This window comes from Roseivirga seohaensis subsp. aquiponti, assembly GCF_001267955.1.
Lineage (GTDB): Bacteria > Bacteroidota > Bacteroidia > Cytophagales > Cyclobacteriaceae > Roseivirga > Roseivirga seohaensis.
Map to the genome: position 1 here is coordinate 1 of NZ_JSVA01000005.1, position 56,898 is coordinate 56,898.

Genomic DNA, 56,898 nt, shown 5'->3' on the forward strand with positions numbered 1-56,898 from the left:
TGTTTGAAAAATACGTCATCGGTAGCGATTTGCTTTTTATGCAAGAGCGAAAGAGTCCGTTTGATTAAACTATCTATAATTTAGTGCTTCCCCTCTTTAAAAGTGAGAAATCTGAATGCATCTGGGTAATAAAATCTACAACCTACTAAACTAAAAACTGCTCTGAAATGCTTTAAACACATTGGAGCACTAATTGCCAATTAGTTTTCATTACCAAATCAAAGAAAAATGAAAACCATAGGAATCATATTACTCGTAGGCGGAATTTTAATGACAATTTTCACTGGAGTCAACTTAGTTACCAAAGAGGAGGTAGTTGATTTAGGCGTTGTTGAAATCAATAAGAAAGAAAACAACCCTATTTATTGGTCGCCAATTACTGGTGGCGTATTGGCCGTAATTGGTGCGATTGTGCTAGTGGCTGGTAAAAAGAAAGGGTAAACAATATTTAACTCTTGGAGGGTTTGTTAGTGGGCTTTATTGTAATACGAATATACAATTTGCATTCATCGGCTTTAACCCTCCAAGAGGTTTCAAAAAAAAGAGCCTCACCATACGGTGAGACTCCCATCAGAAAATCAATTGCTTGAATTCCCTTGTCAAAGACCAAGTTCATTTAGAATTTAACAGCAACAGATAATCTGGCTTGAAAGGGTGTGCCTGGTGTAAAGTGTATTTCACTAACAGACTGGGCTTCATTTCGCAATCTCGACTCTGTATCGAATTGCGCTTCTCTCCATTCGGTGTTTAAAACGTTTTCTACAGCAATTCCAAAGTCGAATGCGCCAACTTCATAGTTCAAAACAGCATCCATAAGGAAATACCCTTTGGCAACTACGCTATTGTCTTCATTGGCTGCCCTGTCATCTAAATAGCGGTAGCGTAAACTTCCTCTAAACCCTTTTTTTCCTTCATAATTCAACCCACCAATGCTGGTGAAAGTAGGGGCTAATGGAATATAATCTTGCCCTTCCGCTTCATCTACCGATTTCGGGTCTGTATAATTCAAATCCATATTGGCATATAAAGAAGGCGTAAGCTGATAACGAACAGTTAAGTCTACTCCCTGTCGCTGAGTTTTACCTCCAGCTTCAACTACACCTTCATCTCCTACATACACAAACTCTTGAGCCAAATCTAGTCGCCATAAGGCTACGTTCACCAAAAGGTTTTCGGTAGGTTTCCAAAGTGTACCCAAGTCAACGCCATAGGCTTTTGGAAGAATATCACTTCCATTTTGAGCAACCACTACGCGTGTATCATTGGAGTGGTAGCCAATTCCAGATTTTACGTAAATGTTTAGATTGTTGCCAGCCTCATAGCTCAACTTAAATTTTGGAGTTAGTATTCCTTTGTTTTCTACTTGCCTGTTATAAGTAGGGGTAAGCGCATCTACGTAGTCAAAAGTGAAATAATCGTATCTTAAACCTGCGGTTAAAGAAAGTCTTTTTGTTAGATCCAATTGCTCTTCGGCATAGAAGTAAACGCTTGATTCCCTAATGTCTCCTCGGGCCAAATCCGATAATATTTCTCTTCTGTTCAATGTTCTTGAAAGGCGAATATCATTCACCTGATCGTACCTAAAACCTGTTCCGAATTCGGTGGAGGCTTTTAATCCAAACAAACTCCAGTTGTTCCAGTAGCTATTGTTACTGCCATAAATCTGGCGGTCTTCGCTTTGGGTTATTTGATCACCATTGATTGGGTCGTTTAAGAAGAATGTGAAATTAGAAACCAGTTTGAAGTCATACTTCGACATAAAAACCTGATTTTCAATAATTCCCCCATCCGATAAATCGGTTGTGAGTTTGGCATTCAAATTCACGCGACTGGTATTTCCTCCTTCAGTATCGTCAATAGCTCCAAACCTTGAAATCTGTCCGCTCTCAATTGCTCTTATAGGTATTTGTCCCGAAGCATCCCAACTGCTGGTAAAAGCAGAAGTTGATAGCTCTAAAGTTTTATTGTCTGAAAGTCGTTGGTGATATTTTAAAAGGGTATTGAATCGATTAAAATTCTGTGAGCTTTCAAAATAACCATTGGTACGAAAGTATTCCGTAGCCAAATAGAGGCTTGGGTCTTTGGTAGTTTTTGGTTCTAGTAAGTTGAAAAGACCAACCGTTCTGAAAGTACCGAACTGACCGCCTTCAACTTTGAATAAATTAGACTCCAATCGTTTTTTAGTGCTGAAGGCAGCAAAGCCCGCAGTATTAAAATCTCCTTTGTTGGCATAATATGGTCCTTTATCAAAGGCAACACGCTCTATGGTTTCTGGAATTACAAAGTGCAAATCAGAATAGCCTTGACCATGGGCATGCGAGACCATATTCACGGGCATTCCATCTACGGAAAGGGCAATGTCGGTTCCGTGGTCGATGTCGAAGCCGCGTAGAAAAATTTGCTCAGCTTTACCTCCTCCGGCATGCTGGGCAATAAAAAGGCCTGGTACAATTTTCAGTACATCTTGCGAAGTACTAATGGGCCTAAGTTCAATGTCCAATGCTGAAATAGTTGAGGCATTTTGGGCTAAGTTTTGAGTTACTTGAACATCGCCAAGAGAAAGGGCAGAAGGTTTAAGTGAGAGCTCAACTTGAGTTGAACTACCTTCTGTTACCATTACTTTTTTGCTGAGTTTTTCAAAGCCAACAAAACTGATTTCCAATTCATACTCACCAGTTTTAAGGTTTTGAATAGAAAATTTTCCGTAACTATTTGCGGCCGCTCCTATACTTGTTTGTGCTATGGCAACGCTGGCACCTACTAAAGGTTCGCCAGAATCTTGATCTATAATTGTGCCCTTGATTTCTCCTGTTTGGGCAGCCAGACTGCTGGTAATTAGACACAGCAATACTATGATGAATTTAAATTTCATGTTGTTAATGTTAAAGCCTCATGAGCGACAGATTGATGTTATTAGACATTCGTATCCTGTTCAGGACATGAAAGTTCTGTGCTCAATTAATGATTTGATTTAGTAGCCAACAGATGAGTTGGCTTTTCGAGGAATTAACAAATGGTTGGAGGCGGAGGAGTAACCGGTTCTGTGTCTAAACTTTTGTAAAGGCTTAAATAATGATGCTCTGTTTCTGAAAGCTTGAAGTTAATAGCAAGATGCTCAGTTGAATTACTGGACTGTGTATAAACGAAAATGAAAAGAGGATTTAAAGTTTCGGTTGGTGAAACATCTTGATCCTGACTATTCAGTTTGTTAAAACCCAAAGTGTGATCTTCAATGTTGTGCTTATTGTTATTGGCTTGGGTTTCAATATGATCGTGATTACTGTCTACTGCATGATGATTTTCATTTTCAGCAACAGTGTCGTGTTCATGATGATGACTTTCGTCTTTTTCCTCCTCATGTCCATGGTCTTGCTCGTGTTTATGAGCATGACCATGGCTATGAAATGGATTTTCAATTGCATGTAAAAAACTATGGCTTGCTGTCGCTGCCCCATACCCAAAGAGTATGATCACGTAGGTGATTAGAAGTCCGGTGGCGACAAGCTTGGTCATTTAGCTTTTTAGTGCTTTTTCGATTTTTGCAGTAGTTAAAGGGCCTAGCTCAAAAGTGCTTTCTAAGGCTTCTTTTAAGTAAGTGTTACCTTTTTTCGCAAAATTGTTCATTTTGAAGATTACTCCCAAGTGATAAAGTACTTCAGGGTGAGAAGTCTTATTTTCAATATGAGCAGTAGCCAGTTCTAAGGCTTTTTTATGGTCGCCTTTTTGAAAATAAGACCAGGCAAGCAAGTCATACATTTCAGGCGTTGGCCTCTTTTCTTGTTCGGCAGTTGCCCTTGTTAAGGCCGCATCTTGCATTCTTAAATCTTCAGCCTCTAAAAGAATAAGGTACTTGTTATACATACCTAAATATTCGGGAGATGAAGCTTGTGCGTAGTATGCTTTTTTCAATTCTGTAGAAAGTGCTTCATTGTTTTCGTATTCGGCAATTTCGGCCAGTATAAAATTGATCTGAGGATCATTTACATGCGCTTTCACCTTGTTTAAAATTCTTTTGGCTTCACTCGTATTTTTATCATGGGCAAAGTTAATCCAAGCAATGCCCTGTAATGAATGCCAGTGTTCCGGATTCTTGTTCAATACTTCTAGGTAGGCATTGTAAGAGTCTTGAATTCTTCCAGCATGGCCATACATGTCGCCAAGGTTTGATTTTGCCCAACTGAAAAGTGCATTATCTGCCTTTACTCTTTCAAACGCTTGTTCCATAAGTACGATGGCCTGATCTAAATCTCCGTTGTGATCGGCCAATTTTGAGGCACGTACTAGGTAATCGAAAGATGATTTGTTTTCCTGCATGTTCAAGATTCCCGTTGCTCTTTGGTACTCTCCCAATTCCATGAGGGCATCAAAGAGTAAATAATAGCTGCTTGTTTTTTTATCGCCTTCGGCCAAAGCCATTTCAGCGTATTTTTTTGCCTCGACAAACTCATGTTTGGTAATGGAGTTTCCGCTCAGCGCTTGATATAAGCCCGCGTTGCTAAAGGGATTTAATTCAATAGCTTTTTTGTAAAGACTGTCTGAAATGTGGATATTTTCCACTGAACCATCGAGCCTAAACTGTCGGCTTTTTAAGCCTGCTAGCTTATTGATGTAAGTAACATTTTTGGGAGAACTAGAAAGTTTATTTTCCCAGAAGTTAATTTCTTCATTCAAAGTTTCTAAAGATTGCTGTGATGGTTGCGCTTGTAGAAACTGATCGTAATCTGCCGAATCGGCAATTTTTTGTTCTGACACTTTGCTTTGACAAGAAAGAACAGTGAAGCTAAGGAATAGCCAAATTAGATTTTTCATGATTATAGCTTTTGAGGTGAGAAAAAGAGCAGTCTTGAAATTCGATACAGTCACCCTGTCTCGACAATTCGGGATGTCTCAGGGTCTGTTGGCTATACTGAAATTAAAGACTGCTACTATTTATTTATTGCTTACCAAGGTGTGGCCAAGTAAGGGAAAGTAGACAAGAATGCTTTGTCGTTTGAGCTTACATTGTCATCTGTTAATCCTGGGTTGTCAGTCGCATTCGGACCACCAAAGATCAGAATTAACTCTACTGTAATTACGTCATCGGCCAAAGCCCTACCAGTTAACACGTTTGTTCCATCGTAGAAAGTGGTTGTTCCATCTAATGATACACTCAAAACATCTGTTGCTAAAGCACCTGTAAAAGTAGCTGCATCAAAGGTTAATAAGTTGGTAGTGTAATTCGGGTTTAAAGCCAAAAGTTTAGCTTGAAATGCCGACTGGAATGCAGCGCCTTGCATAGAAGGAATGGTAGTATTGAATTCGTCCTTCTTATCAGCCGATACAAATACTGTATTGATGGCAGGTCTACCCATTTGATCTTCTTGTACATATGTAGTTGAAGTTTCTGGAGTCATTTCTCCGTCATCGTCACCACATGATAAAGTTCCTAGGGCAAGTGTGCAAACTGCGGCTACTGCCCAAAATTTGTTTAAATATGTCTTTTTCATCTTAGTATCTTTTTCTGGTTAAAAATTATTGCTTTCTGTTACTGGTTACCCAAGTATTGATGGTGCCTGATCCACCTACAGCAGACTTTGGAACTTCAACTACAACAGACATTACATTGGTACCTGCAAAAGTATCTGCTCCTGGATTGTTGAAACTTGTTGCGTTTCCTGCGATAATTTCACCATACTGAGCAAAGTCCATAAAGAATGGATCATCTCTTGGGCCAGCGAAAACTTTCATTCCACCAGCTGTTCCAACTGTAGCATTTGAGCCATAGGCCGTAATGTTTGCTGATGCTGTCGGTGTCATGGAAGAAACAATTGTAGAAGTTAAGCCTGTTCTTGTTGGCGCCATTGGGCCATACACATAAACTTTACCGTCTTTGAAAGTACACTGAATAACAAGGTCTTCAACAGCATCGCCAGTATTGTCTATATTGAATTCAACCATTACGTTCTCGTCAAAATTTGCCGATGCAGAAGCTGATGGAGATAATAGACCTTGAAGGTTGGCTACAAACACTACGTTCGAGCTGGTTTCAGGGCTTTGGAATGCGTAAAAGTCTGTGATATCCGAAGATGTACTTGCAACGCCAGGGGCATCAATATGATCCGCTGCGAAAAGGTAGACTGTGGCAATTAGTGCCAAACTACCGAGGGTGATTACTGCTTTTCTTTTCATAATGTTATTAATTTTTGACAATAAGAATCCCGGATTGATATTTTATCAATCTGATTTTTAAATAGTTATGTTAAATTTGATGGTTTACTTAGGAAGTACGACCGAGTCGATTACATGGATAACTCCATTGGACTGATACACATCGTACAGGGAAATGTTAGATGAGTTTCCTTTCTCATCAGTTAATGTAATGTTCTTTTCACCGTTCATTTTGGCCACTAATACGCCTCCGCTCACAGTTTTTAATTCTGCCATGCCATTGCCTTTTTTAATGGCTTTCATAATGGCCTTTGAGTCCATTTTACCTGCCACTACATGGTAAGTAAGTACTTGAGTCAGCATTTGCTTGTTTTCAGGTTTCAATAGCGTTGCTACCGTTCCTTCTGGTAATTTGTTAAATGCTGCATTGGTGGGTGCAAAAACCGTAAATGGTCCTGCGCTTTGCAAGGTCTCTACCAAACCCGCTGCTTTTACTGCGGCAACTAGGGTGGTGTGATCTTTAGAATTGACTGCGTTTTCAATAATGTTCTTCATAGGGTACATCTTTTCTCCCCCCACCATTACGGTGCTTTGGGCTTGAATTGAATTTGCTCCTATGGCGAAAAACGCGATCATCAGTAATTGTATGATTTTCTTTTTCATTAGATAATTGTTTTTGATTTCGGTCATACATACGGAGCCCTATGCACGACTGGATTTAGGAGGAGAAAAAAAATCAGAATTACTTTTTTATTGATGACCCTATGCGGAAGCCAATTTCTAAAGTATAAGCCTTAAATGGTGTTACCTTATTGATAAACAGGGGGTTTTTGAAATATTGATTTTTTAGTGAGACTCAAAAGAGAAAATCAATTTTTCTTTTAAAAGCTCATTACCTCCCTAAACTTGATGCTTTGCCTGCGAGAAACTTCAATTTCTTCCCCATCCTTTAAATAGACTTTTAGGGTACCGCTAAACCAAGGTTCAATACGCTGAATGTATTTTAGATTGATAATTTGTTGGCGATTGGCCCGAAAGAATACTTCAGGGTCTAAGCGTGATTCCATATAATTGAGCGACCGCGGAATCATGGGTTTTTGGTCTTTGAAGAAAATGCGGGTGTAACTTCCCATAATTTCTAAGATTCGAATTTCTGCTAAATCTACAAACCAGCAGGTTTCGCCATCTTTCACAAAAACCTGGCTATTCAATCCCAATACATTTTTGTCTTTTGCATCTGAGGCACGCTTTCTAATTTTTGCGGCTGCTTTTTCTAGCGCTAAAGCCAAACGATCGTCTTTAATAGGTTTCTGAAGGTAATCGAGCGCATTATGATCAAAAGCCTTCATGGCATAATGGTCGAAGGCTGTGGTGAAAATAACTTCTGGGGCATCTTCCAATTCCTGAAGTAATTCAAAGCCATCTTTGCCCGGCATCTGAATATCAAGGAAAAGCAGTTCGGGCTTTAGGTCGAGAATTTTTTCTATTGCTTCGTCAGCGTTTTCGGCTTCGCCAATTACTTGAACATCATCTCTGTTTTTTAGCAAGTGCTTAAGTTCTTGCCTTGCCAAATTTGAATCGTCTATAATTAGGGCTTTCATGACAATGGAATTTTGAGCGATGCGGTTACGGTATTTTCAGATGAGTTTTCAACTTTGAGTTCAGCAAAATGGCCAAACAGAATTTTTAAACGTTCGATCAGGTTTTTTAGCCCAATTCCCTCGCGTTTACTTTTTTCCTTGAGTTGGCCGTTATTGCAAACTTCAATGCGCAAGTGGTCATTTTCAAGTACCGACCTGATCAAAATATTCCCCCCGGTTGTTATTTGAGAAACCCCATGTTTAATGGCATTTTCAACCAAAAGTTGAATGGCCATTGGAGGAATTTTGATGTCTAAACTGCTGTCATCGATTTCAAAGGCATAGGTCAATCGGTCGTTAAACTGAATGGACTCCAATTGCAAATAATCTTTTACAATAGCCACTTCCTGCCCCAGTGTTACTTTTTCGGCTGCGTTAAATTGGATGGAATAACGCAAGAGTTCCGAAATGTGGGTAACCATAGAGCGCGCCTTTTCAGGGTCGGAAAGAATAAGTGATCTGATGTTGTTTAGCGCATTAAACAGAAAATGAGGGTTGATCTGATTTTTTAAAATGGCCAATTCTGCTTCTTGCAAGGCTGTAGTAAGTTCAAGTTTTTCAATCTCACTTCTTCGGTTGCGTTGAATAAAGTGGTAAGCAAAATAGAGGGTGGCCCAACTGGCCATTACGATGGTAACACTTCCTACATACCCAACAAAATTCACCCAACTGAAAGCAGCAATATTATTTAGAGGGAGTAAGTAATAAATAAGTAAATGGATGAATGATTGGGCTAAAAAAGCCACTACAATAACACCTAAAATCAGTTTTGGGATTAAGGATTTCAGTGCTAGTCGTGTCCAATCATTCTTTTTTATAAACGTTCGGAATAAGTGAGAGAAAGAGATCAAACAAACTCCAATAATGAGCTGTAGCTTTAATGTGTCGGGGGTTATGCTCTCTGTTCCGCCAAAAACATACATCATGCCTACAGAAAACAAAGAGTAAATGGCCCAGCCAAAAATTTGGCAGATCCAGTAGAGTGTTGATTGCTTCATCGTTATCGAAATTGAAGGAAATAGCGTTCAATTCATCAATTAGAACGCTATTTCATTTGGCTAATTTATAAGAACTTTTTCAACCAATTCTGAAAGAATTCAGGATCATCCCACATGATAAAGTGGTTGCCAATGTCGGTCATGTCTACTTGAACTCCTTTTAAGTTGGCATATTGATCTGTATAAAGTTTTAAAGTGCTTTCTCGGGTCGAACCCATCGGTTGATACGCTACCCATGCCCCTAATACTAAGGTTGGTACTTTTATTTTGCCAAGCTCGCCTCTAATGTCTGTCGTATACATTTCGTACATCGACTCGCCTACAGTTTCCTGATCGCTGTCAATTGCCCATTGTGTAGCAATTTCAATTTGCGCAGGATCATTAATCATACTTGTGAGCATTTGGCGCTGGTAGGCTTTTCTTCCTTCAAGTGGTTGACTGGCAGAAGCCACTACTTGCGTTTTCATTGATTTGGCCATAGGCTTGGCCTCTTCTGCTGTCATGCCGGGCATCATTACACCTGTCATAAATGGTAGCGCATCTACAATTACTAGTTTTGAAGGAAGATCTGGGTTCTGAATACCAATGTTCAATGCTAAAAATCCGCCCAAGCTATGACCAATAATGATGGGCTTTTTTAACTTTTCTTTCTGGATGTATTTTACTACTTCATCTTTCATTTTGGCCAAGTACTTTCCTTCATGATCGGCAAGGGGTGCATTTCCAGCAAAGCCCGGCAGGGTGATGATGTGGTACTCGAAGTTTGCATCTAGGGCTTCGATGGTAGAATCCCATACTTCGCCAGAGCAAGTAAGCCCTGGGATAAGCACGACAGGCTGACCTTTACCTACTACGCGAATGTTTAAACCGGGATCTTGTGATTTCAGATGAAAACTGATGATACTTAATAAAGTGACCAGAATTGTTGTTTTGAATTTTCTCATGTCTTGTAAATTTTGTTGTACCCAAAAGTACGTGGGCTACATACCCTTTTTGAAGACATTTAAGGGAGCGGAAGAAAACCCTCGGGAGTGGAATGGCTAAATACTACCGTGATTCTGAGTTTGAAGCTTGAAAAAAGAAACCGAGAGAGTTTGTTAATTTGAAGGAGAAGGAGTTAGATAACAGACGGATTCTTTCTTCCTCGTACCTCGTCATCAGAATGACGCCAAACAGACCGTCACTCTGAGCGTCTTACCCTGAAAGGGAAGACCGAAAGAGTCTGTTGGTTTTATGAGTCATATCTAGTGGTTTCTAGATCCTTCCTTCGTCAGGATGAAAAGGTAATGTGCATTCCATTTGATTCTGTGAATGATGAATAAGCGGATCTTTATTCCGATGGATGACATAACTGCTAGAAGCAGCGCGAAGTACTTTCGTACGAATTGAACTTGAAACAATAAGCTCTAAACGTCAACCTGGCAACTCTTCCAACCTCTTAGGCCCTCTCACAAAAACACCTTCGCCATGAGCAACGAGTTTTCCTTCTTGATTATAGATTTCAGAACTACTGATAATTTCCTTTTGGTTAACTGAAATCACTTTTCCAATGGCCTTTAAACGATCTTCAAAAACAGGACGTCTGAAGTGGATAGTGTAAGATTTTGTAAGTAAGAAGAAGGTTTTCTCTACAGAAGCCGAAGCAAAATAAGCGGAGTCGTCTAGCAGTTTGAAGTAGATGGCGCCATGCATGGCATTGGCCGCATGAAAATATTGGCTCCCAATGGCGAGCTCCAAAGTTGCTTCACGGTCACTCACCTTCAATTCAGAACCAGCGAAAATTCCTTGGTTCAAGGGGGCAGAATCAAATAGTCGCTCTAATCGTTTGTAGTGTTCGAGATCATTCATAATCTGGAATAAGCTCAAACTGAATAAGATGATGTTTGATGTGTTTTTTATGGCAGAACAACCATTCTTGAGCCGTTAAAGGGCCGCCATAAGGATGATTGGCGATAAACTCGGGCTGGGCTTCACAAAACTTCAAGAAGATTTCTGTTTCCTCATAGAACTTCTGTTTGGCCTCTTCAAGGTCAGCGAATCTTAATGGCTGAAGCTCGCTTTTACCGTTGGGCGCTGGCACATTTCTGCGCATGGGGCTGTCCTTCATTAAGTATTCTTTCAACTTTGGCCAATCTTCTTCTTTAGAAACCACAGGCACGCTAAACCTACCCATTGATAGTTTGTATACCACAATCAGATGTTCAACCATATGTTGCGGAGTCATTTTTCCCCAAAGAGGTTTTTGTTCTGGTGTAAGTTGAGCCAAAAGTTCAGCTACGGTGGTGCTTAAGTAATTTTCTACTTCTTTTCTATTGTGTTCCATAAGGTGGTTTTACTCTTTAGTTTTTGTTTGATTTTCAACCGCCTGACTAATTCTATTTTTCACATTCTCCCATTTCGTATTATTCAATATCACAGGATTTGGTTCTTCTTCAGCATCTTTAAAATAGGTTATGGACTTGAGTACATAGAAGTAATTTTCTTCGCTATACTTTTGGCCATAAAAAGCGAGTAATTGGGGGAGTGAGTAATGATTCAATAACTCAATCAAGTCAAAAAAATCTTTTTTACTTCCCCGCTGTGCTACTGCGGAAAGCTTCATGGCTGCAATATCTTGAGTACTCAGAACGAACATCTTCAATGAGTTCAGGTGGTTGTAATAAGGAATATTGATGAGAAAGAACATCGACCTTGACCCCTTGAACGGACAGACTTAAGGAGTTTCTGCTCATGTTTAAAACAGATAGATCTTTAAATTTATGGCGGATGGCTGAAATTACTTCTTCTGTATCGAAAGGCTGTGTGGTAAATAAATCAAGGTCGACAGAAATTCTGTGACCAAATTTTAATGCCAAGGCTGTGTCACCACCTAATAAAAAGCCTTGAAATGAATTAATCCCCTGCAGGTCAATTAGTAATTCCAGTGTTGCGGTGTCAACTGTTTTTCTTTGAAGCATCTGAATTGCTCTTGGTCTAGATTAAAATAAACACAGCAGAAGGAAAGGGTTTTGTTATCGAGGTATCGTGTATTGACAAGTTGTTCTTGGCAAACTTCTTTTCCATAATAAGTAACTACAGCCCAAAAATCATCCATTGTGCCCTTCATAAATACCCGAGGAATAATAAATGATTTGTGCTGGTCGTATGAAACCGTTTTCCGATCTACATCCCAAAACAAGTGACTGCTTAATTCCATTTTTAAAGCTGTTATCAAGTTAAGCTCTACCGTTTAATTCGTTCAACTCTCAATTTATTAACTAATTTCTTTTCAAATGGTATTTATTAAAAATCAGAGAGAATATTTCTGTCGTACCCATATTGCAAATCATAAACCTTAAAACTAAAAAGGCCTCACTAGAGGCCTTTTTAGATAGTTATTTAAGAATTACTCTCCCAAGAACGGGTATCTGTAATCGGTTGGCGTTACAAAAGTTTCTTTGATCAAACGCGGAGAAACCCAGCGCAATAAGTTGATCATTGAACCTGCTTTGTCGTTTGTGCCAGAACCTCTAGCTCCACCAAATGGCTGCTGTCCTACAACGGCACCGGTTGGCTTATCATTAATGTAGAAGTTACCTGCAGAGTTTTCCAGGGCTTTAATTCCTACCTCAAGCGCGTACCTATCAGCAGAGAAAAGCGCACCCGTTAATGCATAAGGCGAAGTGTTGTCTACCAATTCTAAAGTAGCTTCGTAATCTTTTGGCTCGTAAACATAAATTGTAATTACCGGGCCGAAGATCTCTTCGCACATGGTTGTGTACTTAGGGTCTGTTGTTAACAGTACAGTTGGCTCAATAAAGTAACCTTTCGATTTGTCGTAACCACCACCCGCAATTACTTCTACTTTATCGCTTGCCTTGGCATCGTCAATGTATTTGGCAATTTTATCAAATGATTTTTCGTCAATTACAGCGTTAATAAAGTTGCTGAAATCTTCGGTACCGCCCATTTTGAAAGACTTCAAATCTTCGATTACATAGTTCTTCACATCTTCCCAAAGGTTAGAAGGAATGTATGCACGTGATGCGGCAGAACATTTCTGACCTTGGAATTCGAATGCACCTCTAGAAATAGCGGTCGCCACTTCTTTTGCTTTAGACGATTCGTGCACCATGATAAAATCTTTACCACCAGTTTCGCCTACAATTCTTGGGTAAGAACGGTACTTGTAAATGTTGTTTCCAATGGTTTTCCAAATATGTTGGAAAACACCTGTGCTACCCGTAAAGTGAATTCCACCAAAATCTTTATGTTCGAAAATCACCTCACCTGCTGTTGGGCCATCTACAAAGAAAAGGTTGATTACGCCATCAGGAACACCTGCTTCGCGGAAAACTTCCATCAAAACATTCGCAGAATAAATTTGAGTGTTTGAAGGTTTCCAAACTACGGTATTACCCATCATGGCTGGTGCCGAAGGAAGGTTACCTGCAATAGCTGTAAAGTTGAATGGAGTTAAGGCAAACACGAAACCTTCTAATGGTCTTTGTTCTACTCTGTTCCAAATGCCTGGTGCAGAATCGGGCTGTTGCTTGTAAATCTCGGTCATGTACTGAACATTGAACCTTAAGAAATCTACAATTTCACAAGCCGAATCGATTTCTGCTTGGTAAGCATTTTTAGACTGACCCAGCATGGTTGCTGCGTTCAATTTGTCTCTATAAGGGCCTGCAATAAGCTCGGCAGCTTTCAAGAAAATACTTGCTCTGTTTTCCCAACTTGTGTTGGCCCAATCTTTTTTTGCAGCCATGGCAGCGTCAATCGCAGCCGAAACATGAGAGGCATCTCCGTTAGAAAAGTAACCTAAAATATGTTGGTGATCGTGTGGAGGGCTTAGTGGAGATTTATTGTCAGTTCTCACTTCTTTTCCCCCGATAAACATCGGAATATCCACTTGCTTCGAACGCGCTTCGGCAAGAGCTGCCTGCAAGCTTTCACGCTCAGGAGAGCCTGGCGCATAGTTTTTTATTGGTTCGTTTCTAGCGGGAGGTACGTTGAAGAATCCTGTTGCCATAATTTCTTTTTTTGAATTTGTTTTCTGTTTTTTCCCCAAAGCATTTCAGGGTCATAAATTGACTTGGGCAAATATAAGGTTTCGCCTATGGATTAAAAACCCGATTGGCTAGAGTAAGTTCCTTAATTGGCTAAGCATTTGAATCTCGTATGTAGGCGGAAAATCGCTTGTTAGTTTGGTCGGGTTAAACCAAATATGATCCATACCAAAATTTCGTGCGCCTTGAATGTCTGATTCCAAGTTATCGCCAATCATGATGCTCTCATTTAACTTGGCACCAGCCCTTTGTAAGGCTTGTTCAAAAATAGGAGCGGAGGGTTTTCTGGAATTTGAGTTTTCAGAAGTTACGATCACATCAAAGTAATGATCTAGCTTGGCGCTTTTCATTTTAATTGTCTGCACATCGTCAAAACCATTGGTGATAATGTGTAGCTGATAGCGCTCTTTCAGGTAATCTAAAACATCGTGAGCTCCTTCGAAAACAGCCTCTTTAGTTGGGCAGAGTTCTACATATTCACAATCCAATTGTTGCGGTATAATGTCGAGTTTGGCATTTAATCTCTCAAAAATAGTAGCAAACCTTCTTTCTCTAATTTGTTCGCGCTGAATTTGGTGTTTGTTAAAAAGGCTCCAAAGTTCGTTGTTCACCTGAAAAAAGTGCTGTACAAAAGTGTCTTTGTCAAAATGAGTAATGTGCTCGAACCTATAATGGTCGTAAAGTTCGTGTAGGGCCGTCATGGCGTTGGTGTCATAATCCCAAAGGGTATGGTCCAAATCGAAAAAGATATGTTGGTAGTTTTTCAAAATAAAGAATGGAAATTATGGAAACTCAAATTGACCAACCTTGTTTAGAAATTCTATTTTCGGCCAGTTCACGATTCGATTTAAGTATTTCGTAAGTCTCTTGGTCTTTTTGTAAACGAGCATCTTTATTCAAGAAATTGAAAATTTGTATCATCACTAGTTCCACTTCTTCTCTAATACTATAAAAAACCCACTGGTCGTGTTTGCGGGCATTCACAATATTTGAATTCTTTAAATAAGTAACATGTCTCGAAGTTTTGGTTTGGGTGTAATCTAAAATGTGTTCTAGGTCAGAGATCGTCATTTCTCCGTTTTTCAAAAGTAAGTGAAGAATTCTTACCCGAGCTTCGTCAGATAACGATTTAAAGATTTGCGCCCCAAAGGGAAGACTAAAATTTTTGAGTTTCATTGAATTGACTTTGCTTTCATGGCTTAAATCCGTTGTTATTCAATGATTTCTACCAAAGAAAGACTGGGGTTAATTATTGTTAAATTGAGAAGAATAATTGGTTTAAGCCAACACAATTCCCCTTTTTGATTGTTAATATTGCGAAGCGAAAAAAAATAAGTTCTATCTTCTTATCTTTAAGTCTAAGTTCACGTAGAACACAATCAAAAGCACAAGTATATTGAAACAAACTGTAATCACATATTCTCTACGCGCCATTGTGCTTTGTGCTTTTCTTTTTTGCAGTGCTCAAAAGGGTTTTGCGCAGAATAATAATTCTGGTGTAGTTCAACTTTCGGGGCTTGTTATGAATGCCGATAGTACCGAAACGGTTTTTGGAGTTCATATTTTTGCCCTCAAAACAGGCCGGGGAACAGTTTCAGATTACAGAGGTTGGTTTAGCAAGGCTTTTTACGCTGGCGATACACTGATATTCACTTCCATAGGCTTTAAAGACCGTAAAATAGTTGTTCCTGATTCAGTGGGCGATCAATACACCATTATTGTGGCTATGGAAGAAGAGGTTACTCAACTTCCTGATGTAGAAGTAAGTCGTTTTCCGAGTGAAGAACTTTTCAAAGAGGCATTTTTGGCCATGAATTTAAATGAAGAGCAAGAAAGTGTTCTGAATGCTTTTGCGCCTGAGGCTGTACAGCGAATGGTGCTCACCATGCCTATGGGGGGTAGCCCTGATGCCAATTATAGGTACATGATGAATCAGCAATATAATCAGATGCAGTACCGTTCGGGGCCAACAACAAATCCACTGCTGAATCCTTTTGCTTGGGCAAAGTTTATCAATTCGCTGAAAAAGAAGAAGTAGCTTTTTCTAATTCCTCGTTAGCTTTAGGCTAATAAACCTGTCTGTTCCCAGCCAACGATTTTCATTATTTGTATACCATGCCCTGTGCATCGGAATTCGCATTCCATTCTGAATTTCTAAACCTTCAATAACAATGTATTCGCCATCATTTTCGGCTTCGTTATGAAAGAAACGATAACCTACTAAAGCATAAGTTTCTGGGTGGAAATAGAAATACCAAGTGTCGGAACCTACGTTTTTATCATAGGTGACTTTGAGTGCTAAAACAGGCTTTCCGTCAAAAGTAGTGCTTTGAACCACTGGGTCAATATTCGTTCCCTTGTCCTTTAACTTCATTGGTAAGCCGTATAAATAACTATAATAGTTTCTCCATCTTCTGGCCCTATCGGGGCTCAATTGTAACGTATCGACCCTTACGGAATCCGTAATTACTCTGTAATCCATAAATGATTCGGTAGAGTCTCGTCCATCTACTTTCCAGTTAAATAAGTGGTTGTCTTTTACAAACGATAACTCAAACGCTCCTTTCTGATTGTCAATAATAACATGTGAGGGGCGAACCGACCCATTTGGCATTTCTTGATCAATCACCAATTCCATTTTTACTTTTTGCCATTGCCCGCTGGGGTCATGAAAGGAAATGCTTCGATTTAAAAGTTCTGTACCAGAGATTTGCTCTTCTTGAGCACTCAATACCGAGCAGGAGATAAACAATAAAAGAAAGATGGGTGTAAAGTAGCGGGTCATAATGTTAAATGATGTTGAATTTAGATGGTTCTACACGTAAATGTAAGAGATGTTCTTATTTTTGCAATCTGACTCAACGGTAGCAACAGCATGCAAATTCCAATTTGGGACCCTTCCTTTTTAGAACCAATTTTAGCAATTGGCCTTCTCACTATTGGATTTAGTGTCTATCACTTCGTTTCTATTTCGCCAAAAGTTAAAGAGCGTTTTGCTAAAAAATATGGTGAAGTAAGAGGTAATACAAAGGCCTTGTGGTATTTCAGGTACTTAGGAGCCATGACTATCGGAGTAATTCCGGCTATAATCATGATGGTGATTTTAGATAAAACCCCTGCTGATTACGGAGTAACATTTAAGAATCACGCCACGTCTCTTTATTGGATTTTAGGTTTGGCTGCCGTGATTGTACCGATGAATTTTTTCAATTCTAAAAAAGAAAAGAACTTAGCCTTTTACCCAAATGTAAGGGAGAAGGAGTGGACAAAAGTGATGGTGGCAAAAAACGCCTTCACCTGGGTGTCTTATTTATTCGGTTACGAATTAATGTTCAGAGGATTGTTGCTTTTTGCTACAGTTCCCTTGCTGGGCGAATGGCCGGCTATTGTATTGAATGCGGCTTTATATGCCTTAGTACATGTGCCTAAAAACTTAGAAGAAACCATTGGGGCAGTTCCATTGGGGCTGTTGCTCTGCCTCATTACTTTAACAACAGGAACGATTTGGGTGGCTTTTTTCGTTCACATTACCTTGGCACTGTCCAATTTTTTCTTTTCGCTAAGGCATCACCCTGATATGAAAGTTATTTAATGAGTAAAAAGATATTTATTACCGGAAGTACAGGCTTTATCGGTCAAAAATTGACTCACACTTTAGCCGAACAAGGGCACAGAGTAACTGCTTTGGTTCGATCTAAGGCCAAGGCTGAAACATTAATTCACCCCAATATTGAAACCGTAGAAGGTGACTTATTTCATACTGATGCCTTGCAAAAGGGTATGGAAAATTGTGATGAGGTTTATCATTTGGCGGCCTTTGCAAGCGTTTGGGCCAAGGACGATACCTTTAAAAGAGTGAATATTGATGGCACCACCAATATTTTAGATGCGGCCAAAAACCAAGGCGTTTCTAAAGTAGTGGTTACCTCAACTGCAGGCGTAATTGGCCCAGCCATTGACGGCCCGGTAAATGAAGATACACCACGACAGGTTGATTTCTTTACCGATTACGAAAGCACAAAACACCAATCGGAAGAACAAATACGTCAGCGCGCTGCTGATGGACAACATATTGTAATTGTAAACCCAACAAGGGTGTATGGTCCGGGGCCTCTCAATGTGAGTAATTCTGTAACCAAATTGGTGAAGCAATACATTGATGGTAAATGGAAGTTCATGCCAGGTGACGGGCTCAGCACTGGCAATTATGTGTATGTAGAAGATGTAATTCGTGGGCACATGCTGGCCATGGAGCATGGAAAATCAGGGGAACGTTACTTGCTTGGAGGCGAAGATGCTACCTATCATGAGCTCTTTGATATGATTGCTGAGATTGGTGGTAAAAAATATAAGCTCTATAAAATGCCCTTGGGAGTTATGCTTACCTTCGGCAAGGTTCAGTTATTTTTAGCTGAAAATTTTGGTAAACAACCTATGATAACGCCAGGATGGGTAAGAAAATACCTGTATAAATGGAGCGTTTCAAGCGATAAAGCTCAAAAAGAACTAGGTTACCAGATAACACCACTCATGAGTGGAATTCAGCAGACGGTAGATTGGTTAAGAACAGACAACAAATGACAAATTCAAAGAAATTCGCATTAGTAACAGGTTCTAGTAATGGCATTGGTCGTGCTATTGCAGAAAACTGTGCAGCCAGAGGTTTTAATGTTCTCTTGGTGGCACTACCAGAACCTAAGCTTGAAGAAGTAACTAATGCATTAGCTACTAAATACCCGAATCAAGAATTCCACTGTTTGGGAGTAAACCTAATGGACGCTGAAGCACCTCAAGAGGTTTTTCAATGGTGCCAGAAGAACAATTTTGTAGTTGATATTTTGGCAAACAATGCTGGTTTGGGTAATTCTGGAGACTTCCTTTCTAAAAAAGCAGAGTTTTATTTTGGCCAAATGCAATTGAATATGGTGGCTATGGTAATGCTTACCCACCATTTTTTACCCGAAATGCAAAAGCTTGATAAGGCATATATTTTAAATGTGGCCAGCATGGCCTCTTACTATGATATTCCATTCAAAGGCATTTATGCAGCCAGTAAGAAATTTGTGAGTTCATTCTCTCATTCGCTTCGTTACGAATTGAAGGATTCTAACGTTTTCGTTTCGATTCTTTGTCCTGCGGCTGTGCTTACCAACCCTGAAGTGATTAAGCGCGATGCAAACATGGGCTTTGTTTCTAAAATAACAAGGCAAACGGCTGAGCAAGTGGCCGAATATGCGTTAAGCCGAATGTTTAATAGAAAACCAGTGTCTATTCCGGGCGTTTTCCCTAAGTTTTACAGAACCTTGGGGCGGGTAATTCCACACCGAATGCAATTGCGAATGCTCGCAAACGCTTTTATTAAGCAGTCGAGGGAGTGAGAGACATTAGATATAAACAAGGCAGCTTAACGGCTGTCTTTTTTATTAAAACACCACTAGTTGAAGCTTCTCGCTTCGACCTATATAACCCAAAGGCATAAAAAAAGCCTCCTGAATTGCTTCAAAAGGCTTTACTTGTAGCGGGAACAGCCCACGAAACTTCGGGGCGAACCTGTACCTTGTTCAAGCCCAAAGGGCATAAAAAAACCCGATCATTTCTGATCAGGTTTTCTTTCTCTGTAGCGGGAACAGCCCCGAAGCTTCGGGGCGAACCAGTGACCTATTTATTGAGTAAAACAGGGTTTAGACCAAATAAAAAAGGATACCAATTGCTTAGTATCCTTTTTCTTGTAGCGGGAACAGCCCACGAAACTTCGGGGCGAACCAGTGCCTTGTTCAAGCCCAAAGGGCATAAAAAAACCCGATCATTTCTGATCAGGTTTTCTTTCTCTGTAGCGGGAACAGCCCACGAAACTTCGGGGCGAACCAGTGCCTTGTTCAAGCCCAAAGGGCATAAAAAAACCCGATCATTTCTGATTAGGTTTTCTTTCTCTGTAGCGGGAACAGGACTCGAACCTGTGACCTTTGGGTTATGAGCCCAACGAGCTACCAACTGCTCCATCCCGCGATATATCCTTCAGCTTTTCTGAAGTGGGATACAAAAGTAGGTGATAAATCCATTCTAAACAAGTACCTTTGCGAACTAATTTAAAAATTCATGGAGAGTCGTCCGCACAAGGCTGGTTATGTGAGCATTATAGGTAAACCTAATGTTGGTAAATCTACTTTAATGAATGCGATGGTAGGTGAAAGACTCTCGATTATCACTTCAAAAGCGCAGACTACCCGTCATAGAATTATGGGAATCTTGAGCGGAGATGATTTTCAAATCATTTATTCCGACACTCCTGGGATTATTAAACCCGAATATGAACTGCATGAAACCATGATGCGTTTTGTGACCAGTTCATTCGAAGATTCAGACCTTATTTTATTTGTTACCGACCTTTACGAGAAATATGAAGGTGAAAAAGTGATCGATTACTTGAAGGAAGTGAAGGTGCCGGTGATTTTGGTGATGAATAAAATTGACTTGGCTAAAGGATCTCAAGCTGAAGATAAAGTAGCTTACTGGAAAGAGCTCATGGACTTCCATGATATAGTAATGGTTTCGGCTTTAGAAAATATTGGAATTGAAGGCGTGTTTGAGAAAATTATTGAGCACTTGCCAGAGCACCCTGCTTACTTTCCGAAAGATACTCTAACCGATAAACCTGAACGTTTTTTCGTGGATGAAATGATTCGTGAAAAAATATTCAAACAATACAAAATGGAAATCCCTTATAGCTGTGAGGTGGTGACTACATCTTTTAAAGAAGACGAAAATATTATTCGCATCTCGGCCGATATTTATGTAGAGCGCGATAGTCAAAAAGGAATCGTGATTGGGCATAAAGGCGAATCGCTTAAAAAAGTGGGTACGGCAGCACGAGAGGATTTGGAAATTTTCTTTGGGAAGAAGATATTTCTTGAAACCCATGTGAAAGTAGAGAAGGACTGGCGAAAAAAGGAAGCGAAACTAAAACGCTTTGGTTACTTAAATTAACGAGTAACAAAGTAAGAATAACAGTTTGGGGTGGTTGGCGATAAATGCATAAACCCAAGATCAACCTTAGATCGAACATTAAAAATTTGAAATCAAAATGGCAAATATAGTTGCAATTGTAGGGAGGCCTAACGTAGGTAAATCGACTTTATTCAATCGTTTGGTAGAAAGACGGCAGGCGATCATGGATAACGAAAGTGGCGTTACCCGCGACAGACACTACGGTTACGCAGATTGGATCGGTAAATATTTTACAGTGATTGACACTGGAGGTTATGTTACTGGATCAGAAGATGTGTTTGAAGGAGCCATCAGAACGCAAGTAGCTGAGGCCATGGAAGAGGCATCTGTAATTCTATTTATGACCGATTGCCATTCGGGCTTAAACCCGTTAGATAAAGAATTTGCTAGAATTGTGAGGGGGTTGAAAAAGCCTGTTTTGGTGGTGGCTAATAAGGCCGACAACACCGATTACCACTATATGTCCAATGATTTTTATGCACTCGGATTGGGAGATATTTTCCCTATTTCTGCAGCTAGTGGTGCAGGAACAGGCGAACTTCTTGATGAAGTGGTAAAACACTTTGAAGAAGATGGTATCGAAGGGCCAGATGATGGAATTCCTAGAATTGCAGTTTTGGGGCGTCCAAATGCTGGAAAATCTTCTTTCATCAACGCCTTATTAGGTAAAGAAAGAACCATCGTTACGGATGTTGCTGGTACTACGCGCGATTCCATCAATACACGTTATACTCTGTTTGGTCAGGATTTTATTCTGACTGACACTGCCGGAATTCGAAAGAAATCTAAAGTTCACGAAGACATTGAATTCTATTCAGTAATGCGTGCTTTACAGGCCTTACAAGATTCAGATGTTTGTGTAATTATGATTGATGCCGAACGTGGTTTGGAAGCGCAAGACATGAACCTTGTCAGCTTGGCAATAAAGTACCGAAAGGGCATTATGCTTATGATTAACAAGTGGGATTTGATTGAAAAGGATTCAAATACCATGAAGAAATTCACGGCCGATTTAGATGATAAACTGGGTCAGTTAACTTGGATTCCAAAGATTTTCACTTCGGTTACAGAAAAACAAAGAATATTTCAGGCCATAGAATTAGCGGTGAAGGTAAATGAAAATCGTGAGCGTAAAATCCCTACTTCTAGGCTGAATGATATAATGCTTCGCGAGATTGATCATTATCCGCCACCAGCCTTGAAAGGCAAGCACATCAAAATTAAGTATGTTACTCAACTGCCTACAAGAACACCAACGATTGCGTTTTTCTGTAACCTTCCTCAATACATTAAGGAGCCTTACGAGCGCTTTTTAGAGAATAAACTCAGAGAGCATTTCGAGTTTGATGGGGTGCCTATGAAGCTTGTATTTAGGCAGAAATAGGTGAAAAATGTGAGGTCAAAGTTGGAGGGTAAAGTTCCTGAAGCCGCAATCGAGTATTGTATTAAGCTTTGGGAACTTTACCCTTTTCAATTTAAGGTAAATAGAAAAAGGCTTTCGAAATTGGGCGATTACCGCTACGACCCAAGAGCACAATCGCATACCGTTACCGTTAATACCGATCTTAATCCTTATCAGTTTTTGATTACCTACATCCATGAAGTGGCGCACAGGGTGGTGCATAAACCTCGGTCGCGACAGTTGCCGCATGGTGTGCAGTGGAAAAGCAAATTTCAGGAGTTGATGTTACCCATGCTCAATCCAAGCGTTTTTCCTGACGATGTGCTTCGTGTTTTGGCTAAACATATGAAGAACCCCAAAGCGAGCACAGCAGCCGACCCGAAATTGGTGAAGGTACTCGCACAATATGATGTTCATACTGCTTCGCAGCCAATTCTTGAATCTGTGATTATAGGTGAGGAGTTTTTCTTGAGAAAAAGGAAATTCAGAAAGCTAGAGGTAAGGAGAACACGGGCTTTGTGTTTGGACTTGGCCAATAATAAGCGATATCTTATTTCTCAAATTGCTGAAATCAGTCCGATCAACAAAGAAGCAACTGCAGAATCGCCAAAAGTAGTTCCTACTAAGAAATCAAAGAAGGTCAATTCTACGGCTAATAATCAAATCAACCTTTTCGAATAAAAGTTCTGGCTTTAGGGTTCGCCAATTTTCAATATCCAAGTCGCCACCAAAGTTTAAGTAGTTGTCTACATTATATACTCTCATTTCGTCCACTACAAAATCTCTGAAGTTGATGCCGCAAATCCATCCTTCTTCCACATCATCAAACCACTCTTCGTAATAACTATCATCAGAGCCATGGAAGTTGAGTACGTTTTCACCAATTAAAATGTATTTATTAATCCCTAAAGGGGTAAAATGATCGATGATATTTCGTTTGAGGTGCATAATGTCGTTGTTCAGCGCATCATTCCATTCCCCAATAAATTCAATCACCATAAAACCTCTATCGTAATCGGCATAAAGCACTTTGATGTAGAGCGTTTCCGATCCCATAAAGTCCCAGTGCGGATCGATATAGTAGCCGTAAATGGTGTCGGAATACAAATCGAAGTTGTAGCTTTTTCCATCGTATGGAGAATTCTCGTCTTCCGCTACATTGTAGTATTTGAGCCAGCCGTAGTGAGGTTCAATGGTGTGCATAGGAGCAAAACAACCTAAGGAGAATTTTGTTCCAAAAGTGGTGTTTAATCCTCTCTACTATTCATTTCCATAACTACTTTCCAAAGAGTGCCTAACAGCATCATTGTGAAACCAATTATTAAAAGCGTATTTTTTTCAGAAGTTTCAATATGGAAAATTAATCGAGAAAGCAGCGTACCTATGACCAGTAGGACACCTGAAATAGCGACAGCAGTAGCTAGCTTTACAATGGTTTGTCGTTTCATGAGAATTTGATCTTTGGAAAAAGTGCAGGGGTGCTTTTCTTATATTCAAGATATTCATCCCCAAATTGTTGAATGAGTTTTTTTTCTTCCAATCGAATACCAAAAGGAAGGTAAGCCAGCAGTGCCACTAAGCTGACGAGGTTGACCAAAAGTGGATTATAAATAAAATAGCCTAGAAAAAGCAGAATTGTACCGGTGTATAAAGGGTGGCGAATTTTCGATTGAAGCTTATCTTTTTTTAGTGTTTGGTCTGATTGACTTTCTTTTTTTAAGCCTAAAAATACACGAAGACTATAGTTTCTGAATGACCTTTTGATGACAAAAAGGCCAAAAGTTGCTAACATTAAGCCTATGTATGTAGTGATTGGGCTGGGAGGCAAAACAAAGGCGCTGTAAATGCTGGCGCCCAGTAGTAAAATAAAAGCAAAACTAAGGGTAGAAAATAGGCTGTAAATTAGCCGGTATGTTGTGGGGTTTAAAGCTACTTTGCTCTTAATACCATTTGAAGCCAACAGGCTATGGATTGTATAAAACAATGCCCAACAGCCAAAAAAGATCAAATGGTTAAGTAACATACTAGGCAATGATAGTCATTATTTTTTGCCCTGAATAACCGTTTAAAACCTTGTGCGAATTATGTTATTTTTTCTAGAAAGGGTCTTATGAGCTGCATTTATTATCTTCGTTTTACTAATTTTTTTAACAGCCAAACCTACCTATGAACCGTATCGACAGGCTTACTGCAATTCTTGTCCAACTTCAATCTAAGAAAGTGGTTACCGCCCAAGAGATTGCCAATCGTTTTGAAATTAGCTTACGAACCGTTTATCGTGATGTGCGTGCTTTGGAAGACGCTGGTGTGCCTATTGGTGCAGAGGCTGGAAAAGGCTATTTCATAATGGAGGGTTATCACTTGCCTCCGGTAATGTTTACGCAGCAAGAGGCCAATGCTTTGGTATTGGGGGCAAAGCTAATTGAAGGGCAGACTGACGTGTCTATTAAAAAGAATTTTACCGAGGCCATGTTGAAAATTAAATCGGTGTTGAAGAGCAGCGAGAAGGACGAAATAGAAAAGCTCGAATCCCAAATTGTTGTGCGGCATTTGCCTCAGGTAGAAAAGGAAGGCTTCCCGAATAATTTTTTAGCCACTATTCAGCAGGCCTTGATTGATAAATCGGTATTGCGCTTTCGGTATTATTCTAGCTTTTCAGGCGACTTTACCACCCGCGATATTGAGCCGATTGGCTTAGTGTTTTATGCAGGAAGGTGGCACTTGCTTGCATATTGTAGGTTAAGACAAGCGCCTCGAGATTTTCGGGTCGATCGGTTAGTGAAATTGGAAAAGCTAGATGAAACTTATGATACGGGTCATCAGCCTAGTTTTAGTCAGTTTTTAGAAGAAATTGCCTTTAGTACTGACTTGCAAGAAGTAGTAATTAACATTGATAAAACCGTGGCGCGCTATATTTCAGAACAAAAATATAGTCAGGGTTTTGTTAGCGAAGAAGTGGGCGAAACGCACATTAAAATGAAATTCTTAACGCCAAGCTTAAACTACACTTCTCGATGGGTGCTTACTTTAGGTGATGCGGTTGAGATTATTTCTCCAGCAAAACTTACAGCTATGGTAAAGGAGCGGATTGAGGAGTTGCAGAAATGTTATTCGGTTTAATGAAATAAGAAAAATCAACCTTTTCTAAAATCTACTGACATAGGGTTGTCACTAGTGGCCATTTACTTTGATGCATAATCAATTTTTTAAGCCAAAAATAGAACCCTATGATCATGTCGAAATTAAACCTCACCGAAGCTTACCCAGAATATTACAAGGCCAAGGCCAATCCTCAGTTGGTAGAATTGGAGCCCTATCAGTACATCACCATTCAAGGCAATTCTGCGCCAAATGCCCCCATTTTTTTAGCCGCCATTGACGATTTATATAAGCTCGTTTATGGCATTAAATTCTTTCACAAAAATGAGGGAATGGACTTTGTTGTTCCGAAGATGGAAGCTTTTTGGTGGGTAGAAGGAGAGTTGCCTTTTGAAGAAACGCCTCAGGAAGAATGGTATTGGAAAATTATGTTCCGTATGCCCGATTTTGTTGGAGAGGGGGAATTCAAATTCGTTGTTGATCAATTGGTGAAAGAGGGCAAACTGGCCAACGACCACCAGCTTAAATTCGAGTCCATCCATGAAGGAAAATCAGTTCAAGCATTACACATAGGTTCGTATTATGACGAGCGCGGAACGCTGGAGAAAATCTTCGCTTTCATGAAGGACAATGACTTAGAAGTGAATGGTCAGCACCACGAAATCTACATTTCCGACCCAAGAAAAACAGCAGAAGATAAACTTAAAACTATTCTCAGATATGCAGTGAAATAACAATCCATTCAAAACAACACAATTCTAATCTTCACTGGCCCAGAGCAGACGGCTTTGGGCTTTATTCTTACCCCTGATTCATCACAAAGTCAATCACCTTTCTTACGGAGCCATGTGTTTTAAGTAGCTTTTCTGCAGTGGGGCTGTCGATTTGTAACATCTCCATAATCATTCTTGTACCACGGTCTACCAGTTTATTGTTCGAAAGCTGCATGTCAACCATTCTGTTACCCTGCACTTTGCCTAGTTTAATCATTACCGAGGTAGAAATCATATTCAGTACAAGCTTTTGAGCAGTACCGGATTTCATGCGTGTGCTGCCAGTAATAAACTCTGGACCTACAATGGGTTCAATCGGATACTCTGCTTCCCAAGCTACAGGGCTATCTGGATTACAAACAATACAGCCTGTAAGGATATCGTTTTTACGCGCTTCTTTTAGTCCACCAATTACATAAGGTGTTCTGCCCGAAGCGGCAATGCCAATTACCGTGTCTTTATGGTTGATGATATGTTCTTGGAGGTCTTCCCAAGCTTGATTTTCATCATCTTCGGCATTCTCTACGGCTTTACGAATGGCAGTGTCCCCACCAGCAATAATGCCCACTACAACACCATGTTCGACCCCGTAAGTAGGAGGGCATTCCGAAGCATCAACCACACCCAAACGCCCACTGGTACCAGCACCAATGTAAAAAATCCTTCCGCCCATTTGCATCCGAGGAACAATCTGATTGACCAAAGCTTCGATTTGAGGAATGACTTTTTGCACAGCCAAAGAAACCGTTTGATCTTCCTTATTAATATTAGCCAGCAAATCGGCTACCGACATTTTCTCAAGCGAGTTGTAATTAGATTCTGATTCGGTGATGTTCATGGGTTTTGTATTCTAGGTGATGCAAAGAAACCAATTTAGGGTTATTGACCTCTATTTATTGGTGAAAAAGCGTAAGGCCAGCAATAGGATGTTCGGTAATATGTTTAATGTAAATGCCTTGGTCTACTGCTACTTTGCGTAAAATATTATTGAAGTAATAGGCTACTGAGCCCGTGAAATGGACAGGTACTTCTTTGTAGCCTTCATATTTCACTACGTTTTTTATAATGAAAGTGGTAAAGGCATCGTACACTAATTTATACATATAAGGCTCGCTAATGTGTTCGTTAATAAACTTCGCAAAGCTAGCCAAAAAACGACCGGGCATAGGCTCTTGGTAAATTGCAGTAAGAAAAGCATCCTTATTTAGCCCAAAACGCTCTTTGAAAATAACCCTCAAATGTTCGGGCATATCTTTTCTGTAATAATCGGTAACTAAGGTTTTTCCTAGGTAGGTTCCTCCTCCTTCATCGGCTATGGCCCAACCCAAGGATGGGACATTGTTAATGATTTTACTGCCATCGTAAAGACATGAGTTTGTACCTGTGCCTATGATACATGCAATGCCTTTTTCGTCACCACACAAAGAGCGAGCAGCAGCCAATAAATCATGGTTCACATCAATCTTAGCCTCTTGATAATAACGGTTCAAGAGCTTGGCTATTTTGTCGCGGTTAGTACCTGAAGAGCAGCCCGTTCCGTAAAAATAGATTTCGTCTACTTTATCGGGCAACTGGCTGTGCAGGTCTTGAATCACCAATAGAATTTCTTCTTCGGTTTGGTAATAAGGGTTAATCCCTGTGGTTCGGGCTTGTTCAATACTGCCATCGGCACCAATCAGTCGCCAATCGGTTTTTGTAAAGCCGCTATCTGCTATTAATACTTTGGTCATGCTTTATTATGGAAAATCAAAAATAGCAATTCGAACGAAACCTTAGGATGATTCAGTTCGTGTATGTATTTGGTTTATAAAATAAACTACTTTACATTTGAAAAAATAATTCAAAATGGAAGAAAAAGAATTAACCCCTCAGGAAAGCATGGCGCTTATTCAGTCGATGATTGGAAAGGCACGAAAGCGCTACTCAGATAACAGTTTCTTTTTTCTCTTATGGGGCTGGATTGTTCTAGTGGCTAGTGTTGGGCATTACTACTTATCTACTTTTACAGACTTTGAATACCCGTTTATTGGTTGGTCGCTTACTATCGTAGGGGCGATTGTTTCTGGCGTGGTGGGAGCTAGGCGTGGTAAGAAAAGCCAGGTAAAGAATTATACCGATAAGATGTATGCTTGGCTATGGTTCAGTTTGGGTATGGCCATGTTCACCATTGTTTTTAATGGTCAGCTTATTGGCTGGAATACTGTTCCTTTCATATTACTTTTGGCAGGTGTAGGCACAGCAGTATCTGGGGCAATGATGGGCTTTAGACCTTTGCAAATTGGCGGACTGGTATTCTGGATTTTGGCGTTTATCGCCTTCAGACAACCAGAAAACTATCAAATGCTAATTTTGGCAGGCGGTATTGCTATTGGTTACTTGGTGCCGGGGTATATTATGAAAGCAAATTTCAGAAAACATGGGGTTTAATCAACTCGATCCGCTTTTACATTCGCAGCTTAGGTTGGCCGTAATGTCATTGCTGATTAGTGTAGAAACTGCGGATTTTGTATATATAAAGGAGCAAACGGAATCTACTGCAGGGAATTTGAGTGTGCAGCTAGATAAGCTTTCCACCGCAGGTTACATAGAAATTACCAAGCAGTTTGAAGGCAAAAAGCCTAAAACCACCTGTAAGATAACTCAGAAGGGAGTGGACGCATTCGACACTTACGTAAAAGAAATTCAACAGTATTTGAAGCCATAATTTTTTTGCAATTATGGTTTATAATATAAACTAGTTTGTAAAACTTAAATTTAAAATCATGGAAACAGAATCAATCAAAATGAAGACAGTAAAGGCAATTTTTATTTTTATCGTAGTGCTTTATGGTGCACTTGTAAATCATGTAGCAAAGGCCCAAGAAATGAGTACAACTAGTGTAGCGGCCATGGAAAAACTCTCTACTTGGGTTGGTAAATGGAAAGGCGAAGGTTGGTCTATAGATCAAACACAGCAAAAAACAGAGTTTACTGTAGAAGAGCATATTCAACTTAAAGTAGGAGGTAACGCAATTCTTGCAGAAGGAATTGGACGCAATAAATCTGATGGAAAGATAGGTTTTGAGTCTCTGGGGGTGCTATACTTTAACAATGAAAAGAAGCAATACGAAATGAAATCCCTGACTGCTGATGGAAATCAAGCCTTATCGTCAGGTAAAATTAATGAGCAAGGTCAGTTTATTTGGGGTTTCGATGTACCCGGAGGAAGTATTCGTTACACCATTACACTAGGTACGGATGCTTGGCATGAAACAGGAGAGTTTATCACGGCCAGTGGACAGGCCTTCACCATTCTGGAAATGAACCTTACTAAGCTCAAATAGCTATGGGGTTCTTAGAAAGCTTAAAGGTGTTTAGTTCGTATTTGGGGCTGTTTCATACCTGTTGTGCCGTGTTGGCCATGATTTTTGGAGCATTGGTAGTGTTAAATGCAAAGGGAACCAGTTTACATAGAAAACTAGGTTATACCTATGTAATAGCGATGGTATTCATGAACCTCAGTGGTTTTGGTATTTATAATTTCGGAAGCTTTTCACTATTCCATGCCTTTGCGCTTATCAGTTTAGTTACTGTGCTTTTAGGCGTAATTCCGGCCATAAGAAGGAGTAAGGATTGGTACAAAAAACACTTCTATTTTATGAGTTGGTCGGTAGTGGGGCTTTATTGTGCTTTTTGGTCCGAGGTAGGAGTGCGCTTTTTCGACATGCAGTATTTTTGGTGGGTGGTAATGCTTGCTACAATGTTAACGGGCTTGATAGGAATGTTTGTTATTAAAAAGAAGGCAAAGTCGCTTTTTGTGAATTAATCGAGAAACTTAAACCAAATCGTATTTAAACATCGTAAGTGATTACTAGTTTAGTGGTTATGAAGAAGATAAAGTCAGCTATATATTCTGTTGCCCTCTGTTTGCTTTTGGTGGCTTGCGGAGGCGATTCGGATCCGAATGGAGGTGGAAGCGGAAATTTGAATAACCGAGCTGTGGGTGAGTCGGCCAATGACCTTTTAGCGTCTTCAAATTATAATCGATTAGAAGTAGAACTGGTGTATGCAGCAGGTTTTGAACCACCATCTGCCAGTGTGGATTATATCAGAAACTTTTTAGCCGAACGATTGAATAAGCCGGGAGGGATTTCTGTGGTAACCCGTCAAATTTCTGCTCCAGGTAAATCCCGATATAGCCTTCAGGAACTGGTGGATATTGAAACGGCCAACCGCTTGAAGTTCAATAATGAGTCGACTTTGGGTGTTTATCTCTTCTTTGCCGATGGCAGTTATGCCCCTAACGAAAACGTATTGGGTGTAGCTTATAAGAATACCTCCATGGTGCTTTTCCAGAGTAGAATCGAAGAACTTTCAGGTGGAATTGGTCAGTCTTCTACATCGCTTTTAACCTCTAGTGTAATGGCACATGAATTCGGCCATATTCTGGGCTTAGTGAATACAGGTTCAGCATTACAAAGTGATCATCAAGATGTGGCGAATGGACATCACTGCGATGTAGATGATTGCTTGATGTATTTTGCAGTGGAATCTACTGCGGGTTTGAATGATTTATTGGGAATGAGTACTCCTCCAGCTTTAGATGCCCAATGCTTGGCCGATTTAAAAGCAAACGGAGGAAAATAAAGGGGTGAAAGTAAAAGCCCTTCAACAGTTTTTGTTTCAACTGTTGAAGGGCTTTTATTAAGTTTATTTTGTTTTAGTTGCAGCTTCTGAAAGTACTTTTTCAGGTATAATGCTCTTCCAAGCCTGCGGCCTTTGAGGGTCAAAATCTACTAAGTACCAATCGTTACCCAGTGCTTTTTCCTTCACCCATATTACGTTTTTGGCTCCCTTGGCGGTAATTAGGTATTTCGAGGCATCATAAGTTACATTTCCAGCACCAAACTCACCTTTTAATCCATTTACAATTTGATCGGCAAAGGCTTTGTTTTGCTCATTTAAAGTAAGTTTCAAATCCATGGAATAATCGGCTAAGGCATATTTGTTATTCCCTTGCGGACTCAATCCATTTAACCTTCCTACTTCTACATTTTCCATTTCCAGTTTAATCCTCATTAGCTGTAGCATCTGAGCCATTTCTTTCATACTTACAGAGGAATTGCCTTCGAACTGTTTCGGGTGTAAGAAATTCAAAAGTTTATCAAACTCTTGTTTAGAAGTGTGTTCTAAAAACTTACTAAACCTTGCATTGATGGCTTCGGAATCGGTTTTGCTTAAAGGCTGTGCCATAAGCCCTGAAGAGAGCATTCCAATGGCAAACACTATAATATATTTTCTCATGTTCAATTCTTTTCTTTCTAATTAACAAGTTTCAGGCCTTTTTTGATTTATCTCTTAGGCTAAAAACGGAAGACGATTATTCAACGTGATAAGTTGCAGTTTCAGTCTTTAACTAACTCTTTTGTTTTTTTAATCACCTCTTCAGGAAACATCATGTTAAGTAGCATTGGGTTGCTTTGGTCAAATTCTGCGAAATACCAATCTTTTCCATAGTCGCTGTTTTGAATGGCCATTAAGTGCTTCTTTCCTGCAATTTGGAAAGTGTAATTTTCTTTGTCCAAGCTTACGGTTCCTGTGCTATACACCATTTTGAATGCCTCTAGCATGCTATTGGCTACTTCTGGATTTTGCATTTCTTTATTAACCAACGCAACTTTCATTTTCATATCATAAGGGCAAAGTACGTAGCTGGCAGATGTACTGATTGAAACGGGTTTCAAACTCGTAATCTTCATTTCTTCAAAAATCATATCGAACCCCTGTGCTTCTAGGCTATTAAAAACTTCGATCATTTGTTCCTTTGTTGCTACCTCAAATATTTTTGGATAGATAAGGTTCATTAAGGCATTATAGTCTTCTTTTTTTATGAGTTTGACATAAGAGTCTAGCCTTTTATTAATGGTTTTTGTTTCTTTTTTGGAAAGCTCTTGAGCGGAAAGTGATAAACAGCTGAATGTTATTAAAACAGCCAATAGAATTCTAATCATATTTGTTTGGGGTTAGTTTTTGATGTCTTTGTCTTTTGATTTTTCACTCACAATTTCGGCAAAAGACTGAAAGTTTTGAGTAGCCAGCCAGAAACCATCACCTTGTTTCCAAATGGCTTTGTTGCCTTGCCAAACGCCTTTGTAATAATAAGCTCCACAGCCTAATTGAATAGCTTTTTCACTAAAAATTGCTTTGGCATGTGGAGGAGAGTCAATCCATTTGTCAACAATATGATCGGCCAGCGCTAGGTAAGACCCAAAGTATACTCCTCCAACAGCCGATATATTTTCCGAAATGCTAGGGTTGGTAATTCCTGCCAAAGCGGCTCGCTCTTCTGGCGTCCTTCGTTTTTTATCGCTTTTATTAATGTGGTCGAAAAAATCTTCTTCACCCATTTCAACAGAATGGTTCCAAGCCATAATTTCTAGGTTGGGCTGATAGTCCAAGGGCTTCATGCCTTTTTCTATTCTGGCTTCGTTGGTAACAAAAAATAAGGCCGCATTCAGTACCTTATAGTTAATTTTATCTAAATCAATTGGAGCTTTAAAAAGTTTAAATGACCTGAAATCATTGTCATTCAATTCTTTATAATATTTATCATCCCATTTTCGCTGAGCGCTTAAGGTTGAGCAAAAGCCCAACATTAAAGCCAGAAGAATATAAAATTTGTGGGATTTCATGCACGAAGATATACGTTAATTTAAGACATAGCGGGATTTCAATCCGAAAATCGTTCTACTTTAAAATCATTTTATATTAGTTTTACTCAAACAGAATATTTTTAAGTGAAGTATAACAAAGTCTTAATTTTATCAGCCCTTCTAGTTTTCTCGCTGTTTTTTCTGACCGACTGCGCAGGAACAAAGAAAGGAAGAGATCAAAAAGTCAACACCGTAATTCAAACCGCGCGGTCTTATGTAGGTACACCCTATAAATATGGAGGAACCACTAGGGTAGGTTTAGACTGCTCGGCACTTCTTTATCACGCTTATTATAGTGTCAGAATTCAATTGCCAAGAGTATCGGAAGATCAGGCGAAAATTGGTGAGAAGATTAAATTAAAGGATTTAAAACCAGGCGACATGGTGTTTTTTGCTACGGGTAAGAAGAAAAATGAAATTACCCATGCCGGCATTGTTACTGCGGTAAGAAGTAAATCCGACATCCGTTTTATCCATGCTTCTACCTCGCTTGGTGTAACAGAAAGCAACCTATTTTCACCTTATTATATACAAAGATTCAAACGAGCCAGAAGAGTGCTTTGATTTATATACTTGGCCTTGTATATTTGCCGACCTTTTGGGGGATTAGCTCAGCTGGCTAGAGCGCTACACTGGCAGTGTAGAGGTCACCGGTTCGACTCCGGTATTCTCCACCAGAAGTAAAAAGCTTCACAGAAATGTGAGGCTTTTTTGCTGTTAGCTCAGCTGGCTAGAGCGTCCCGAACTTGCTTCGGGAAGGACATCGGTTCGCCCCGAGGCTTCGGGGCGGTATTCTTCACAAAACTTGAAGCCTTGCAGAAATGCGAGGCTTTTTTGGTTTCTAGTAGAGCATTTTAACCAAACAGTTCTACTTCTTTATCCTTAGCCTATCAGGCCCATGACTCAACTTCTAGTTTCTAGAATCTAACTTTTTGCCTGTGCAACTTTCGGCTATATTATTTATCTTTAACCAGTTAAGCTGTCTCAGGTCTGAAAAAGGTGGTTTAACGGATAGAAACAAATTCAAATCTCAAACAACAACACAATGCTTAAAAGCTATCTTAAAATTGCTTTGCGCAGCTTAAAGCGCCACAAGGTTTTTTCCATCATTAATGTTCTGGGTTTGTCAGTTGGGCTTGCCTGCTGTATGCTGATTGGACTTTACATTTCTGAAGAAACCAGTTATGATAAGTTTCACGACAACTCAGATAATATTTATCGGTTTACACGTGAGTTCATTAGTCCCGATGGCTCTACATCTCTTCACCTGTCACGATTGGCTCCTCCGTTTGGGCCATTGGCTAAGGAAGATTTTTCTGGAGAAATAGAGAAAATTGGCCGAATGATGTCGGTGGGCGGCCCAGTAAAATACAACAACAGGCTCTATGATGAAGACAACTTCTACTTTGCAGATGCTGAAATAGCTGAAATTCTAACCTTCGATGTAATTGAAGGAGACATAGTACAGGCATTGACTCAACCAGGTTCTGTAGTGATTTCAGACGAAATGGCTTATAAATATTTTGGAGATGAAGATCCCATTGGTAAGTCGATTAATTTTCTTTCTCAGGCGGATTTAATTGTGAAAGGCGTTTTCAAAAAGCTACCTGAAAACTCTTCTTTTCAAGTAGATTTTCTAGCCGAAATGACACCGCTTGAGGCATTTTATGGAGGTAGAGAAGCGATGATGCAAAACTGGGGGAGCAATAATTTCTCTACTTTCTTTACCCTAAAACCTGAGGGGCGGATCAGTGAAATTGAACGCAGATTGGGTGATTTTTTAAATAAACACATTGATGAGGAGGCTACCACTTGGACAGCCTTACACGTTCAAAAACTTACAGATATCCATTTACATTCTAACTTGGATGACGAACAAGGACAGAACAGTGATATTACTTATGTTTATATTTTTGCTTCCATTGCTTTCTTGATTTTGGCCATTGCTTGTATCAATTACATGAACTTGGCCACTGCCCGTTCTGCTACGCGCGCCAAAGAAGTGGGAATGCGTAAAGTTTTTGGGGCAGGAAAAGGCAAGTTGATCAATCAGTTTTTAGTGGAGTCCATTGTATTAGTGTTCTTCGCCTTGTTTTTGGCCGTTGGAGCAACTTCTTTGATACTTCCTTATTTTAGGGCATTTACCGGCCTACAACTTGAGTTTGACTTGCTTACTAACCTTCCGATGGTAGCCGTTATTTTAACCAGTGCCGTTGTGGTGGGTGTACTTTCGGGCAGTTACCCAGCTTTCTATTTGTCTTCTTTTCAACCTTTAAAAGTTTTAAAAGGGAAGCTAACAGGAGGAGCCAAAAGTGGCAACTTAAGAAGGTTTTTGGTAGTGGTTCAGTTTACCATTTCTGTAATCTTAATAGTTTCTACCATTGTGGTGTTCAAACAACTCGATTTTATTCAGAATAAAAAATTAGGCTACGACCGTGAGCAAATGATGATTATGGGGGTAAGTCAGCAAGTAGCCGATCAGTATGACGCCTTTAAAAATGAATTGCTTACCATTCAGGGTGTGAAAATGGTTGGCGGATCAAGTCGAGTGCCTTCAGGCCAGTTGTTAGATTCGCAAGGAGCACAGGCTGAAGTAAACGGAGAGATGTTGCCAACTCCGGTGGTAATAAAAAGTCTATCTGTTGACCCTGACTTTATTCCAACCTACCAAATGGAAATGGCCAGTGGGCGCAATTTTTCCGATAATTTTGCTACCGACTCAGCTTCATTTGTTTTAAATGAAAAATCGGTGGAGGTGATTGGTTGGGGTAACCCAGAAGATGCCATAGGGCAAAACATGATTTATGCAGGGGTGCGTGGCAAAGTAATAGGGGTAGTGAAAGATTTCCATTTCGAGTCGTTGCAAAGCGAGATTTCTCCTATAATTATGGTCAATCGCCCTAACCAAATGCGTAATCTTTCTATCAAAATTGAGGGTACTAACATTAGAGGTGCGATTCAACAAGTAGAAGAACTTTATGCAAACTTTTCACCCAATGCACCATTGAATTATAATTTCTTGGACGATCGTTTCGAGAACCTTTATACTACAGAAACGCAACGTAGTCAGTTGTTTACTTTGTTTTCAGGCTTGGCTATTTTCTTAGCTTGTTTAGGCTTGTTTGGTTTAGCATCGTTTACCGTGTCGCAACGAAGTAAAGAAATTTCCATCAGAAAAGTGCTTGGTGCTTCGGTGCAGCAAATTGTGGGCATTCTTTCAAAAGAGTTTGTTATTCTTATTGCTGTGGCCATGCTTTTGGCCTTCCCTGTGGCCTGGTATTTTATGAACGACTGGTTGGCAGGATATGCTTACAGAACTACGCTGGGGGTTTCGCCATTTTTACTGGCCGCGCTTATAGCAGGTGCCATTGCTTTTGTCACCATAAGTTTCCAAACCTTTAAGGCTGCGGTTTCAAATCCTTCGGAACGATTGAGAGACGAATAGAAATCTTAAGTTAGGGGAAAGAGTGCCTTTCCCCTAACTTATTTTGTTACCGTATTTTTGATGCGTTCCAGCTGCACCAAATGGCGCTGCGTATGGGCAACGATAAAACGAAGCGCTTCGCCCAATCTCAGTTTCACCATTGAGCCTAAAGCGGTAGGTATTTTTATACGGTCAATATTCACCCCACGACTTTTATCTACCAAGGCGATCATCTGTTCATGAACCAGTTTGAATTCGGCCATTACAGTATTTGAATTGAGTTGACTTTTGGGCTCTAGAAATTTGAAGGTTTTCAACTTCATGGGGATTTCTCCCTCGGGTTTTGGAGCGTTCATTTTGGCAAACATTTTACCCTTCCAATGACCTTTATAATTATCTGCTGCTGCCGGAAGCTGCTGGCCATTTAGCTTCTCATTGAAGTTTTTTACATAAACCGCTGTGGCCAAAGTAATGTGCTCAATACATTGTAGCATACTCCATTTGCCATCTGATTCGGGTTGGTTTAGGGTTTTCTCATCTAAATTTGCTGTGAGTTTTTCTACTCGGCTTATTGCTTGCTCAAGTTCGCTTATAACCCCATCTAGATATTTCTGAGTGCTTATTGCCATGCCTTTAATTTTTCATAAAGCTAAACTGGGTGCTCGAACGAAAACTTGATTTAAATCAAGAAAGAACTACATCGTCTTTTTTCTCATTCGGCTAAAGGTTTCAGCAGACATGCCTAAGTAGGAAGCCAAATGTTTTTGCGGAACCAGCTGAAAAATGTGAGGGCTTTGCTGCATTAATCGGTTAAAGCGCTCTTCGGCTGAATCGGCCAAAATAGACTGAATGAAAATACCAAAACCTACTAATACACTTTGGTTGAAAAGACGTCCCCAACGCTCAAAGACTTTATATTGATCAAATAAGGGCATTAAATCACGGTATTTAATTCGTATTCCAAAAGTTTCGGTGAGCGTTTCAAGCGCATATTGAGATGGTTTTTGTAGCATGAAAGAGTCATAAACACCACTGTATTCGCCATGGTAAGAGAAGCCGATGTTAAATTCTTCTCCACTTTTTATAAAGTAGCCACGAATGACTCCCTCTGAAATAAAATAAAAGTAAGGCTCAACCTGGCCCAGGTCGGTCACTCTATGGTTTTTATCGAAGGAAAAGGGTTTCCATTTTTGAGTGAAAGCTTGCCATTCTTGATCGTTGGGCTGGACAATGCTTCGGACTTTCTTTTCTAATTGCTGCAATACTTCTTCCATGAATCTAAAATAGCACAAGCGTTTTAAATCGTAGTCATTTTTGATAGCTTTAGGTATGGGTAAGTCAATCCGTATTTTTAAGTCTCACGAAGAATCCGAACGGTTTATGTTGGAGCAGTCGTTAAACCGAACTCCAGAAGAGCGTATTCTTTGGTTGTTGAACCAGATCAAAATCATGAACAAATTTCAGCCTAATAAAAAAGAACCTAGGGGCTTTCAATTGAAGAAGAGAAATGGATGATTTTTATCTAAATGTGATCAAAGCCTTTAATGTCAGTGGTGTGCGGTACATGGTCATTGGAGGATTTGCCGTGAACTTTTATGGCTACAACCGTTCCACCGGAGATTTAGATTTATGGGTATCGAATGACGAAAGCAATTTGATTAAGCTTGGAGATGCTTTTTACAAAATGGGTTATGATTTTTCAGAAGAAGCTAAAAATGAGCTTATTAAAAATAATATTGTGAGCTTTTCAGAAGGAAATTACACCGTGGAATTACTTACAAGAATCAATATCAGTAAGGAAATAAGCTTTAATGAAGCGCTAGAAAAAGCCGAAACCCGAATAATTGAAGAAACGGAGATAAAAGTCATTTCTTTCCAAGACTTGAAAAATGAAAAATCCCGATCGAAGCGATATAAAGACTTAGATGACCTATCGAAATTGGAAGAAGCTGAAGCTTACTATGCCAAAAAACTAAAAGAAGAATAGCTTAATCGCAAAGGCTGAAGCAGTGACCATCACAAAATAGCGAATCCAATTGTCGCCTAATTTTACACTCCATCGGCTCGATAACCAACCACCAACCGCTTGGCCAATGGCCAAAGGAATACCAAATTCCCAATTGATGATGTCATAATAAATGAAGATAGCCAAGGCTACCGAAGTATAGGTAAGGGCTACAAATACTTTAATACTGTTGGTTTTTACCAAACTAAAACCATTTACCAGAGTGAGCGCCATAATCATTAGGTAGCCTACTCCAGCCTGAATAAAGCCTCCGTAAATACCTATAAAGAAGAAAATGAAGATAGAAGTTAAGGTTGCCTTTTTGCTCGTGTTTTCTTCCTTTTTGAAATATTTGAGCGGATTGATGGCCATGTAAACTACAACCCCTACAATTACGAAGGCCAAAATTTTATTAAAGAGCTCTTCATTAATATCGACCGCCAAGAAAGCACCTACAATTGATCCAAAAAAAGCAGAAATACCCAGCCAAACATTAAATGGATACACGGAAACGCCCTTACTCTTAAAGCCGAGTACGGCAAAAATATTCTGCAAAACTATGGCAACTCTATTGGTGGCATTAGCCACATTGGGAGGCAAGCCTAAAAATATCATCACAGGTAAAGCAAGCAGAGAACCTCCGCCAGCTAGGGTATTCAAGCAGCCGGCTATTAAGCCGACAAATAATAGTAGAATGATATATAACACTAATTCTGGTGTTTTTAATGAATATGTCTCATTTTAAGAAGGCAAAGGTATTCCAGATTGCATCAACGCACTAACTATTGGAACATGAAATTGAAGAATTACTCTAAGGAAAGTCAAAGGCTACTGGCTGAATTCAATGCTTTGAGATACAGGGAAGACTATTGTAAATATCTTGAAAAGCTCGATTTACTGGCTAGAGATCATGACTTGTGGGATGAACTTCAATTCCACAAGGTAAATATCTATTTAATAAGGGGAGAGATAACTAAAGCCGAAAACCTTTGTAGTTGGTTGCTCGATCGCTTAGTTAACCCCGAGTTTATTTTAAGAGTGAGGCTGATTTATGAAAAATTAAAATGGCAGACCAAAGACCAATCTTTTGAAGGTGTAGAATCTATAGTGAAAAAGATAGTTAACCAAGGTTCTACTGCATCATCAGAATGGGAAAAATGTATTTTAAAGAGTGCTCAACTCTTATTGGAGATGTTGAAAATAGAACTTGGCTTGAGAGATGCCCTTAGTAAGAGTAAAATAATACAAGACTCAAAAAGTCTGATTGAAAGGTTTTTGGAGGTGGGCTTAGACGAAGATGCATTTAAAGAACTTTATAAACTAATTCAATTTTCGATATCCCAACCATTGCCTGATAAAAATCTAGCAGTGTCTCTAATTAAATATTACAGAGATTGGGGTTTTGTGAAACATTATACTTACAGAGTGTGTGCTCTCAATTTTGTTGAATTGGGCATTCTTCTGGAAAGGGCGTTGAATGGTGGGCTTGAAGCCCCTTACCACCGTTGCCTAAAAAGCCTTCAAGAATTATACAGTCAGATTGATCATAAAACTGGCGAGGCAAAGCTTAGTGATATGATAGGAAGGGCATTGCTCAATTTTGGCAATGAAGAAGGAGTTCGACTTTTGCATACAGCTATTGATCATTTTAAAAACGAGAGAGAGTTTAGTCAATCTGTAAATTGTTATAATATTCTAGTTGCTTGGTTTGAAACCACAGGTCAATTCGAAGAGTCTGCGAAATATCAAACTATAGTAAATAACCTCAAGTCTGATAATTGGGCAGGTTTGGACAAGCAATTAGGAGCACTAAAAGAGGCTCATGAATTATCCACTTTAGGTATTACGATTAAATCCGCTGAAAAAATGCTAGTTGATGGAATGAAGTCGGATTCATACATGAGGGCAGCATTTGCTATTAACAGAGTGAATGCTATGGTGGCTAATGGCCGCTATAAGGAGGCAAGGTTATTCTTGGTTGATGAAATCAAAGCGCTAAATAGGTATGGGCTAACAAGAGGCATTGCTGATTTGAAAAAATGCTTGGCAGATACTAATCAATATTATTACCAGGGAAAAAAAGAGATACTTTTTGATAAGACTGAATCTGCTTACATCTGTGCTTTTGAAAGCTATGAGTTACTAAAACTAGATTTAAACTGCGCAGAAACACTTAGAGAATTATTCTATCAAAGAGCAAAGTTCATGGAAAGGCATGAATGGAGAACGGGAAGTGCTTTGGCAATAGAGCTTGAATTTCAAAGAGCGCTTTCATATGTTGAGGGGAAGCATACAAGAGAGGCTAAAAAAGTGTACGCTCAAATATTGGAGTCCTATGCAAAAGTTTGCATAATGAGAGGGGATATTTCCCAAGCTATTGAGTTGGAAACGGATGCCAAAGGGATATTTGAAAAATATAAGCTTGCAAATCCCTTAGCCTATAACACAATGTACTTAGCATTATTGAATTTTAATTTGGCAAGAAAAGGAAGGAGCTTAAATCTTTATGAAGGTATTTATACTTCTGTTAAATCTGCAGAAAAATTATTTTCCAAAATAAACGATACTTACAATCAGAGAAGAGCTCACTTTTATATGGCACTCGCTAAACACGAGCAAATCAGTAATTGTGGTAGTCTATCAGACGAGTTGATAAAAATAGTAGAACTACATTATAGACAATCCTTTGAAATCGTGCACTTTCTTATTAGGGCTAACTTACCTCAAGCTCAAGGTCTTCAACATGCATATAACTACAGTAAAAACCTTCAAGAAGAAATCCATCAGCAGTTGTTTTCGGCAATGCTCTTTGCCCTAAGAGATACCCATAACCCTAGCTTTGGTTTATGGGTGTTGGAAAAGAACAAGTCCCAGGTTTTGCTTTCCAGACTACTGCCAAACAAGGAACTAGATATTCATAGCGAGAAGAAAGGAGAGGAGCCAGATACTATGGAAACCTTACTGAAGGATACTGCTTGTCTGGAGCCAGGTCAAAACTATCTAATTGTTCAATATTGGTATTATCTTGATGACATCTACCTTATCGGTATGCATTCATGTTGGAGTGAGCCGAGGTCAATACTAGTTTCTCAGGAAGGAAAGAAAGTTTTGGCTACTGTTAAACGCTTCTTTCATACCCAGGGTGGAGTGAGGCGTATGTATCAGAATAACCGTGTTAAAGTATGGGAAGAGTGTTCTCGCATCATTTCCCCTATTGCAGAATGGTCTAAGCCAAACGATGTGGTTTGTATTGTTCCGTATGGAGAACTGAATGGGGTTCCTCTTCATACTCTGAAGCTGGATGGACAATACTTGATAGAAAGAAATCCTGTTCATTATGCACCTAGTACTACCATTCTATCCAAAATGCTTCAAAAGAAAAGTTTTGATCATGGAAGTGGGGTAGCTGTTTTTGGAAACCCAACCAAAGATCTTATCAATGCCAGAGAAGAGGCAGAAGGCATTGCCAAAGCGTTTTCGGTAGGTGCAATTTTGGAAGATGCTATCGACAAACAAGTGCTTTTAGATGCGTTTCAATCATCTAAACTAGTGCATTTTGCAGGACATGGTGAGTATAAGCAGGATGGTATGGAAGGCCACCTAAAGCTCAAGGGTGATGTAAAGCTTAATGCAGCCGAGATATTTGAGCAAGAGTTCAGTAACGATTTGGTAGTGCTCAGTGGTTGCGAAACCGGGGTTCAGACATACAATATTGGCGATGATATGGTTGGCCTGACAACTGCCTTTTTGTATGCCGGCAGTCAGAGTGTAGTCTCCAGCCTTTGGAAGGTTCAGGATTATTCTTCGAGCCTGTTGTTCAAGGTGTTTTATGATGAATATAAACAGGGTGTCTCCAAGGTGGTGGCACTTCAGCGGGCAGCAAAAAAAATGATTGCGAACCCAAAAACAGAACATATCTATCATTGGGGAGCGTTTACTTTAACAGGGCAATGGAAATAACTGAAAATAGAATTGCACATGAAACAACTTTTTGAACTGGAACTAGAATTTGATGAGCTGGCTGCAGGTGAAAGAGGCATACTGCTTAGCAAAGCATCGATTGACTATAATGACTACAAAAATAAGGTGAGGGTATTTATTGGTGACTGTGATCTTGTCCAATCAAACGACCCTTTCAGTGAAAGAATTTTGGTTCCATTTCATTGTACAGTAGTTGTGCACCCTATGTGTCACCTTACTTACCTTATGGTTGAAGTTGACTTTGAAGAAGAAGAGAGAGTGAAAATTTATCAGTTAGATAAACATTCAAATAATGGTATCAATCAAACATTCTCAGGGGAGGAAGGCCCAAGTGCCAATTGGACTTTGCTCAATGATGATGAAAAACATATCAATGATGATTATAAAGCCCAAATGCTGCTGGATTTCCCCAAAGATTTAAATGAACTCCCATTTACCTTTTTTGTGGAGGCTCACTTTCAGATAAAGGGGTCAAAAAGTGAATTGCCATTTAAGCAACGCGACTCTGCCAATCTATTGACAGCTTTGAAATAACCTCTTAAGCTCAAGGGTGTTTTTAGGTGTTTTTAGTTTCTCTAAGCCATCGTCAGTTTGAGCGATCGATGCTATATAGGATAGGTATAAAGGGGAGCGCATGCACTTCCAAAGAAATTCACTTTGTTCAATTAAGCTCAGTACCTCTTCTACGCTACATTGACTTTTGTTTCCCAATGCCTTTTTTAAAAATAATTTTCTCGATTCTGCACCAAACCCCATCAATTCCCAGTTACTCTGAACTACGTTTTGGTAAGGCTCAAAGGCAAAAACAGTAGCTAGAATCGTGTAGTTCAAGCCTTCACCTTCTCCAACCAGATACTCAATAAGGTTTTCTTTTTGTTGTGCTTTAAGTGAATCAAACCCGTCCAAAATGAGTCTGTAGCCATCCTTTACATTTAAGAACTCAATAACCTCTTGAGGAGATTTGTGCGGAAATAGTTCTAAGTGAATGTAATCATTGAGATCACCTGTAAAGGATTCCTCGGCACAGTTGACATAAATAGGAAGAAGCAGGTTTTTTGGAGAGTTGGCCCATTGGTTACAATACCATTTTGCTATTGCAGTTTTGCCAATACCTGAAGGACCAAGCAAGGAGCATCTTTTGGGTTCTTGAAAAAAGTGGTTGGTAATTTTGTACTCATTCACCTGGTGCAGTTTTCTATAATGTGGAACCTGAAAAGAAGTATGATTGAAATTCTTGTAAAGCCGGATCAGAGTTTCTTGAAGAGAAAGGGGCTCTAGGTTTATTTCCTTCAGGTCTGCTGGTATTTGGTTATCAGTTCTTTTATAACCCCGGTCAGTTTTAAAGTCATGCCAGTTGTTTGGGAACTTTGAGTTATTCTTTTTGGAGGCAATAAAATGACAAATCAGATCTAGGCGTTCTTCCATATTTATTCTGATCGATTTATTGTCTAGGGGGTAATTTCCTCGGTAATATTTTTTGATCCATTCATAAAAAGTTTTGCCTTTAGGAGCGTTAATGTGTGATTTATTTTCATCAGTACTCTGTAATCTATGATGAATAGAGTGTCCTTCCAAGACGTCATAGAGTCTATCGAAATGAGACACCTTCCATTGTGATATAGGCTTATCCACAACTTCAGAAGCCTGAGTATCTGCCATAATATCCATCAATTCCCTGAATATTGGATTTACCACTTTTCCCATCCTTCTAAATAAAGCATTTTCTGACGAAATCTGATCAAATCTGATCAGATCATACCCACTTCCTTTTAGCCGTAACATTGAAATACAAAACGGTCAGGGCAAAGAGCTAGCCGGAAAAACAGAAGGTTTTTCTGATCGACCTGACACAGCGCTAACGGACGAATTCCTACTGGTTTCTAAAGAGTGATAAGCCTACAGGAATTGAGTCCAAAAGACTCACTCGCATTTGTGAACCTCTAATCGCCCGACTGATCATTGGGCAATCTGAGGGGAGCAACAACAAAATACTAGCGAGATGAAAAAGCTATCAAAAACATTGCTGATTGCCTTCATTGTTTCACTTGGTGTTATTGCTTGTGCCGATCACGCTGAAGACATTCGCCCAATGAGCGTTGAGTGTTCTGAAGGCAGTGGTCAGTTGGAAGATATAAAGAGCACTGAGGAAGAAGATGAATGGGAGACAGATTCAACAAAAGTAGGTTAGGGTTTGATTATTAGTAGATTAAAGCTCCTCTTAGAGGAGCTTTTTTTATATTGTTTCTTCTTAAGGAAAGCAATGAACATATTTAGAGAGATTAAGTCAATGTTTTTTTTGATAGTGATGGGGTTGCTATCACTTATTCAATATGAACTAAAGGGGCAAGAACAAACAGCAGCCTTGCTTTTAAATGAGGGGGTTACTTTTGCTAAGTCAAAAAGTTACGACAGTGCTATAGTTAAGTTTAATGACGCTCTGAATTTTGCGGTACAACAAAACGACACGGCAAATATTTTAAAAAGCTACAGAAACCTAGGCTTGTCTTACAGATATGTAAATCAGCCCTTAAAAAGCATTAATACTTACTTAAGAGGTTTGGAGTTAATTGGTGATAATGATGCTTACAGTATAATTAAGGGACGGTTTTTAAATAGTTTAGGCTCTATCTATATGGCTACGAATAGTTTTGAAAAAGCCAAAGCTAGTTTTCTACAAGCTATAACTCAAATGCCAGAAAGTAATTCTTATCATATTTGGTTGAATAACTTAGGTAATGCAAACCTTGAACTTGATGATTACGATTTGGCTATTCAAAATTTTAGAGAGAGTCTTGCTCTTAAAAGGAATTTGGGATTAAAAGAGGAAGAGAGAGTTGTGGTCTATAATAACTTGGGTGAGGCTCTGTTGCGTTCTGACCAACTTGTCGAAGCAAAGATATTTTTGGATAGTGCACTATTATTTCGAGAAGCTGATTCCGCACAGGATAAAGTTCCCATTTGGAACAATCTCACTTGGTACTATATGAAGGTAGGTAGCTCCCAACAAGCCGAGCGATATTTGTTATTGAGTTCTAAGGTTATTGATCAATCTATTAATAAAGACAAAGTTAAGTACTATTGGCTTGGGAAAAGCCTAGCAGATGTGGTAGGTGACTACAAAGGTTATGTAAAATATGATATGATGCATGACAGCTTGAATGACCTAACATTTAAGGAATCTAGGCTGATGCTTCAGGAAGCTCAAAGCGAATATGAAATTGACCAAAGAGAAAACCAACTGAACCAGCAAGAAGAGCTCCTTGCTGCTCAGCAAACCATAATTACCAAGAACACCAATTTGCTCATTTTGGTCATCATTATTGCCCTTATAGTACTTGGGTCGGCCATCTATTTTGTGTTGCTGAACAGCCGCAACAAAAAGTTGAGAATGCGCAACGAACTCCTTGTCCGTGAACAAAATCACCGAGTTAAGAATAACCTTCAAATGATTTCCAGTTTGCTGAGTTTACAGGCTGGCAAAGCTCAAGATGAAATTTCTAAATACGCCTTGAAGCAAAGCCAAGGAAGGATTCAAGCCATCGCCCTTTTAAATCGTTCTTTATACGACCAAGAAGAAATTGGTGATATTGATTTGAAGGTATACATCTCAGAACTCATCACAGAAGTCATTAACTCCATTACTGATACCGAAGTGAAGTATCAATTGGATATTGATGACATCAAACTTGATTTAGAAAAAACCACCAGCCTTGGGCTCATCATCAATGAGCTAATTGTCAACTCCGTAAAATATGTTCAGCAATCGGTAACGGAGTTCAGTCTTTCTATAAAAGCGCAATCCGGTAAATTTTCACTGGAATATACAGACAACGGAGAAAACTTTGATTTACAAGCTTACCAAAACTCAAAGTCATTTGGGAAGAAGTTGGTGGAATTGCAAGCCAAGCAGTTGAAGGGGAAATCAAAAATAAGTAATGATTCACAGTTCAGGTATCAGTTGAATTTTAGTTAACATGAAGAAATGGTTAGTTCGCAAGAAGAAATACCAGTTTCAACAGGCTTTCTTCAATAGTAGTAATTATTGTTTATTTTAGACTTTTGATACTGTGCAGGCATGAAAAAGTCAATAATTACAGTCGAAGATAATCTTGTGGTTGCGGAAGACCTTAAGGATAAGCTCGAAAGCCTTGGCTACGAGGTGCTGGGCAATTTTCTTGACCCTACTGAAATTGTTGAAGTCCTAAACCAACGTACTGTTCACCTACTTGTGGTAGATATTCTCCTCGGTCAGGAAAAGACAGGTATAGATGTGGTAAAGGAAGTTTATTCTCATTTTCAAATTCCAGTTGTTTATTTAACCGCCAATAGCGAATCGGCCATGGTAAAAATGGCCATGGAAACACACCCTGCGGCTTATCTGATTAAACCTTTTAAGTTATCAGAGTTTGTTATCAATATTGATTTGGCCATTAAGAATTTTGAAAACAAGAAGAATACAGATGAATTAAAGAATGATGATTTTAAGGTTACGAATGAAGCTATCTTCATTCCCGATAACCAAATGCACATTAGAATTAACAGTAGCGACATTTATGCTGTTGAAGCTGATGGTTCTTACATAAAAATTCTAACCCGAGATAAAAAATATCAAATTTCTTCCAACTTAAAGAATTTCACCAAACAATTTGTGGACTCTCGTTTTGTGCGCATTTCCAGAAAGCACTTGGTTAATAAAACCTATGTTGAACGAATTAACGGAAATACCATTTATCTAGGTGAGTATGAATTTCAATTTTCTAAACTCAACCGACAAGAAATTCTCAGTCACTTTAAAATCTTAAAAACAAAATAGACCCTGAGAATCATAATTACTAGCCTCGGTTATTTTTTGGTATAAGGGTTTTCCTCTTTAGAAAACCTGAATACGTCAGCTCTAATTTTTATTTCAGTCTGAAAAACCTCCCTTCATTATAGTGTGTGATAGCTACTAAAAAGGCAGATATTCAAAATATACCCATTTATAGGTATTGATATTTACTTTTTTGTTATGCCTCAAATAATCATATTATAGACGGCAATTACACTAAAAACGAAATATTGTGTTGTACACAAACTGAATCTTACGGTTCATGAATTGATTTGAGCTAAATGTCTTTCAATCAGATACTTTCGGTCAACATTGAAAACATGAACCAATGAAATCAGTAAATGAACGCCTAAATTTTTTATGTAAATACAGAAGCGCAATCGCTTTATGTATTTTGACTTTCTGTGGCTTAGTTATTTCAAATTCAGCTATGTCGCAGGAAGAAAGCAACACTTCTGACAATACCGATAAATTATCGATTGGTTTTGTTGGAGGCGCCACACTGAACTCTTTCAATTTCAATGGCATGATGCTGGGATTTTCTTCCGGTGCTTACTTTAAGTACCAACTCTCTCCCGCACTTGATCTTCAACCCGAATTAAAATACTCCATGCTTGGGGGCGTAAGAAGAAACGCCATACAGGATTATTCGAGTATTGGAGGGAATGTAAATTCCATTGAGCTATTCAATCGGGGTGTACAAATCAGCACAGTAGATATTCCAGTGCTGCTTCGTTTTTCACCCAGTGCGTTTAGAACCGAGAATTTCACTCCTCGAATTCTGGCCGGAGGTTACTTTGCTTATGCCTTTGACTTGACTGAACATCAGGACAAGCTCTTTAATTTTTCGGATGGAACTCGCGTGTTTACATCTGGGCTAATTCAAGATGTATCGGATTACTACGAAAAAGGCAACTATGGCTTTATAGTCGGGTTTGGCCTTGAATTTACAGGTGCGACAAACGCCTTCGGAATTGATTTACGCTATAGGCAAGGAATCAACGAGAGCAGTTTGGTAGGCTTTGCCCCAGAATACATGGCGGGCAGCATTAGAATGAGCAGCCTGAGTATCGATTTTTCATTCCAGATTTTCCATTAACACAACTTTAGAAAACTTTAATAACCTTAATTAGTCATGAAAACGAATAAAATTAATTTAATTATTTGCCTGCTCCTGGCCATGGTCATGGGGGTAAGTGCATGTAGTGATGAATTTGACGAGTCGGAATTCATCAAAGAACAAGCCGATTTGGCTGAAAGTAAAGCGGCTAAAGACCATGAACGTGCGCTAGCTGTAATTCAAGCACAACTTGACGCTACTTTGGCGGCCATAACGGCTCAAGCCAATGTAGATACTGAGCTGGCTCAGTTACAAGCACTTTTAAATAAAGAGCTTGAAATGTTAAGAGAGTCATTATCGCAAAAAGAAGATTCTCTAAGCGCGGCAAATTATTTAGCTGCCTATAGAGCTGCTGGATTGTTTACAGAGTTTAAAGTACTCGTGAATAATCGAGATGGTGAGCCACTGGCCGATGCAGAAGTTAGAGTTTCTTCTATTCCTGATGCAGTAACTACAGGAGCTGATGGTTCTGCTGTATTTACCGATGTAGTGGTTGGTAACAATACCCTTACAGTTTCTTCTGATGCTATCTTGGATTTTAGGGCCAATGTACTTTTTAATAGATTAAATCTGCTCTCTATAGGGACTTCAACTATTGTAGAACCAGCAACTGCTCTACTTGCCCTTAATTTATTTGCAGATATGACTTCAAGCGATGAGGTAGGTACAATTTCAGGAACAGTGACAATTGAAACCGATTTGACTAATGATACACCTGAATTTCCTGCAGGAGCTGTTGTTAGCGCAGATCTCAGCAATTACTTGATTACCAACGATGTAATTGCTTTTCAAGACCCTATTCTAGGAGCGGTTAATGGAATGGCTTTAACGGAAGGAAACTTAGGTGTTGGAGAAATAGACCCAACAACTGGGAATTATGAGTTGAAAGTTCCACTTGCTGGAAATTCAAGTTCTGTCAATTTGATTTTCCCAGAGATAACTACTGACCAAACATTAGCTATTTCTGAAAGAGATGGGAATGATATCCCAGCTGAAATTGCAACCGTTCCGACTAGGTTTAATTTGAATGTACTTGCTGAAGAGGTTGACGATGTGATTGGTTTTGAAGTGTCAGTCAATGAGCCCGCTACATTAGGGTCTGGCTTTGAAATGGCCTTCACCCCAATGGCTTTTGATATTAATAACTTCAGTAGGACTAACTTGACTGATATTAATGGACAAACCTCAATATTTTCAAATGGCTTTACAAATGCAGCTCAAGTTAGGTTTAAACTTACGTCTACGGGTGCAGGGTATACTTCAACACCATCGTTGCGTATAGGTAGTAATACAGTAGGGTATGGCTACTTAGAAGGTTATTTAACTTCATTAAATGTAGAGGAAGATGGTTCGGCATATGGAAATGAACAAAATGTAATGCTCACGGCTTATGCTTATTTTGGTGGGAATCAAGTAATAAACTTTGGATCGAAGAATATAACTTCTCAGGCAGATGGAACACTCCCTGAAACCATATTAATAGAGGAAGGTGATTTTAACTTTACAAAAAATACAAGACAAATAATCACACAGAAAATAGATTCTATAGGTATTGTAGTTACAGGTGTTGGCGCTGATGCTGTGGTTCGTCCAAATGTTAATCTTTCTGTTTATGGGTTCACTATAGATAATGCACCTGATGCTAGCTACACTACTTTTCCTAGTCTAACATTTGTTGGTGGCGGAGCTACTACGCAAGCTGTTTTAGAAATTACTACTTATAATAGGTATGATATGAATATTTCTAATTCTGGAACAGGTTATACTATAGAACCTTCTATCGAGATTACAGGTAGCTCTGTAAGTGGCTCACAGGTATCGCTTTACCAGTCAAATCAAGTTGAATATTATTCAAAATCAAGTCAATTTCCTATAGGACCTGTAACTTTAAATTCGTTCATAGAGAGAGATGGAGCGGGAGGTTTGACTTCTCAAAATGATGGATTTAGAGCTGCTACTGATGCTGGTATCTATTTCGAATCTACTCCAAGCATTAGAATTAACGATCTTAATGCTGTTCAAATGGTTGTCAATGTTGCCGTTAATGATCCTGAGGAAGGAGATCTTACCGCTTTTGTTTTAAATACCGGAGATGACTATGATGCAAATAGAACCGTCACTGTTACACCTAGAATAGCAGGAGTTGGCGGTTCAGGCTTCCAGTGGATATTTAACGATACCTTTAATAATTCCACAGGAGAGTATTCATTTAACTCCAATGAGATTGTTAATAATGGGGCTGGCTATAAGCAGAATTTGAATATTGATAAAAAGAACCCTAATACTGGGAGTAACATTATTAACGTGACGATTAGAAGAGGTGAGACCACTAATCAAAATGTTGACTACGGTACCGGTGTTCGTTTAGAAAACGTTGGTGGAGATAACTAATTTGTTATAATAATAGGCAGGCTTGCTTTATGAGTCTGCCTATTTTTTTCTCTTGTTAGGGCATTCCTGTCCTTTTGTTTAAGTGTCTATTTTTTCAACCAAGCTAATTCTTGTAATAATGAAAGTTGTGTTTCAGCTTAATCCCGGAAAAAACCTTGATGAGATTAAAGCATTTTTTAAAGATTTAGAGAATAAGGGAGAGGTGGAGCTTATTAATGTTAGTGATTTGAGCGAAGGAAGTGTTCGGATGGAATATGAGAGTTTCGAATACAGTTTTTCTTCAAATTTAAATTACGAAGAAGACAACGGAAAGGTATTGGTAGAGGCTATTTTTGTTCCAGATAGGCATTCTCACATACGAATCGAAAAACAAGATATATACTTTGTAGAGGCTGATGGTAGCTATATAAAAGTGTTTACCAAATCGAGGAAATTTCATCTTTCATCAAATCTAAAAAGCTTCTCGTTACAGTTAAATGACAGCAGCTTTATTAGAGTAAGCAGAAAGCACTTGATCAATAGTAGACATTTGCACAAGATTAACGGCAACGTGCTACATGTAGGTCCATATGATGTCTTGCTTAGTAAAAACCAACGAAAGAATATTTTGGATAGATTCCCTATTCTTCACACCAAAACACAGACATCATTATAATGAAATTTAAAAATATTCAGTGTGGTGAGTGTGTATAAAGGCGGCTAGTGCTTGCACTTCCGCCTTAATATTTAGTAGGTTGAGTCAAAAGCAAGGCATACGGCCTTGCTTTTTTAATTTCAAGGTGAATTCTTTTAATCCTCCCATCTCCAATCACCACCAATTTGTAGCTTCAGCTTAAGGTCATGACCTTCTAAGAAAGCTTTGGTTTCGGCATCGTTTAGTTTTTCGGCAGGAAGTGTTTCGGCATTGGCCAAAGCGTAAAGCATCATTGAGCTAAAACGCACATTGTTTACCATATGCTCTTTGTTTACTAAGTCGAAGGAATCACAATCGGCATGGTAGCAACCATAAATGGCGCGGTCTAATCTTGAGCTTGGTGCAGTATAAGGAATTCCTTGTAACATAAATGGCTGATGATCACTGTGCAGCCCAGCACCATTGCTAACTGCGTTGGTGTAGGTAGTAGAATCAATCGCCATGATTTCTTTTCCAACAGCCTTAAAGAAAGCTTCGGCTTCTGGTCTTCCGCCTGTGCCAAATCCAGCAGGATTACCCGACATGTCTTGATTCATTACATACTTAATTTGATCGATGGTGCCATCTTTAATGGCTTCGTCTACCATAAATCTAGAACCCAGTAAACCTTCTTCTTCGCCCATAAACATTACAAATTGAACAGTTCTTTTTGGTTTCAAATTCAAGGCTTGGAAAGTTCTAGCCATGTCTAATACAGCAAATGAACCAATACCATTATCGATTGCACCAGTTGATAGGTCCCAAGAATCTAAATGTCCGCCTACAATAATTTTCTCCTCAGGAAACTCTGAGCCCTTGATAGTGGCAATCACATTTCTCGCTTTAATTAATCCCGATTGGTTGGTCATTTTAATAGAAGCAAATTGGCTTTTTGAAGCCAAAGTTTCTTTCAAGGCCATACCGTCTTCTTTTCCTATACACACCGCAGGGATTGGAATAAGGCTACCCGTTACCGAAGCTGTTCCGGTAAGTAAAACGCCTCCATCCACTTGGTTAATGATAATGATACCAATAGCGCCATATTTAGTGGCTAAAGCAGTTTTTTCAGAACGGTGTAAACCAGGAGTTCCTTTTGGGCTATCTGGCAAAGTACCAATATACACCAAAGCGATTTTCCCCATAACGGCATCAGGTCTTGCTTCGTAGTCAGCATCAACGCCATTGCCCATGTCTACAATTTCAGCAGTAACATCTGCCGAAACAGGAGAGTGTGCCAAAGTAACAGCAGGCACAGTTTCCAATTTGCCTTTGGCGCCAATCTGCACATCAATATCTCCTCTCGACCATGATTCTACTTCAAATGGTTGGAACTGAACGTCCGTCATGCCATAGCCTTTCAGTAGGTCATAAGTGTATTGTTCGGCCTGAGCGCCATTTTCAGAACCTGTAAGTCTGTGGCCAATGGTTTCAATGGCATCTCCTAAAGTTTCGTAGGCTTTAGAGTTGGCCAAAACTTCTTCATTAATTTTTTTGAAAACCGTGGCTTGGTCATCGGCCTTTGGTGAGCAGGCCGTAAAGACTAGCGCAGCGCTAAAGAGTATGCAGAGTGTTTTTTTCATAGTCATAAAAATTTGGAGGCGGAAGTTAAAAAAGAAATCGGAGCAGTGTAGCCACTTTTACACGATCGTTCAGAATTAAATGATGCAATCTATAACTGGCTAGTGCTCAAATCCTTTATTCCTTCCCCTTTGAGTTCCTTTAGATAGATTAATTTTGTTTCTTTGCCCAAAAATTAACCAGCATAAATTTAAAGAAATGTCAAGATTCAGAAGTGGTGTACTTTATGGCCAAGAGCTTAAGGATTGTTTAGCTTATGCCAAAGCGAATGAGTTTGCGTTACCAGCAGTAAACGTTACTGGTACAAACACAATCAATTCAGTTTTAGAGGTTGCGGCCAAAGTGAATTCACCAGTAATGATCCAGTTTTCAGTAAGTGGTGCCGCTTTTTATGCTGGCAAGTCACTTGCAAATGACGACTACAATGCATCTATTCAAGGTGCTATTTCTGGTGCTATGCACGTGCATCAAATGGCCAAGCATTATGGTGTTCCTGTAATTCTTCACACCGACCACGCTGCCAAAAAATTATTGCCATGGATTGACGGCCTTTTAGAAGCCGGTGAAAAATATTACAAAACACATGGTCAGCCATTGTACAGCACGCACATGCTCGACCTTTCTGAGGAAACACTTGAGGAGAACATTTCTATCAGTGTTGAATATTACAAAAGAATGCATGCCCTTGAAATGGGTATTGAAATAGAGTTAGGAATTACGGGTGGAGAAGAAGACGGTGTTGATAATACAGATGTAGATTCTTCAAGACTGTACACTCAGCCAGAAGAAGTTGCTCAAGCTTGGGACGCTTTAAGACAAGTAGGAGATATTTTCACAATTGCCGCTTCTTTCGGAAACGTACACGGTGTTTATAAGCCAGGCAATGTTTCTTTGAAGCCTGAAATCTTGAAAAACTCTCAGGATTATATCAAAGCTAAATTCAATACGGAAGACAAACCCGTATTCTTCGTTTTCCACGGTGGCTCTGGTTCAGCACCATCAGAAATTAAAGAAGCTACATCTTACGGTTCAATCAAAATGAACATTGATACAGACATTCAGTGGGCATTCTGGGATGGTGTTCACAGCTATTACAACGATAAGAAGGATTACCTTCAGGGCCAGATTGGCAACCCAACAGGCGATGATTCTCCAAACAAAAAATTCTACGATCCACGTGTTTGGTTAAGAAAAGGAGAAGAAAGCATTGTGAAAAGATTAGAGGAAGCCTTCAGCGATTTAAATTGCATGAACAGAAACTAAACTTTATTTCAAAAACTAAGGTTAAGAGAGCAACTACAGGTGGTAGTTGCTTTTTTTTATGCCCTAATTATCGGGTGCGCAGTATTATAATTGTTAGAATACTTGTTATCTTAAAAGGATGAAACAGTTTTCCGACCTTTTGTTTCTGGATATAGAAACAGCCGCAGCCTATAAAAGCTTTGATGAATTACCCGAAAGAATGCAGAAGCTTTGGACCAAAAAAGCTGCGTTCTTACGAAATCCAAATGAACTATCTCCAGCCGAGTTGTATGGCCAAGCAGGGATTTATTCAGAATTTGGAAAAATAATTTCCATTGCGGTGGGCTATTTTAAAGAAGAAGAAAATGGATTTTCGCTTAGGGTGAAGGACATATCTAGCCACGATGAAATTGAAATTTTAACCGAGTTTAAAACCTTAGTAGAAGAAAAATTTAAATCGAAGAAATTAAGGCTTTGTGCACATAATGGTAAGGAGTTCGATTTTCCATATATCGCCCGAAGAATGATTATAAACGGCATTGAAGTGCCTAAAACACTTCAAATGTCGGGGAAAAAGCCATGGGAAATTCCGCATTTAGATACCATGGAAATGTGGAAGTTTGGAGACTATAAACACTTTACTTCATTGGATTTGTTGGCAGCCATTTTAAACATTCCCACTAGTAAAGACGATATTGATGGAAGTCAAGTAAATAGAGTGTATTACGAAGAAAACGATTTGGAGAGAATTGCGAAATACTGTAAAAAGGACGTTATTGTGCTCGCGCAGGTATTTTTAAAGCTCAATCAATTTCCTGCAATAAAAAATGATGACATTTTCATCATCTAGAAAGATTCATGTTCTCCCCACCTTTGCTTAATTTCTAGCATATTTTTAAACATTATTAAATAACCCCTTTATGGGTAATAGAAGAAAAAAACAAACAAATACAAATGGCTCCGATCGCGGAGCTAAACAAGTACAGCCCCTCATCCTCGATTTCCTCGGTGAACATCCGGGTAGAGGATATCAGATCAAGCAGATATTAACGGCCCTTGGGGTCAGAGATAAAAACTCGAAGAAAATTGTAACTGAAGCCATTTTCCGATTGGAAGATATAGGCGCAATTAAAAAACTACGTAACGGCTCTTTTGCCCTCGATAAGAGTGAAAGAGAAACCATTACAGGAACAGTCGATTTTGTGAACGCAAGGTTTGCCTACGTAACCCCCGATGGTGGTGATGAGGATACCGCTGATATTTGGGTGTCGATAGACGATACCAATGGCGCCATGGATGACGATAAAGTCAAAGTGGTATTGAAGAACAAAAAGCATGGAAAGCATGCTGAAGGTAAAATTGTTGAGGTACTGGAAAGAAACCGCGATGAGTTTGTGGGTCGACTGGAAATGTCGAGCCGATATGCTTTCGTGATTTCCGATTTTAGGAAAATGTTTTACGACATTTTTATCAACTTAAAAGACTTAAACGGTGCGAAACACAATGATAAAGTCATTGTGAAAATTACCCAGTGGCCCGAAAGGAATAAAAAACCTGAGGGAGTGGTTACCAGAGTGCTTGGAAAAGCAGGTGAACACAATGCTGAAATTCACTCTATTATTGCCGAATTTGGCTTGCCTTTGGAGTTTCCAGAAGGGCTAGAAACCGCTGCCGAAAACATTTCAGATAAAATTACCAAAGCAGAAATTGCTAAACGTAGGGATTTTAGAAATGTGACTACCGTAACGATTGATCCTTTCGATGCAAAAGATTTTGACGATGCGTTATCGGTTCAAAAACTGCCAAACGGAAATACGGAAGTCGGAATTCATATTGCTGATGTAACGCATTATGTAACGCCAAATTCGGAACTCGAAAAAGAAGCCGTAAACAGGGCTACTTCGGTGTATTTGGTAGATCGTACCATTCCGATGTTGCCTGAAAGGCTCTCGAACGGGCTTTGTTCACTTCGACCTAATGAAGATAAACTTACGTTTTCGGCTGTGTTTGAATTGGATGAAAACGCCAATATCAAAAACGAATGGTTTGGCCGAACCATCATCCATTCCGACCGAAGGTTTACTTATGAAGAAGCCCAAGAAAGAATTGAATCTGGCGAGGGTGACTTTGCTGAAGATATCAATCACTTGAATAAGTTGGCACTTCATTTAAAGGACAAACGCTTTAAAAATGGCGCGGTGAATTTTGAAACCGTGGAAGTAAAGTTCGTACTTGATGAAAACGGTAAGCCATTAGGTATTACTCCGAAAGAAAGAAAAGATGCACATAAGCTGATTGAAGAGTTTATGCTCATGGCGAATAAGCGTGTGGCTGAATTTGTGTTTAAAAAAGGAACAAGAGACAAACCAAAAACTTTCGTTTACAGAACCCACGACAATCCAGATCCTGAAAAGTTGAACACCTTTTCAAACTTTGCCGTACGCTTTGGGCATAAATTGGATGTAGAACGTCAAGGGATTTCTAAATCACTCAATGCATTAATCAGTGAAATTGAAGGAAAGCCTGAGCAGAACGTTTTGCAACAATTGGCCATCCGCACTATGGCGAAAGCAAAATATACCACGGCCGAAAATGGTCACTTTGGTTTGGCTTTCGATCATTATACGCATTTCACTTCGCCCATTAGGCGCTACCCCGACATGATGGTGCATTGTCTGCTCCAGCATTATTTGGATGGCGGTAAATCGGTAGACAAAGAAGAAACTGAAGAACTCTGTATTCACGCTTCGGAACGAGAAAAACGCGCTGCCGATGCAGAACGTGCTTCTATTAAATTCAAACAAGTTGAATTTATGGCCATGGCCGAAGATAAAGTTTTTGCAGGGATT

61 protein-coding genes and 2 tRNA genes (1 of these 63 only partly in view) are annotated in these 56,898 nt (G+C 39.4%); 31 read left to right on the top strand and 32 right to left on the bottom strand.

What is annotated here, in order from left to right; genetic code table 11:
* The first annotated feature begins 228 nt into the window (after positions 1–228).
* Entirely contained in the window at positions 229–441 is a 213-nt protein-coding gene (locus OB69_RS04140) for a hypothetical protein (RefSeq protein WP_053222443.1), read from the top strand.
* A 175-nt stretch (positions 442–616) separates the two neighbouring features.
* Here the strand turns inward: OB69_RS04140 and OB69_RS04145 are convergent, their stop codons facing one another.
* The 17 genes from OB69_RS04145 to OB69_RS04220 all read right to left on the bottom strand — a co-directional run bounded on the left by OB69_RS04145 (position 617) and on the right by OB69_RS04220 (position 15,012).
* Positions 617–2,872: a TonB-dependent receptor gene (locus OB69_RS04145; RefSeq protein WP_053222444.1), complete on the bottom strand. Its 2,256-nt coding sequence runs from the start codon at positions 2,870–2,872 to the stop codon at positions 617–619.
* 134 nt (positions 2,873–3,006) lie between these two features.
* Entirely contained in the window at positions 3,007–3,513 is a 507-nt protein-coding gene (locus tag OB69_RS04150) for a hypothetical protein (RefSeq protein WP_053222445.1), read from the bottom strand.
* A complete protein-coding gene (locus OB69_RS04155; RefSeq protein WP_053222446.1) occupies positions 3,514–4,809 on the bottom strand; it encodes a tetratricopeptide repeat protein in 1,296 nt (431 codons plus the stop codon).
* 131 nt (positions 4,810–4,940) lie between these two features.
* A complete protein-coding gene (locus OB69_RS04160; protein ID WP_053222447.1) occupies positions 4,941–5,486 on the bottom strand; it encodes a DUF4331 family protein in 546 nt (181 codons plus the stop codon).
* A gap of 25 nt (positions 5,487–5,511) precedes the next feature.
* Positions 5,512–6,168, bottom strand: coding sequence for a DUF4331 family protein (locus tag OB69_RS04165; RefSeq protein ID WP_053222448.1), 657 nt, complete (start codon positions 6,166–6,168; stop codon positions 5,512–5,514).
* A gap of 84 nt (positions 6,169–6,252) precedes the next feature.
* On the bottom strand, positions 6,253–6,810 hold the full coding sequence (locus tag OB69_RS04170) for a fasciclin domain-containing protein (protein WP_053222562.1): 558 nt from the start codon (positions 6,808–6,810) through the stop codon (positions 6,253–6,255).
* Positions 6,811–7,028: 218 nt separating this feature from the next.
* A complete protein-coding gene (locus OB69_RS04175; protein WP_053222449.1) occupies positions 7,029–7,748 on the bottom strand; it encodes a LytR/AlgR family response regulator transcription factor in 720 nt (239 codons plus the stop codon).
* Positions 7,745–8,785 carry a sensor histidine kinase gene (locus tag OB69_RS04180; protein WP_053222450.1) on the bottom strand — a complete coding sequence of 347 codons (1,041 nt, stop codon included), beginning with the start codon at positions 8,783–8,785 and terminating at the stop codon, positions 7,745–7,747. Before OB69_RS04180 ends, OB69_RS04175 begins: the two co-directional genes overlap by 4 nt.
* Before the next feature lie 65 nt (positions 8,786–8,850).
* The gene (locus OB69_RS04185; RefSeq protein ID WP_053222451.1) at positions 8,851–9,729 is read right to left on the bottom strand and encodes an alpha/beta fold hydrolase; all 879 of its coding nucleotides are present in this window, start codon (positions 9,727–9,729) and stop codon (positions 8,851–8,853) included.
* A gap of 469 nt (positions 9,730–10,198) precedes the next feature.
* Positions 10,199–10,633 (bottom strand): PaaI family thioesterase, encoded by a 435-nt coding sequence (locus OB69_RS04190; RefSeq protein ID WP_053222452.1) that lies wholly within the window; start codon positions 10,631–10,633, stop codon positions 10,199–10,201.
* Positions 10,626–11,108 carry a hypothetical protein gene (locus OB69_RS04195; protein ID WP_053222453.1) on the bottom strand — a complete coding sequence of 161 codons (483 nt, stop codon included), beginning with the start codon at positions 11,106–11,108 and terminating at the stop codon, positions 10,626–10,628. Before OB69_RS04195 ends, OB69_RS04190 begins: the two co-directional genes overlap by 8 nt.
* A 9-nt stretch (positions 11,109–11,117) precedes the next feature.
* Positions 11,118–11,387, bottom strand: a complete 270-nt coding sequence (locus OB69_RS18405; protein ID WP_245620777.1) for a hypothetical protein — start codon at positions 11,385–11,387, stop codon at positions 11,118–11,120.
* Positions 11,353–11,742, bottom strand: a complete 390-nt coding sequence (locus tag OB69_RS18560) for a nucleotidyl transferase AbiEii/AbiGii toxin family protein (protein WP_157608488.1) — start codon at positions 11,740–11,742, stop codon at positions 11,353–11,355. Before OB69_RS18560 ends, OB69_RS18405 begins: the two co-directional genes overlap by 35 nt.
* Positions 11,697–11,981, bottom strand: a complete 285-nt coding sequence (locus OB69_RS04205) for a DUF6922 domain-containing protein (protein WP_053222455.1) — start codon at positions 11,979–11,981, stop codon at positions 11,697–11,699. The genes OB69_RS18560 and OB69_RS04205 overlap by 46 nt, the downstream gene beginning before the upstream one ends.
* A gap of 189 nt (positions 11,982–12,170) precedes the next feature.
* Entirely contained in the window at positions 12,171–13,799 is a 1,629-nt protein-coding gene (pruA, locus tag OB69_RS04210; RefSeq protein ID WP_053222563.1) for an L-glutamate gamma-semialdehyde dehydrogenase, read from the bottom strand.
* 108 nt (positions 13,800–13,907) lie between these two features.
* The gene (locus OB69_RS04215) at positions 13,908–14,603 is read right to left on the bottom strand and encodes a YjjG family noncanonical pyrimidine nucleotidase (protein ID WP_053222456.1); all 696 of its coding nucleotides are present in this window, start codon (positions 14,601–14,603) and stop codon (positions 13,908–13,910) included.
* A 25-nt stretch (positions 14,604–14,628) separates the two neighbouring features.
* Complete coding sequence (locus OB69_RS04220; protein WP_053222457.1) at positions 14,629–15,012, bottom strand: ArsR/SmtB family transcription factor; 384 nt, start codon at positions 15,010–15,012, stop codon at positions 14,629–14,631.
* A 220-nt stretch (positions 15,013–15,232) separates the two neighbouring features.
* On the opposite strand from OB69_RS04220, the gene OB69_RS04225 reads away from it, so the two are divergent.
* On the top strand, positions 15,233–15,874 hold the full coding sequence (locus OB69_RS04225) for a carboxypeptidase-like regulatory domain-containing protein (RefSeq protein ID WP_062303319.1): 642 nt from the start codon (positions 15,233–15,235) through the stop codon (positions 15,872–15,874).
* A 6-nt stretch (positions 15,875–15,880) separates the two neighbouring features.
* Here the strand turns inward: OB69_RS04225 and OB69_RS04230 are convergent, their stop codons facing one another.
* Complete coding sequence (locus OB69_RS04230) at positions 15,881–16,621, bottom strand: DUF6503 family protein (RefSeq protein ID WP_053222459.1); 741 nt, start codon at positions 16,619–16,621, stop codon at positions 15,881–15,883.
* A 90-nt stretch (positions 16,622–16,711) separates the two neighbouring features.
* On the opposite strand from OB69_RS04230, the gene OB69_RS04235 reads away from it, so the two are divergent.
* Genes OB69_RS04235 through OB69_RS04245 form a run of 3 tightly spaced genes read left to right on the top strand, consistent with a single transcriptional unit; the run spans position 16,712 to position 19,214 of the window.
* Positions 16,712–17,428 (top strand): CPBP family glutamic-type intramembrane protease, encoded by a 717-nt coding sequence (locus OB69_RS04235; protein ID WP_053222460.1) that lies wholly within the window; start codon positions 16,712–16,714, stop codon positions 17,426–17,428.
* On the top strand, positions 17,428–18,417 hold the full coding sequence (locus OB69_RS04240; protein WP_053222461.1) for an SDR family oxidoreductase: 990 nt from the start codon (positions 17,428–17,430) through the stop codon (positions 18,415–18,417). The genes OB69_RS04235 and OB69_RS04240 overlap by 1 nt, the downstream gene beginning before the upstream one ends.
* A complete protein-coding gene (locus OB69_RS04245) occupies positions 18,414–19,214 on the top strand; it encodes an SDR family NAD(P)-dependent oxidoreductase (protein WP_053222462.1) in 801 nt (266 codons plus the stop codon). The genes OB69_RS04240 and OB69_RS04245 overlap by 4 nt, the downstream gene beginning before the upstream one ends.
* Positions 19,215–19,769: 555 nt before the next feature.
* On the opposite strand, the gene OB69_RS04250 is transcribed toward OB69_RS04245, so the two are convergent.
* Positions 19,770–19,842, bottom strand: a tRNA-Met gene (locus OB69_RS04250).
* Positions 19,843–19,932: 90 nt separating this feature from the next.
* On the opposite strand from OB69_RS04250, the gene era reads away from it, so the two are divergent.
* From era to OB69_RS04265, 3 genes are all read left to right on the top strand, one after another.
* Positions 19,933–20,820 carry a GTPase Era gene (gene era / locus OB69_RS04255; protein WP_053222463.1) on the top strand — a complete coding sequence of 296 codons (888 nt, stop codon included), beginning with the start codon at positions 19,933–19,935 and terminating at the stop codon, positions 20,818–20,820.
* 97 nt (positions 20,821–20,917) lie between these two features.
* On the top strand, positions 20,918–22,225 hold the full coding sequence (gene der, locus OB69_RS04260) for a ribosome biogenesis GTPase Der (protein ID WP_053222464.1): 1,308 nt from the start codon (positions 20,918–20,920) through the stop codon (positions 22,223–22,225).
* A 9-nt stretch (positions 22,226–22,234) separates the two neighbouring features.
* Entirely contained in the window at positions 22,235–22,924 is a 690-nt protein-coding gene (locus OB69_RS04265) for a SprT family zinc-dependent metalloprotease (RefSeq protein WP_185096861.1), read from the top strand.
* On the opposite strand, the gene OB69_RS04270 is transcribed toward OB69_RS04265, so the two are convergent.
* From OB69_RS04270 to OB69_RS04280, 3 genes are read right to left on the bottom strand one after another with little or no spacing between them, the layout of a single operon-like run.
* Positions 22,874–23,446, bottom strand: a complete 573-nt coding sequence (locus OB69_RS04270; protein WP_053222465.1) for a hypothetical protein — start codon at positions 23,444–23,446, stop codon at positions 22,874–22,876. The two genes, OB69_RS04265 and OB69_RS04270, sit on opposite strands and share 51 nt — an antisense overlap.
* 44 nt (positions 23,447–23,490) lie before the next feature.
* On the bottom strand, positions 23,491–23,691 hold the full coding sequence (locus OB69_RS04275) for a hypothetical protein (RefSeq protein ID WP_053222466.1): 201 nt from the start codon (positions 23,689–23,691) through the stop codon (positions 23,491–23,493).
* The gene (locus tag OB69_RS04280; RefSeq protein ID WP_053222467.1) at positions 23,688–24,266 is read right to left on the bottom strand and encodes a methyltransferase family protein; all 579 of its coding nucleotides are present in this window, start codon (positions 24,264–24,266) and stop codon (positions 23,688–23,690) included. The genes OB69_RS04275 and OB69_RS04280 overlap by 4 nt, the downstream gene beginning before the upstream one ends.
* A 143-nt stretch (positions 24,267–24,409) precedes the next feature.
* On the opposite strand from OB69_RS04280, the gene OB69_RS04285 reads away from it, so the two are divergent.
* Positions 24,410–25,363 carry a helix-turn-helix transcriptional regulator gene (locus OB69_RS04285; protein WP_053222468.1) on the top strand — a complete coding sequence of 318 codons (954 nt, stop codon included), beginning with the start codon at positions 24,410–24,412 and terminating at the stop codon, positions 25,361–25,363.
* 113 nt (positions 25,364–25,476) lie between these two features.
* Entirely contained in the window at positions 25,477–26,076 is a 600-nt protein-coding gene (locus tag OB69_RS04290) for a GyrI-like domain-containing protein (protein ID WP_071426712.1), read from the top strand.
* A gap of 67 nt (positions 26,077–26,143) precedes the next feature.
* Here OB69_RS04290 and murQ read toward each other — a convergent pair whose 3' ends face one another.
* Entirely contained in the window at positions 26,144–26,953 is an 810-nt protein-coding gene (gene murQ / locus OB69_RS04295; RefSeq protein ID WP_053222470.1) for an N-acetylmuramic acid 6-phosphate etherase, read from the bottom strand.
* 55 nt (positions 26,954–27,008) lie between these two features.
* Positions 27,009–27,845, bottom strand: a complete 837-nt coding sequence (locus OB69_RS04300; protein ID WP_053222471.1) for an N-acetylglucosamine kinase — start codon at positions 27,843–27,845, stop codon at positions 27,009–27,011.
* Positions 27,846–27,960: 115 nt separating this feature from the next.
* Between OB69_RS04300 and OB69_RS04305 the strand changes: the two genes are divergently transcribed.
* Genes OB69_RS04305 through OB69_RS04325 form a run of 5 tightly spaced genes read left to right on the top strand, consistent with a single transcriptional unit; the run spans position 27,961 to position 30,741 of the window.
* Positions 27,961–28,542, top strand: coding sequence for a hypothetical protein (locus OB69_RS04305; protein WP_053222472.1), 582 nt, complete (start codon positions 27,961–27,963; stop codon positions 28,540–28,542).
* Positions 28,532–28,819 carry a winged helix-turn-helix domain-containing protein gene (locus tag OB69_RS04310; protein WP_053222473.1) on the top strand — a complete coding sequence of 96 codons (288 nt, stop codon included), beginning with the start codon at positions 28,532–28,534 and terminating at the stop codon, positions 28,817–28,819. Before OB69_RS04305 ends, OB69_RS04310 begins: the two co-directional genes overlap by 11 nt.
* A gap of 58 nt (positions 28,820–28,877) precedes the next feature.
* Positions 28,878–29,438, top strand: coding sequence for a hypothetical protein (locus OB69_RS04315; protein WP_053222474.1), 561 nt, complete (start codon positions 28,878–28,880; stop codon positions 29,436–29,438).
* A gap of 2 nt (positions 29,439–29,440) precedes the next feature.
* On the top strand, positions 29,441–29,920 hold the full coding sequence (locus tag OB69_RS04320; protein ID WP_053222475.1) for a DUF2306 domain-containing protein: 480 nt from the start codon (positions 29,441–29,443) through the stop codon (positions 29,918–29,920).
* 59 nt (positions 29,921–29,979) lie between these two features.
* Positions 29,980–30,741, top strand: coding sequence for a hypothetical protein (locus OB69_RS04325; RefSeq protein WP_053222476.1), 762 nt, complete (start codon positions 29,980–29,982; stop codon positions 30,739–30,741).
* A gap of 63 nt (positions 30,742–30,804) precedes the next feature.
* On the opposite strand, the gene OB69_RS04330 is transcribed toward OB69_RS04325, so the two are convergent.
* The 3 genes from OB69_RS04330 to OB69_RS04340 form a co-directional block, all read right to left on the bottom strand.
* A complete protein-coding gene (locus OB69_RS04330; protein WP_053222477.1) occupies positions 30,805–31,398 on the bottom strand; it encodes a hypothetical protein in 594 nt (197 codons plus the stop codon).
* Between the two features lie 101 nt (positions 31,399–31,499).
* Positions 31,500–32,105, bottom strand: a complete 606-nt coding sequence (locus OB69_RS04335; RefSeq protein ID WP_053222478.1) for a hypothetical protein — start codon at positions 32,103–32,105, stop codon at positions 31,500–31,502.
* Between the two features lie 12 nt (positions 32,106–32,117).
* Positions 32,118–32,786 (bottom strand): CAP domain-containing protein, encoded by a 669-nt coding sequence (locus tag OB69_RS04340; RefSeq protein WP_082338066.1) that lies wholly within the window; start codon positions 32,784–32,786, stop codon positions 32,118–32,120.
* A 105-nt stretch (positions 32,787–32,891) separates the two neighbouring features.
* Here OB69_RS04340 and OB69_RS04345 point away from each other — a divergent pair, with 105 nt between their 5' ends.
* From OB69_RS04345 to OB69_RS04355, 3 genes are all read left to right on the top strand, one after another.
* On the top strand, positions 32,892–33,371 hold the full coding sequence (locus OB69_RS04345; RefSeq protein ID WP_053222480.1) for a C40 family peptidase: 480 nt from the start codon (positions 32,892–32,894) through the stop codon (positions 33,369–33,371).
* 36 nt (positions 33,372–33,407) lie between these two features.
* Positions 33,408–33,484: transfer RNA gene (locus OB69_RS04350), tRNA-Ala, on the top strand.
* A gap of 368 nt (positions 33,485–33,852) precedes the next feature.
* The gene (locus OB69_RS04355) at positions 33,853–36,252 is read left to right on the top strand and encodes an ABC transporter permease (protein ID WP_053222481.1); all 2,400 of its coding nucleotides are present in this window, start codon (positions 33,853–33,855) and stop codon (positions 36,250–36,252) included.
* Positions 36,253–36,290: 38 nt separating this feature from the next.
* On the opposite strand, the gene OB69_RS04360 is transcribed toward OB69_RS04355, so the two are convergent.
* Together OB69_RS04360 and OB69_RS04365 are read right to left on the bottom strand one after the other, a co-directional pair.
* A complete protein-coding gene (locus OB69_RS04360; RefSeq protein WP_053222482.1) occupies positions 36,291–36,860 on the bottom strand; it encodes a DinB family protein in 570 nt (189 codons plus the stop codon).
* Between the two features lie 66 nt (positions 36,861–36,926).
* Positions 36,927–37,505 (bottom strand): Crp/Fnr family transcriptional regulator, encoded by a 579-nt coding sequence (locus OB69_RS04365; RefSeq protein ID WP_053222483.1) that lies wholly within the window; start codon positions 37,503–37,505, stop codon positions 36,927–36,929.
* Between the two features lie 55 nt (positions 37,506–37,560).
* Here OB69_RS04365 and OB69_RS04370 point away from each other — a divergent pair, with 55 nt between their 5' ends.
* Both OB69_RS04370 and OB69_RS04375 read left to right on the top strand, forming a co-directional pair.
* Complete coding sequence (locus OB69_RS04370) at positions 37,561–37,746, top strand: hypothetical protein (RefSeq protein ID WP_053222484.1); 186 nt, start codon at positions 37,561–37,563, stop codon at positions 37,744–37,746.
* Positions 37,739–38,218: a nucleotidyltransferase gene (locus tag OB69_RS04375; protein ID WP_053222485.1), complete on the top strand. Its 480-nt coding sequence runs from the start codon at positions 37,739–37,741 to the stop codon at positions 38,216–38,218. Before OB69_RS04370 ends, OB69_RS04375 begins: the two co-directional genes overlap by 8 nt.
* On the opposite strand, the gene OB69_RS04380 is transcribed toward OB69_RS04375, so the two are convergent.
* Complete coding sequence (locus OB69_RS04380) at positions 38,204–38,944, bottom strand: sulfite exporter TauE/SafE family protein (protein WP_053222486.1); 741 nt, start codon at positions 38,942–38,944, stop codon at positions 38,204–38,206. The genes OB69_RS04375 and OB69_RS04380 overlap by 15 nt on opposite strands.
* Positions 38,945–39,028: 84 nt before the next feature.
* Between OB69_RS04380 and OB69_RS04385 the strand changes: the two genes are divergently transcribed.
* Both OB69_RS04385 and OB69_RS04390 read left to right on the top strand, forming a co-directional pair.
* Positions 39,029–42,196 carry a CHAT domain-containing protein gene (locus OB69_RS04385; RefSeq protein ID WP_053222487.1) on the top strand — a complete coding sequence of 1,056 codons (3,168 nt, stop codon included), beginning with the start codon at positions 39,029–39,031 and terminating at the stop codon, positions 42,194–42,196.
* Positions 42,197–42,214: 18 nt separating this feature from the next.
* Positions 42,215–42,751 (top strand): hypothetical protein, encoded by a 537-nt coding sequence (locus tag OB69_RS04390; protein WP_053222488.1) that lies wholly within the window; start codon positions 42,215–42,217, stop codon positions 42,749–42,751.
* Here the strand turns inward: OB69_RS04390 and OB69_RS04395 are convergent.
* Complete coding sequence (locus OB69_RS04395) at positions 42,731–43,999, bottom strand: NACHT domain-containing protein (protein ID WP_053222489.1); 1,269 nt, start codon at positions 43,997–43,999, stop codon at positions 42,731–42,733. The genes OB69_RS04390 and OB69_RS04395 overlap by 21 nt on opposite strands.
* 217 nt (positions 44,000–44,216) lie before the next feature.
* Here OB69_RS04395 and OB69_RS04400 point away from each other — a divergent pair, with 217 nt between their 5' ends.
* The 6 genes from OB69_RS04400 to OB69_RS18410 all read left to right on the top strand — a co-directional run bounded on the left by OB69_RS04400 (position 44,217) and on the right by OB69_RS18410 (position 51,211).
* Positions 44,217–44,405, top strand: a complete 189-nt coding sequence (locus OB69_RS04400; protein WP_053222490.1) for a hypothetical protein — start codon at positions 44,217–44,219, stop codon at positions 44,403–44,405.
* Positions 44,406–44,477: 72 nt separating this feature from the next.
* Positions 44,478–46,190: a tetratricopeptide repeat-containing sensor histidine kinase gene (locus OB69_RS04405; protein ID WP_082338067.1), complete on the top strand. Its 1,713-nt coding sequence runs from the start codon at positions 44,478–44,480 to the stop codon at positions 46,188–46,190.
* 102 nt (positions 46,191–46,292) lie between these two features.
* Positions 46,293–47,030 (top strand): LytR/AlgR family response regulator transcription factor, encoded by a 738-nt coding sequence (locus tag OB69_RS04410; protein WP_053222492.1) that lies wholly within the window; start codon positions 46,293–46,295, stop codon positions 47,028–47,030.
* Positions 47,031–47,475: 445 nt separating this feature from the next.
* Positions 47,476–48,144, top strand: a complete 669-nt coding sequence (locus OB69_RS04415) for an outer membrane beta-barrel protein (protein WP_053222493.1) — start codon at positions 47,476–47,478, stop codon at positions 48,142–48,144.
* Between the two features lie 36 nt (positions 48,145–48,180).
* Entirely contained in the window at positions 48,181–50,556 is a 2,376-nt protein-coding gene (locus tag OB69_RS04420; protein ID WP_053222494.1) for a carboxypeptidase-like regulatory domain-containing protein, read from the top strand.
* Between the two features lie 118 nt (positions 50,557–50,674).
* A complete protein-coding gene (locus OB69_RS18410; protein WP_053222495.1) occupies positions 50,675–51,211 on the top strand; it encodes a LytR/AlgR family response regulator transcription factor in 537 nt (178 codons plus the stop codon).
* A 134-nt stretch (positions 51,212–51,345) separates the two neighbouring features.
* Here OB69_RS18410 and OB69_RS04430 read toward each other — a convergent pair whose 3' ends face one another.
* Positions 51,346–52,809 carry a M28 family peptidase gene (locus OB69_RS04430; RefSeq protein WP_053222564.1) on the bottom strand — a complete coding sequence of 488 codons (1,464 nt, stop codon included), beginning with the start codon at positions 52,807–52,809 and terminating at the stop codon, positions 51,346–51,348.
* Between the two features lie 196 nt (positions 52,810–53,005).
* On the opposite strand from OB69_RS04430, the gene fbaA reads away from it, so the two are divergent.
* The 3 genes from fbaA to rnr form a co-directional block, all read left to right on the top strand.
* A complete protein-coding gene (gene fbaA, locus OB69_RS04435) occupies positions 53,006–54,070 on the top strand; it encodes a class II fructose-bisphosphate aldolase (RefSeq protein ID WP_053222496.1) in 1,065 nt (354 codons plus the stop codon).
* 118 nt (positions 54,071–54,188) lie between these two features.
* A complete protein-coding gene (locus tag OB69_RS04440; RefSeq protein ID WP_053222497.1) occupies positions 54,189–54,899 on the top strand; it encodes a 3'-5' exonuclease in 711 nt (236 codons plus the stop codon).
* Positions 54,900–54,969: 70 nt separating this feature from the next.
* A protein-coding gene (gene rnr, locus OB69_RS04445; protein ID WP_053222498.1) for a ribonuclease R crosses the window boundary here: on the top strand, positions 54,970–56,898 show its 5' portion. Its footprint extends 270 nt past the window's final position; only the first 1,929 of its 2,199 coding nucleotides appear in the window; the start codon lies at positions 54,970–54,972; its stop codon lies off the right edge, out of view.

Coding starts and splice junctions, on each gene's coding strand:
- OB69_RS04140 (WP_053222443.1), top strand. CDS start 229: ATGAAAACCATAGGAATCATATTACTCGTAGGCGGAATTTTAATGACA.
- OB69_RS04145 (WP_053222444.1), bottom strand. CDS start 2,872: ATGAAATTTAAATTCATCATAGTATTGCTGTGTCTAATTACCAGCAGT.
- OB69_RS04150 (WP_053222445.1), bottom strand. CDS start 3,513: ATGACCAAGCTTGTCGCCACCGGACTTCTAATCACCTACGTGATCATA.
- OB69_RS04155 (WP_053222446.1), bottom strand. CDS start 4,809: ATGAAAAATCTAATTTGGCTATTCCTTAGCTTCACTGTTCTTTCTTGT.
- OB69_RS04160 (WP_053222447.1), bottom strand. CDS start 5,486: ATGAAAAAGACATATTTAAACAAATTTTGGGCAGTAGCCGCAGTTTGC.
- OB69_RS04165 (WP_053222448.1), bottom strand. CDS start 6,168: ATGAAAAGAAAAGCAGTAATCACCCTCGGTAGTTTGGCACTAATTGCC.
- OB69_RS04170 (WP_053222562.1), bottom strand. CDS start 6,810: ATGAAAAAGAAAATCATACAATTACTGATGATCGCGTTTTTCGCCATA.
- OB69_RS04175 (WP_053222449.1), bottom strand. CDS start 7,748: ATGAAAGCCCTAATTATAGACGATTCAAATTTGGCAAGGCAAGAACTT.
- OB69_RS04180 (WP_053222450.1), bottom strand. CDS start 8,785: ATGAAGCAATCAACACTCTACTGGATCTGCCAAATTTTTGGCTGGGCC.
- OB69_RS04185 (WP_053222451.1), bottom strand. CDS start 9,729: ATGAGAAAATTCAAAACAACAATTCTGGTCACTTTATTAAGTATCATC.
- OB69_RS04190 (WP_053222452.1), bottom strand. CDS start 10,633: ATGAATGATCTCGAACACTACAAACGATTAGAGCGACTATTTGATTCT.
- OB69_RS04195 (WP_053222453.1), bottom strand. CDS start 11,108: ATGGAACACAATAGAAAAGAAGTAGAAAATTACTTAAGCACCACCGTA.
- OB69_RS18405 (WP_245620777.1), bottom strand. CDS start 11,387: ATGAAGCTTTCCGCAGTAGCACAGCGGGGAAGTAAAAAAGATTTTTTT.
- OB69_RS18560 (WP_157608488.1), bottom strand. CDS start 11,742: ATGCTTCAAAGAAAAACAGTTGACACCGCAACACTGGAATTACTAATT.
- OB69_RS04205 (WP_053222455.1), bottom strand. CDS start 11,981: ATGGAATTAAGCAGTCACTTGTTTTGGGATGTAGATCGGAAAACGGTT.
- pruA (WP_053222563.1), bottom strand. CDS start 13,799: ATGGCAACAGGATTCTTCAACGTACCTCCCGCTAGAAACGAACCAATA.
- OB69_RS04220 (WP_053222457.1), bottom strand. CDS start 15,012: ATGAAACTCAAAAATTTTAGTCTTCCCTTTGGGGCGCAAATCTTTAAA.
- OB69_RS04230 (WP_053222459.1), bottom strand. CDS start 16,621: ATGACCCGCTACTTTACACCCATCTTTCTTTTATTGTTTATCTCCTGC.
- OB69_RS04235 (WP_053222460.1), top strand. CDS start 16,712: ATGCAAATTCCAATTTGGGACCCTTCCTTTTTAGAACCAATTTTAGCA.
- OB69_RS04240 (WP_053222461.1), top strand. CDS start 17,428: ATGAGTAAAAAGATATTTATTACCGGAAGTACAGGCTTTATCGGTCAA.
- OB69_RS04245 (WP_053222462.1), top strand. CDS start 18,414: ATGACAAATTCAAAGAAATTCGCATTAGTAACAGGTTCTAGTAATGGC.
- era (WP_053222463.1), top strand. CDS start 19,933: ATGGAGAGTCGTCCGCACAAGGCTGGTTATGTGAGCATTATAGGTAAA.
- der (WP_053222464.1), top strand. CDS start 20,918: ATGGCAAATATAGTTGCAATTGTAGGGAGGCCTAACGTAGGTAAATCG.
- OB69_RS04270 (WP_053222465.1), bottom strand. CDS start 23,446: ATGCACACCATTGAACCTCACTACGGCTGGCTCAAATACTACAATGTA.
- OB69_RS04275 (WP_053222466.1), bottom strand. CDS start 23,691: ATGAAACGACAAACCATTGTAAAGCTAGCTACTGCTGTCGCTATTTCA.
- OB69_RS04280 (WP_053222467.1), bottom strand. CDS start 24,266: ATGTTACTTAACCATTTGATCTTTTTTGGCTGTTGGGCATTGTTTTAT.
- OB69_RS04285 (WP_053222468.1), top strand. CDS start 24,410: ATGAACCGTATCGACAGGCTTACTGCAATTCTTGTCCAACTTCAATCT.
- OB69_RS04290 (WP_071426712.1), top strand. CDS start 25,477: ATGTCGAAATTAAACCTCACCGAAGCTTACCCAGAATATTACAAGGCC.
- murQ (WP_053222470.1), bottom strand. CDS start 26,953: ATGAACATCACCGAATCAGAATCTAATTACAACTCGCTTGAGAAAATG.
- OB69_RS04300 (WP_053222471.1), bottom strand. CDS start 27,845: ATGACCAAAGTATTAATAGCAGATAGCGGCTTTACAAAAACCGATTGG.
- OB69_RS04305 (WP_053222472.1), top strand. CDS start 27,961: ATGGAAGAAAAAGAATTAACCCCTCAGGAAAGCATGGCGCTTATTCAG.
- OB69_RS04310 (WP_053222473.1), top strand. CDS start 28,532: ATGGGGTTTAATCAACTCGATCCGCTTTTACATTCGCAGCTTAGGTTG.
- OB69_RS04315 (WP_053222474.1), top strand. CDS start 28,878: ATGGAAACAGAATCAATCAAAATGAAGACAGTAAAGGCAATTTTTATT.
- OB69_RS04320 (WP_053222475.1), top strand. CDS start 29,441: ATGGGGTTCTTAGAAAGCTTAAAGGTGTTTAGTTCGTATTTGGGGCTG.
- OB69_RS04325 (WP_053222476.1), top strand. CDS start 29,980: ATGAAGAAGATAAAGTCAGCTATATATTCTGTTGCCCTCTGTTTGCTT.
- OB69_RS04330 (WP_053222477.1), bottom strand. CDS start 31,398: ATGAGAAAATATATTATAGTGTTTGCCATTGGAATGCTCTCTTCAGGG.
- OB69_RS04335 (WP_053222478.1), bottom strand. CDS start 32,105: ATGATTAGAATTCTATTGGCTGTTTTAATAACATTCAGCTGTTTATCA.
- OB69_RS04340 (WP_082338066.1), bottom strand. CDS start 32,786: ATGAAATCCCACAAATTTTATATTCTTCTGGCTTTAATGTTGGGCTTT.
- OB69_RS04355 (WP_053222481.1), top strand. CDS start 33,853: ATGCTTAAAAGCTATCTTAAAATTGCTTTGCGCAGCTTAAAGCGCCAC.
- OB69_RS04360 (WP_053222482.1), bottom strand. CDS start 36,860: ATGGCAATAAGCACTCAGAAATATCTAGATGGGGTTATAAGCGAACTT.
- OB69_RS04365 (WP_053222483.1), bottom strand. CDS start 37,505: ATGGAAGAAGTATTGCAGCAATTAGAAAAGAAAGTCCGAAGCATTGTC.
- OB69_RS04370 (WP_053222484.1), top strand. CDS start 37,561: ATGGGTAAGTCAATCCGTATTTTTAAGTCTCACGAAGAATCCGAACGG.
- OB69_RS04375 (WP_053222485.1), top strand. CDS start 37,739: ATGGATGATTTTTATCTAAATGTGATCAAAGCCTTTAATGTCAGTGGT.
- OB69_RS04385 (WP_053222487.1), top strand. CDS start 39,029: ATGAAATTGAAGAATTACTCTAAGGAAAGTCAAAGGCTACTGGCTGAA.
- OB69_RS04390 (WP_053222488.1), top strand. CDS start 42,215: ATGAAACAACTTTTTGAACTGGAACTAGAATTTGATGAGCTGGCTGCA.
- OB69_RS04395 (WP_053222489.1), bottom strand. CDS start 43,999: ATGTTACGGCTAAAAGGAAGTGGGTATGATCTGATCAGATTTGATCAG.
- OB69_RS04400 (WP_053222490.1), top strand. CDS start 44,217: ATGAAAAAGCTATCAAAAACATTGCTGATTGCCTTCATTGTTTCACTT.
- OB69_RS04405 (WP_082338067.1), top strand. CDS start 44,478: ATGAACATATTTAGAGAGATTAAGTCAATGTTTTTTTTGATAGTGATG.
- OB69_RS04410 (WP_053222492.1), top strand. CDS start 46,293: ATGAAAAAGTCAATAATTACAGTCGAAGATAATCTTGTGGTTGCGGAA.
- OB69_RS04415 (WP_053222493.1), top strand. CDS start 47,476: ATGTCGCAGGAAGAAAGCAACACTTCTGACAATACCGATAAATTATCG.
- OB69_RS04420 (WP_053222494.1), top strand. CDS start 48,181: ATGAAAACGAATAAAATTAATTTAATTATTTGCCTGCTCCTGGCCATG.
- OB69_RS18410 (WP_053222495.1), top strand. CDS start 50,675: ATGAAAGTTGTGTTTCAGCTTAATCCCGGAAAAAACCTTGATGAGATT.
- OB69_RS04430 (WP_053222564.1), bottom strand. CDS start 52,809: ATGAAAAAAACACTCTGCATACTCTTTAGCGCTGCGCTAGTCTTTACG.
- fbaA (WP_053222496.1), top strand. CDS start 53,006: ATGTCAAGATTCAGAAGTGGTGTACTTTATGGCCAAGAGCTTAAGGAT.
- OB69_RS04440 (WP_053222497.1), top strand. CDS start 54,189: ATGAAACAGTTTTCCGACCTTTTGTTTCTGGATATAGAAACAGCCGCA.